General features: G+C 65.5%; 59 protein-coding genes (2 of these 59 running past the window's edge). 22 read left to right on the top strand and 37 right to left on the bottom strand.

The genetic code is table 11. The features are described 5' to 3' along the window. Positions 1–187, top strand: the 3' portion of a protein-coding gene (locus tag ACQ4WR_RS10555) for a DUF6616 family protein (RefSeq protein ID WP_436487119.1). 149 nt of this gene lie to the left of the window's left edge; 187 of the gene's 336 nt are visible here — the last part of the coding sequence; its start codon lies beyond the left edge, outside the window; it ends in the stop codon at positions 185–187. A 64-nt stretch (positions 188–251) separates the two neighbouring features. After that, a complete protein-coding gene (locus tag ACQ4WR_RS10550) occupies positions 252–845 on the top strand; it encodes a DUF1287 domain-containing protein (protein ID WP_102293202.1) in 594 nt (197 codons plus the stop codon). On the opposite strand, the gene pdxR (ACQ4WR_RS10545) is transcribed toward ACQ4WR_RS10550, so the two are convergent. After that, positions 814–2,301 carry a MocR-like pyridoxine biosynthesis transcription factor PdxR gene (gene pdxR, locus ACQ4WR_RS10545; protein ID WP_436487117.1) on the bottom strand — a complete coding sequence of 496 codons (1,488 nt, stop codon included), beginning with the start codon at positions 2,299–2,301 and terminating at the stop codon, positions 814–816. The two genes, ACQ4WR_RS10550 and pdxR (ACQ4WR_RS10545), sit on opposite strands and share 32 nt — an antisense overlap. Before the next feature lie 104 nt (positions 2,302–2,405). On the opposite strand from pdxR (ACQ4WR_RS10545), the gene ACQ4WR_RS10540 reads away from it, so the two are divergent. Further along, complete coding sequence (locus ACQ4WR_RS10540; protein WP_436487115.1) at positions 2,406–2,846, top strand: carboxymuconolactone decarboxylase family protein; 441 nt, start codon at positions 2,406–2,408, stop codon at positions 2,844–2,846. Between the two features lie 79 nt (positions 2,847–2,925). Then, on the top strand, positions 2,926–3,234 hold the full coding sequence (locus ACQ4WR_RS10535) for a hypothetical protein (protein ID WP_436487113.1): 309 nt from the start codon (positions 2,926–2,928) through the stop codon (positions 3,232–3,234). A gap of 57 nt (positions 3,235–3,291) precedes the next feature. Here ACQ4WR_RS10535 and ACQ4WR_RS10530 read toward each other — a convergent pair whose 3' ends face one another. Then, positions 3,292–4,467, bottom strand: coding sequence for a multidrug effflux MFS transporter (locus ACQ4WR_RS10530; protein WP_436487111.1), 1,176 nt, complete (start codon positions 4,465–4,467; stop codon positions 3,292–3,294). A gap of 189 nt (positions 4,468–4,656) precedes the next feature. Between ACQ4WR_RS10530 and epsC the strand changes: the two genes are divergently transcribed. Continuing rightward, positions 4,657–5,595 carry a serine O-acetyltransferase EpsC gene (gene epsC, locus ACQ4WR_RS10525; RefSeq protein ID WP_436487109.1) on the top strand — a complete coding sequence of 313 codons (939 nt, stop codon included), beginning with the start codon at positions 4,657–4,659 and terminating at the stop codon, positions 5,593–5,595. Between the two features lie 107 nt (positions 5,596–5,702). Here epsC and ACQ4WR_RS10520 read toward each other — a convergent pair whose 3' ends face one another. The 9 genes from ACQ4WR_RS10520 to ACQ4WR_RS10480 form a co-directional block, all read right to left on the bottom strand. Further along, positions 5,703–6,182, bottom strand: coding sequence for an META domain-containing protein (locus ACQ4WR_RS10520; protein ID WP_102298874.1), 480 nt, complete (start codon positions 6,180–6,182; stop codon positions 5,703–5,705). Positions 6,183–6,266: 84 nt separating this feature from the next. After that, the gene (gene bla, locus ACQ4WR_RS10515) at positions 6,267–7,181 is read right to left on the bottom strand and encodes a subclass B3 metallo-beta-lactamase (RefSeq protein WP_436487107.1); all 915 of its coding nucleotides are present in this window, start codon (positions 7,179–7,181) and stop codon (positions 6,267–6,269) included. 64 nt (positions 7,182–7,245) lie between these two features. Further along, entirely contained in the window at positions 7,246–8,088 is an 843-nt protein-coding gene (locus ACQ4WR_RS10510) for a hypothetical protein (RefSeq protein ID WP_436487106.1), read from the bottom strand. A gap of 84 nt (positions 8,089–8,172) precedes the next feature. Next, positions 8,173–8,919, bottom strand: a complete 747-nt coding sequence (locus ACQ4WR_RS10505) for an ABC transporter ATP-binding protein (protein ID WP_436487104.1) — start codon at positions 8,917–8,919, stop codon at positions 8,173–8,175. 10 nt (positions 8,920–8,929) lie between these two features. Further along, positions 8,930–9,760: an ABC transporter permease gene (locus ACQ4WR_RS10500; RefSeq protein WP_436487102.1), complete on the bottom strand. Its 831-nt coding sequence runs from the start codon at positions 9,758–9,760 to the stop codon at positions 8,930–8,932. Positions 9,761–9,766: 6 nt separating this feature from the next. Continuing rightward, the gene (locus ACQ4WR_RS10495) at positions 9,767–10,756 is read right to left on the bottom strand and encodes an aliphatic sulfonate ABC transporter substrate-binding protein (RefSeq protein WP_436487100.1); all 990 of its coding nucleotides are present in this window, start codon (positions 10,754–10,756) and stop codon (positions 9,767–9,769) included. A gap of 28 nt (positions 10,757–10,784) precedes the next feature. Beyond that, positions 10,785–12,176: an LLM class flavin-dependent oxidoreductase gene (locus ACQ4WR_RS10490; protein ID WP_436487098.1), complete on the bottom strand. Its 1,392-nt coding sequence runs from the start codon at positions 12,174–12,176 to the stop codon at positions 10,785–10,787. 3 nt (positions 12,177–12,179) lie between these two features. Further along, positions 12,180–13,019, bottom strand: a complete 840-nt coding sequence (locus ACQ4WR_RS10485) for a MetQ/NlpA family ABC transporter substrate-binding protein (protein WP_102298888.1) — start codon at positions 13,017–13,019, stop codon at positions 12,180–12,182. 21 nt (positions 13,020–13,040) lie between these two features. Then, entirely contained in the window at positions 13,041–14,255 is a 1,215-nt protein-coding gene (locus ACQ4WR_RS10480; RefSeq protein WP_436487096.1) for an acyl-CoA dehydrogenase family protein, read from the bottom strand. 264 nt (positions 14,256–14,519) lie between these two features. Here ACQ4WR_RS10480 and ssuE point away from each other — a divergent pair, with 264 nt between their 5' ends. The 5 genes from ssuE to ACQ4WR_RS10455 are packed head-to-tail and all read left to right on the top strand — an operon-like array spanning position 14,520 to position 19,025. Next, entirely contained in the window at positions 14,520–15,140 is a 621-nt protein-coding gene (gene ssuE, locus ACQ4WR_RS10475; RefSeq protein ID WP_436487094.1) for an NADPH-dependent FMN reductase, read from the top strand. Between the two features lie 25 nt (positions 15,141–15,165). Next, the gene (locus ACQ4WR_RS10470; protein ID WP_436487092.1) at positions 15,166–16,188 is read left to right on the top strand and encodes a sulfonate ABC transporter substrate-binding protein; all 1,023 of its coding nucleotides are present in this window, start codon (positions 15,166–15,168) and stop codon (positions 16,186–16,188) included. 12 nt (positions 16,189–16,200) lie between these two features. Beyond that, entirely contained in the window at positions 16,201–17,361 is a 1,161-nt protein-coding gene (gene ssuD, locus ACQ4WR_RS10465; protein ID WP_436487090.1) for an FMNH2-dependent alkanesulfonate monooxygenase, read from the top strand. Between the two features lies 1 nt (position 17,362). Further along, positions 17,363–18,163 carry an aliphatic sulfonate ABC transporter permease SsuC gene (gene ssuC, locus ACQ4WR_RS10460; RefSeq protein WP_436487088.1) on the top strand — a complete coding sequence of 267 codons (801 nt, stop codon included), beginning with the start codon at positions 17,363–17,365 and terminating at the stop codon, positions 18,161–18,163. Positions 18,164–18,188: 25 nt separating this feature from the next. After that, positions 18,189–19,025: an ATP-binding cassette domain-containing protein gene (locus ACQ4WR_RS10455; protein ID WP_436487087.1), complete on the top strand. Its 837-nt coding sequence runs from the start codon at positions 18,189–18,191 to the stop codon at positions 19,023–19,025. Here the strand turns inward: ACQ4WR_RS10455 and ACQ4WR_RS10450 are convergent. Then, positions 18,985–19,695, bottom strand: coding sequence for an HAD-IA family hydrolase (locus tag ACQ4WR_RS10450; protein WP_436487085.1), 711 nt, complete (start codon positions 19,693–19,695; stop codon positions 18,985–18,987). The two genes, ACQ4WR_RS10455 and ACQ4WR_RS10450, sit on opposite strands and share 41 nt — an antisense overlap. Before the next feature lie 55 nt (positions 19,696–19,750). Next, positions 19,751–20,206, bottom strand: coding sequence for an META domain-containing protein (locus ACQ4WR_RS10445; RefSeq protein ID WP_436487083.1), 456 nt, complete (start codon positions 20,204–20,206; stop codon positions 19,751–19,753). Positions 20,207–20,352: 146 nt separating this feature from the next. On the opposite strand from ACQ4WR_RS10445, the gene ACQ4WR_RS10440 reads away from it, so the two are divergent. The 5 genes from ACQ4WR_RS10440 to ACQ4WR_RS10420 all read left to right on the top strand — a co-directional run bounded on the left by ACQ4WR_RS10440 (position 20,353) and on the right by ACQ4WR_RS10420 (position 25,478). After that, positions 20,353–21,288 carry a hypothetical protein gene (locus ACQ4WR_RS10440; RefSeq protein WP_436487081.1) on the top strand — a complete coding sequence of 312 codons (936 nt, stop codon included), beginning with the start codon at positions 20,353–20,355 and terminating at the stop codon, positions 21,286–21,288. Then, a complete protein-coding gene (gene pdxR, locus ACQ4WR_RS10435) occupies positions 21,285–22,763 on the top strand; it encodes a MocR-like pyridoxine biosynthesis transcription factor PdxR (protein WP_436487079.1) in 1,479 nt (492 codons plus the stop codon). The genes ACQ4WR_RS10440 and pdxR (ACQ4WR_RS10435) overlap by 4 nt, the downstream gene beginning before the upstream one ends. A 95-nt stretch (positions 22,764–22,858) precedes the next feature. Continuing rightward, positions 22,859–24,082 carry a benzoate/H(+) symporter BenE family transporter gene (locus tag ACQ4WR_RS10430; protein WP_436487077.1) on the top strand — a complete coding sequence of 408 codons (1,224 nt, stop codon included), beginning with the start codon at positions 22,859–22,861 and terminating at the stop codon, positions 24,080–24,082. Between the two features lie 84 nt (positions 24,083–24,166). Next, positions 24,167–24,898 (top strand): CPBP family intramembrane glutamic endopeptidase, encoded by a 732-nt coding sequence (locus ACQ4WR_RS10425; RefSeq protein ID WP_436487075.1) that lies wholly within the window; start codon positions 24,167–24,169, stop codon positions 24,896–24,898. Between the two features lie 40 nt (positions 24,899–24,938). Further along, positions 24,939–25,478, top strand: a complete 540-nt coding sequence (locus tag ACQ4WR_RS10420) for a gamma carbonic anhydrase family protein (protein ID WP_102298904.1) — start codon at positions 24,939–24,941, stop codon at positions 25,476–25,478. Positions 25,479–25,482: 4 nt separating this feature from the next. On the opposite strand, the gene ACQ4WR_RS10415 is transcribed toward ACQ4WR_RS10420, so the two are convergent. From ACQ4WR_RS10415 to ACQ4WR_RS10375, 9 genes are all read right to left on the bottom strand, one after another. Next, on the bottom strand, positions 25,483–25,842 hold the full coding sequence (locus ACQ4WR_RS10415; protein WP_436487073.1) for a PH domain-containing protein: 360 nt from the start codon (positions 25,840–25,842) through the stop codon (positions 25,483–25,485). After that, on the bottom strand, positions 25,824–26,222 hold the full coding sequence (locus ACQ4WR_RS10410; RefSeq protein ID WP_102298908.1) for a helix-turn-helix domain-containing protein: 399 nt from the start codon (positions 26,220–26,222) through the stop codon (positions 25,824–25,826). The genes ACQ4WR_RS10415 and ACQ4WR_RS10410 overlap by 19 nt, the downstream gene beginning before the upstream one ends. A gap of 75 nt (positions 26,223–26,297) precedes the next feature. Further along, positions 26,298–27,200 carry an acyl-CoA desaturase gene (locus ACQ4WR_RS10405; protein WP_436487071.1) on the bottom strand — a complete coding sequence of 301 codons (903 nt, stop codon included), beginning with the start codon at positions 27,198–27,200 and terminating at the stop codon, positions 26,298–26,300. Then, on the bottom strand, positions 27,200–27,517 hold the full coding sequence (locus ACQ4WR_RS10400) for a DUF3144 domain-containing protein (RefSeq protein ID WP_102298911.1): 318 nt from the start codon (positions 27,515–27,517) through the stop codon (positions 27,200–27,202). Before ACQ4WR_RS10400 ends, ACQ4WR_RS10405 begins: the two co-directional genes overlap by 1 nt. A gap of 75 nt (positions 27,518–27,592) precedes the next feature. After that, positions 27,593–28,099, bottom strand: coding sequence for a gluconokinase (locus tag ACQ4WR_RS10395; RefSeq protein ID WP_436487069.1), 507 nt, complete (start codon positions 28,097–28,099; stop codon positions 27,593–27,595). After that, on the bottom strand, positions 28,096–28,599 hold the full coding sequence (gene yfiB / locus ACQ4WR_RS10390; protein WP_102298912.1) for an outer membrane lipoprotein YfiB: 504 nt from the start codon (positions 28,597–28,599) through the stop codon (positions 28,096–28,098). Before yfiB ends, ACQ4WR_RS10395 begins: the two co-directional genes overlap by 4 nt. A 17-nt stretch (positions 28,600–28,616) precedes the next feature. Further along, positions 28,617–29,888 carry a diguanylate cyclase DgcN/YfiN gene (gene dgcN, locus ACQ4WR_RS10385; protein ID WP_102298913.1) on the bottom strand — a complete coding sequence of 424 codons (1,272 nt, stop codon included), beginning with the start codon at positions 29,886–29,888 and terminating at the stop codon, positions 28,617–28,619. Then, entirely contained in the window at positions 29,885–30,418 is a 534-nt protein-coding gene (gene yfiR, locus ACQ4WR_RS10380) for a regulatory sequestration protein YfiR (RefSeq protein ID WP_102298915.1), read from the bottom strand. Before yfiR ends, dgcN begins: the two co-directional genes overlap by 4 nt. A 237-nt stretch (positions 30,419–30,655) precedes the next feature. Then, complete coding sequence (locus ACQ4WR_RS10375; RefSeq protein WP_436487066.1) at positions 30,656–32,308, bottom strand: Na+/H+ antiporter; 1,653 nt, start codon at positions 32,306–32,308, stop codon at positions 30,656–30,658. Positions 32,309–32,524: 216 nt separating this feature from the next. Here ACQ4WR_RS10375 and ACQ4WR_RS10370 point away from each other — a divergent pair, with 216 nt between their 5' ends. The 4 genes from ACQ4WR_RS10370 (at position 32,525) to ACQ4WR_RS10355 (ending at position 37,514) form a co-directional block, all read left to right on the top strand. Next, positions 32,525–33,847 carry a c-type cytochrome gene (locus ACQ4WR_RS10370; protein WP_436487064.1) on the top strand — a complete coding sequence of 441 codons (1,323 nt, stop codon included), beginning with the start codon at positions 32,525–32,527 and terminating at the stop codon, positions 33,845–33,847. 18 nt (positions 33,848–33,865) lie between these two features. After that, on the top strand, positions 33,866–34,333 hold the full coding sequence (locus ACQ4WR_RS10365; protein WP_436487062.1) for a (2Fe-2S)-binding protein: 468 nt from the start codon (positions 33,866–33,868) through the stop codon (positions 34,331–34,333). Then, complete coding sequence (locus ACQ4WR_RS10360) at positions 34,326–36,659, top strand: xanthine dehydrogenase family protein molybdopterin-binding subunit (protein ID WP_436487060.1); 2,334 nt, start codon at positions 34,326–34,328, stop codon at positions 36,657–36,659. Before ACQ4WR_RS10365 ends, ACQ4WR_RS10360 begins: the two co-directional genes overlap by 8 nt. A gap of 189 nt (positions 36,660–36,848) precedes the next feature. Then, positions 36,849–37,514, top strand: a complete 666-nt coding sequence (locus ACQ4WR_RS10355; RefSeq protein WP_436487058.1) for a dienelactone hydrolase family protein — start codon at positions 36,849–36,851, stop codon at positions 37,512–37,514. 59 nt (positions 37,515–37,573) lie between these two features. Here ACQ4WR_RS10355 and fghA read toward each other — a convergent pair whose 3' ends face one another. The 6 genes from fghA to ACQ4WR_RS10325 all read right to left on the bottom strand — a co-directional run bounded on the left by fghA (position 37,574) and on the right by ACQ4WR_RS10325 (position 41,390). Further along, the gene (gene fghA, locus ACQ4WR_RS10350; RefSeq protein WP_436487056.1) at positions 37,574–38,431 is read right to left on the bottom strand and encodes an S-formylglutathione hydrolase; all 858 of its coding nucleotides are present in this window, start codon (positions 38,429–38,431) and stop codon (positions 37,574–37,576) included. A gap of 56 nt (positions 38,432–38,487) precedes the next feature. Then, the gene (locus ACQ4WR_RS10345; RefSeq protein WP_436487054.1) at positions 38,488–39,351 is read right to left on the bottom strand and encodes an NAD-dependent protein deacetylase; all 864 of its coding nucleotides are present in this window, start codon (positions 39,349–39,351) and stop codon (positions 38,488–38,490) included. A gap of 47 nt (positions 39,352–39,398) precedes the next feature. Next, positions 39,399–40,070, bottom strand: coding sequence for a signal peptidase I (lepB, locus tag ACQ4WR_RS10340; RefSeq protein WP_436487052.1), 672 nt, complete (start codon positions 40,068–40,070; stop codon positions 39,399–39,401). Positions 40,071–40,226: 156 nt separating this feature from the next. After that, the gene (locus ACQ4WR_RS10335; RefSeq protein ID WP_102298578.1) at positions 40,227–40,472 is read right to left on the bottom strand and encodes a hypothetical protein; all 246 of its coding nucleotides are present in this window, start codon (positions 40,470–40,472) and stop codon (positions 40,227–40,229) included. Next, positions 40,469–40,720, bottom strand: a complete 252-nt coding sequence (locus ACQ4WR_RS10330) for a hypothetical protein (RefSeq protein WP_102298576.1) — start codon at positions 40,718–40,720, stop codon at positions 40,469–40,471. The genes ACQ4WR_RS10335 and ACQ4WR_RS10330 overlap by 4 nt, the downstream gene beginning before the upstream one ends. Positions 40,721–40,850: 130 nt before the next feature. After that, positions 40,851–41,390 carry a GNAT family N-acetyltransferase gene (locus ACQ4WR_RS10325; protein ID WP_102298574.1) on the bottom strand — a complete coding sequence of 180 codons (540 nt, stop codon included), beginning with the start codon at positions 41,388–41,390 and terminating at the stop codon, positions 40,851–40,853. 83 nt (positions 41,391–41,473) lie between these two features. On the opposite strand from ACQ4WR_RS10325, the gene ACQ4WR_RS10320 reads away from it, so the two are divergent. Continuing rightward, positions 41,474–41,866, top strand: a complete 393-nt coding sequence (locus tag ACQ4WR_RS10320) for a VOC family protein (protein WP_436487049.1) — start codon at positions 41,474–41,476, stop codon at positions 41,864–41,866. A 1-nt stretch (position 41,867) separates the two neighbouring features. Here ACQ4WR_RS10320 and ACQ4WR_RS10315 read toward each other — a convergent pair whose 3' ends face one another. Then, positions 41,868–42,452 (bottom strand): DinB family protein, encoded by a 585-nt coding sequence (locus tag ACQ4WR_RS10315; protein WP_436487047.1) that lies wholly within the window; start codon positions 42,450–42,452, stop codon positions 41,868–41,870. A gap of 159 nt (positions 42,453–42,611) precedes the next feature. Here ACQ4WR_RS10315 and ACQ4WR_RS10310 point away from each other — a divergent pair, with 159 nt between their 5' ends. Continuing rightward, positions 42,612–43,604 carry an HDOD domain-containing protein gene (locus ACQ4WR_RS10310; protein ID WP_102298568.1) on the top strand — a complete coding sequence of 331 codons (993 nt, stop codon included), beginning with the start codon at positions 42,612–42,614 and terminating at the stop codon, positions 43,602–43,604. A gap of 40 nt (positions 43,605–43,644) precedes the next feature. On the opposite strand, the gene ACQ4WR_RS10305 is transcribed toward ACQ4WR_RS10310, so the two are convergent. The 8 genes from ACQ4WR_RS10305 to ACQ4WR_RS10270 form a co-directional block, all read right to left on the bottom strand. Next, positions 43,645–44,346 (bottom strand): ABC transporter ATP-binding protein, encoded by a 702-nt coding sequence (locus ACQ4WR_RS10305; protein ID WP_436487045.1) that lies wholly within the window; start codon positions 44,344–44,346, stop codon positions 43,645–43,647. Beyond that, on the bottom strand, positions 44,339–45,052 hold the full coding sequence (locus ACQ4WR_RS10300) for an ABC transporter ATP-binding protein (protein ID WP_102298564.1): 714 nt from the start codon (positions 45,050–45,052) through the stop codon (positions 44,339–44,341). Before ACQ4WR_RS10300 ends, ACQ4WR_RS10305 begins: the two co-directional genes overlap by 8 nt. Beyond that, entirely contained in the window at positions 45,045–46,019 is a 975-nt protein-coding gene (locus ACQ4WR_RS10295; protein ID WP_102298563.1) for a branched-chain amino acid ABC transporter permease, read from the bottom strand. The genes ACQ4WR_RS10300 and ACQ4WR_RS10295 overlap by 8 nt, the downstream gene beginning before the upstream one ends. After that, complete coding sequence (locus tag ACQ4WR_RS10290; protein WP_102298562.1) at positions 46,016–46,888, bottom strand: branched-chain amino acid ABC transporter permease; 873 nt, start codon at positions 46,886–46,888, stop codon at positions 46,016–46,018. Before ACQ4WR_RS10290 ends, ACQ4WR_RS10295 begins: the two co-directional genes overlap by 4 nt. 105 nt (positions 46,889–46,993) lie before the next feature. Beyond that, positions 46,994–48,160: an ABC transporter substrate-binding protein gene (locus ACQ4WR_RS10285; protein ID WP_436487042.1), complete on the bottom strand. Its 1,167-nt coding sequence runs from the start codon at positions 48,158–48,160 to the stop codon at positions 46,994–46,996. Between the two features lie 105 nt (positions 48,161–48,265). Further along, entirely contained in the window at positions 48,266–49,804 is a 1,539-nt protein-coding gene (locus tag ACQ4WR_RS10280) for a class I adenylate-forming enzyme family protein (RefSeq protein WP_436487040.1), read from the bottom strand. Between the two features lie 11 nt (positions 49,805–49,815). Continuing rightward, entirely contained in the window at positions 49,816–50,970 is a 1,155-nt protein-coding gene (locus ACQ4WR_RS10275; protein WP_436487039.1) for an acyl-CoA dehydrogenase family protein, read from the bottom strand. Between the two features lie 51 nt (positions 50,971–51,021). Next, positions 51,022–51,846 carry an IclR family transcriptional regulator gene (locus ACQ4WR_RS10270; protein ID WP_102298589.1) on the bottom strand — a complete coding sequence of 275 codons (825 nt, stop codon included), beginning with the start codon at positions 51,844–51,846 and terminating at the stop codon, positions 51,022–51,024. A 298-nt stretch (positions 51,847–52,144) separates the two neighbouring features. Between ACQ4WR_RS10270 and ACQ4WR_RS10265 the strand changes: the two genes are divergently transcribed. Further along, positions 52,145–53,003, top strand: partial view of a TonB-dependent receptor plug domain-containing protein gene (locus ACQ4WR_RS10265; protein ID WP_436487036.1) — the beginning only. It continues 1,112 nt past the right edge of the window; the window shows 859 of its 1,971 coding nt (coding positions 1–859); the start codon lies at positions 52,145–52,147; its stop codon lies off the right edge, out of view.

Below are 53,003 nucleotides of genomic sequence, written 5' to 3'. Positions count from 1 at the left end.
CGGCGGCAAGCAGCATGCAGCGCCGCAGCAATTGTATGCCGTGTGGCGCTTCCCTGACGACGCGGCGCTCGATGCCTTGCTGGCCGGTATTGCCGCCACGGGCTGGCATGATTACTTCGAAACCATCAACGCGGCCGGCCCGTCCGTGGATTTTCCCGCCCACCTGGCGCAACTGGCCGCGCTGTGAGGAAACGGCGTTTTTCGCCCGCATCAGGTAAAGTCTGGCGTATTGCCACCATTGCCTGACTGTCATGCCGTTCAAACAGCTTCCCATCCTGCTTTTTTCCCTGTTGCCGCTGGCGCTGCACGCCGCTGCGGCGGCCACGCCGCAAGCCCTGGTTGCCGCCGCCCGCAGCCAGGTCGGCGTGACGCTGCAGTACGATCCGCGCTACGAACGCCTCGCGTATCCGGGTGGCGACGTGCCGCTGGAACGGGGCGTGTGCACGGACGTGGTGGTGCGCGCCTACCGCAAGCTGGGCCAGGATTTGCAGGTGCTGGTGCACGAGGACATGCGCAAGGCGTGGGCCGTGTACCAGCAGCAAGGGCGCTGGCAGATGAAGGGGCCGGACCGCAATATCGACCACCGCCGCGTGCCCAACCTGGGCACTTATTTTGCACGCCACGGCACCAGTTTGCCGCTGAGCAAGGAAGCGGGCGCTTACCGCGGGGGCGACATCGTCACCTGGCGCTTGCCGGGCAACCTCACGCATATCGGCATCGTCAGCGACAGGCAAGCGTGGAATGGCGTGCCGTTGATCATCCATAACATCGGCGCGGGCGCGCGCGAGGAAAACATCCTGTTCAGCTATCCGATCACGGGACACTACCGCTGGCAGCCGCGCTGATCTGCGCAGGCGCCGTCCTGATGGGCGCCATGTCCTGCAGGATCGCCAGCACCTTGGTCAGCGCCGTGTCGATATCGACCTTGTCGATGGCGCCATAGCCGAGAAACAAGCCTTCGTGGCGCGCCTCGCCGTGATAGAAGCTGGCCAGCGCATACAGGCTGATGTCGGCAAGCCGTGCCCGGCGCAGCAGTTCGGCGATATCCAGCGGCGCTTGCGCCAGGGCTGCCACGTGGAAGCCGGCGCTGGCCGGCACCAGGCGGAACCATGGCGCCAGCGGACCATTGAACCAGTGCTGCAGGCGCTCGCGCCGTCCCGCATAGATATCGTGGCAGCGGCGTATGTGGCGCAGCAAGTGGCCATCGCCGATAAACTTGGCCAGCGCATGCTGGCCCAGGCTGGCCGTATGGCAATCGCTCAGGTACTTTACCGTTTCCACGGCGGCCACGATGGCTTGCGGCAGGACGACGTAGCCCAGGCGCAATTCCGGCAGCATGATCTTGGAAAAGCTGCCCACGTGGGCCACGATGCCGTAGCGGTCCATGCTTTGCAGGGAATCCTCGGGCCGGCCTTCGTAGCGGAAGGCGCTGTCGTAATCGTCTTCGATGATGATGGCGCCCAGCTGGTGCGCCCGCTCCAGCAAGGCGTGGCGGCGCGCCATGCTCATGGGCATGCCGAGCGGGAACTGGTGTGCGGGCGTGACATAGATCAGCCGCGTGCCGTCGGGAATCTGTTCGGCCACCAGGCCATCCTCGTCCACGGCGACACCCGCCACGCGCGCGCCCATGCTGGCGAACACGGCGCGTGCAACGGGATAGCCGGGTTCCTCGACAGCAACCGTGTCGCCAGGTTCCAGCAAGGTGTGCGCCAGCAAGTACAGCGCTTGTTGCGCGCCGCTGGTGACGACGACCTGTTCTGGCGTGCAATGGATGCCGCGGCTGAAGGCCGCATGGCCGGCGATGGCCGTGCGCAAGGCTGGCAAGCCGGCCACCGGCGCATAGCGGCCGCGCGCCTGGCCATCCTGGCGCAACGCGTGCAGCACGCAGGCGCGCCATTCGTCCTGCGGGAAGTGCGACGGCGTGGCGCGCCCGCCGATAAACGCATAGCGCGCCGGCATTTCCTGGCTGGCCCGGCGCAAGGGCGTGGGCGTGGTTTCCCAGCGGGCAATGCGCGGGGCGCTGGCCAGCGGCGTGCTGGCATGGCGGCGCTGCGGCGATGCGTGCGGCGTCTGCACGAAACTGCCCACGCCGACCTTACCTGCCAGCAGCTTTTCATAACCGAGCTTGTCATAGACGTCGGATACCGTCTTGCGCGACAGCCCCAGCTGGCTGGCCAGCAGGCGCGAGGGCGGCAATTGCTGGCCATCGGCCAGCCGGCCCGAGCGGATGGCCTCGCTGAGCTGGCGGTACAGCTGTCCGCCCAGGTCGCGCGTGCCGTCGATCAGGATATGTAATTCCATGTTGTGCCTGCTGGTGGTCTGCCGGTTTTCGGCGGGATTGGTCTGCGTGGCATGATGCTTGCGCTTCTACAATCATGCATCTCTACTTTATCAAGGAATGCATCATGACACAGCAACGACTCGATTTCGCACAAGCCTCGCCCGACGTGGTCAAGGCCATGTACGCGCTGGAAGCGGCCATCGCCAAGCTGGGCCTGGAACACTCGCTGCTCGAACTGGTCCGTCTGCGCGCTTCGCAAATCAATGGCTGCGCGTTCTGCGTGGACATGCACACGGCCGATGCGCGCAAGGCGGGCGAAACGGAGCGCCGCCTGTACGCCGTGTCCGTCTGGCGCGAAACGCCATTCTTCACGGCGCGCGAGCGTGCCGTGCTGGCCTGGACGGAAGCGCTGACCCTGTTGCCGCAAAGCCAGGCGCCGGATGACGTGTACGCGGCGCTGGCGGCCGAACTGACGCCGGCTGAAATGGTCAACGTGAGCCTGGCCATCGGCAGCATCAATACCTGGAACCGCCTGGCCGTGGGTTTCCGCAAGATGCCGGAATAAACTCTGTGTTCGTTCGCGAACAGACAGCGTGATGGCCCCTGGGTAGTGTGACAAGACGATTGATCAGCCAGGAGCAGCCATGCAAGTAGATATCGGGGAAGGCGCGGAAAAGACGCCGGGTCAGCAGGAAGAAGCGCAGGAAGAAGCGCGCCGCGAATTCATCGCCGAACTGTGGCGGCGCTTTGAAGCGCTGCAGGAATGGGCCGTCAGCCACTGGCCCGACCAGGAACACCCGCTCAGTTCCGCCGACTTCGTCGAAGCGCGCAAGGAGATTCTGAGTTTGCGTTCGCCGGCCGGTTCCCTGAACCAGCCTGCGCAAAACAATGAAGCCGAGCCGGAGCAGGGCGGAGCGCAGTATGTGGACGTGACGCCAGCGCCTTGGCCGTAGGTCGGATTAGGCCCGAAGGGCCGTAATCCGACAACATGGTTGGCAGATGCCGTCGGATTACGCTTCAGCCTTGCCTTGCGCAAACACCCAGCAAATCAAGCTCACCAGCAGTCCCGCCATCACGCCATAAGCCAGGTTCAGGGCGCTGTCGAACAGCAGTGGCGCCAGCAGGCCCGAGACGAGGGCGAACAGCAGCATCTGGATGAACGATTGCATCGACGAGGCCAGGCCGCTGTTGTTGGGGAAGTGGTTCAGCGCCATCAAGGTCATCGGCGGCATGGCGATCGACAGGGCGAACGAGTAGAAGAACAGGGGCAGCACGGCCCATGGCACTTCGGCCGCAAAGAAGTAGTTGTAGCCGATATTGGCGGCGGCGGCCACCAGCATCAGGATAAAACCGACCCAGATCATCTGGCGCTGGCTGTAGCGGTGCGCGACTTTCGCCGACAGCGCCGAGCCGATCACCATGCCGCTGATCAGCGGAATGAACAGCCAGGCGAACGCCGTTTCCGGCAAGTGCAGGATGTTGATGATGAAGTAGGCGGCCGAACCGATGTACAGGGCGAAGCCGCCAAAGGCGGCGCCGATGGCCGTCGACAGCAGCAGGAACTGCCGGTGGCACAGCACTTTCCAGTAGTTGACGGCGATATCGCCCAGGTGGAAGGCGTGGCGCTGTTCCTTCGGCAGGCTTTCCGGCAAGGCGCGCCAGACGACGACGAACATCAGCACCCCGAACGCCGTCAGGAACCAGAAGATCCAGCGCCAGCCCAGGCCCACTTGCAGCCAGCCGCCCAGCACTGGCGCGATGGCCGGCGCCAGGGCGAAGACCATCATGATATGCGAGAGGATTTTCTGCGCGGCGGCGCCCGAATAGCGGTCCTGCACGATGGCACGGCCGATCACGGAGCCGGCGCCCGCCGACAATCCCTGCAGCACGCGCCAGGCCAGCAGCCAGCCCAGCGACGGCGCCAGCGCGGCGCCCACGGAGGCGATCACGTACAGCACCAGCGAGACGAGAATCACGGGACGGCGGCCGAACGAGTCGGACAGGGTGCCGTAAAACAGCATCATGAAGGCGAAGGTGAACAGGAAAAAGCTCAGGGTCTGCTGCACCAGCAGGGGGCTGGCATTGAAGTCGTGCACGATGGCGGGGAAAGACGGCAGATACGTGTCAATTGCAAGCGGTCCGACCATCGCCAGGCCCGCCAAAATCCATGTTAATAATTTAGTCATGTTGAAGAGTGTTTTTGTTAGTCCGTCATTTTACGCTAGTGGCTGGAATCGGGTCTGGCGCCGGCGCTGTCCGCACTGCATATGCGTTTTTCGCATATGCAATCTTGAAATCCTTCGTTTGAATCGCCGCGCGTGCCCGCTAAGCTGGGGCGACCCGGCCTGTTCGCCGTTTTTTGGAAGTGACATACCATGCACAGCATTTATCCCGCGGCGCCCGCCGAGGAGTCGGTCCAGTGGAACCTGGGACCCGTGATCCAGGCGCTGCGCAGCTCGCGCGAAGACAAGCACAAGATCCGCCATAACGGCAGGGTACGCGAACTGCCGTCGCGCGAGGCCTTGACCACCATCGTCAACGGCCTGTCGGCGGCGCTGTTCCCCACGCATTACGGTCGGCCCAACCTGACCGATGAAAGCATCGATTATTTTGTTGGCGATACCCTCAATACCACCCTGAACCGCCTCAGCGAACAGGTGCGGCGCGGTTTGCTGTTCTCGGTACCGGCCGGCGATGAGGAGGCGGGCGCCAGCGACGACGCGGCCCTGGCGCAGCAGGCGCGCGATATCACGCGCGCGTTCGCCGCCAGCCTGCCCGCTATCCGCGCGCTGCTGGTGTCGGACGTGCAGGCCGCCTACGCGGGCGATCCGGCCGCCACCTCGGTGGCCGAGATCATGCTGTGCTACCCGGGCACCATCGCCATCCTGTACCACCGGCTGGCGCACCAGTTGCATGCGCTGGGCGCGCCGTTCCTGGCGCGCCTGATCGCCGACATCGCGCACACCCTGACGGGCATCGACATCCATCCGGGCGCGCGCATCGGCGCCTCGTTCTTCATCGATCATGGCACCGGCGTGGTGATTGGCGAGACGGCCATCATCGGCCAGCGGGTGCGCCTGTACCAGGCCGTGACCCTGGGCGCCAAGCGCTTCCCGGCCGATGCAAGCGGGGCGCTGATCAAGGGCACGCCACGCCACCCCATCGTCGAAGACGACGTGGTGATCTACGCGGGCGCGACCGTGCTGGGGCGCATCACCATCGGCGCGGGTTCGACCATCGGGGGGAATGTGTGGCTGACGCAGAGCGTGCCGCCTGAGAGTAATGTATCGCAGGCGCAGATGCGCAACGATTAGCTGCGGCGGAAGGGGCTTGACCCCCTAGGTAGTGCTGGGGTCAGACCCGGCGGGGGAATGCGCCCCAAAGGGCGGATTCCGATCGCGAAGCGACTGACCCCACGGTTTTATTTCACCGTCAGCGCTTCATAGCGCGCCACGGGCACGCCATCTTTCAATAGCAGCAGTTCCTGGTCGGCGTAGCGGTAGCCATTGACTTCGCCCAGGGTGGTCAGCAGTTCGCGCTCGAGGTCCATGTCCTGCGGCTGGCACATCATCATGGTGCCGGCCAGCTGCGAGAAACCCAGGGTGCTGACGCCATCGCTGGTGTAGCCGCCCATCATCTGGTTGCAGCCGCTATGGCCACTGGCGCGGCCTTCGGCCAGCAGCAGCGTCACTTCGCGCTGCTCCGGCGCCTTGCGCACGACTTTCTTGCCCTTCAATTCCTTCAGCTTCCACTGCGTGTCCGTCAGCTTCGGTGCCGGCTTGGCGGGCGAGGTGGCGCCTGGCGCGGCGGCGGCCGCATCGGAACGCACGGGTGTTTGCGCGCAGCCGGCCGTGATGGCGACGATGGCCGCAAGGGGAATCAGTTTGGCAATATTGAACATGGCATTTCCTTGTTGAAGTGATAGCCCCCAGAGTAGCAGATACGGCGCGCGGCAGCGTGCACGCTTGGCGTGGTCGGTTTGCCGCTACTCCTGCCTTTCCTGCTCCAGGCGCGCGTCGAGCAGCGTGCGCGCCGCTGCCACGTAGGCGCGGCAGGCTTGCGGGTCGATAAACGCCTCGCTGCCTGCCGTGGCGCTGGCTTCCAGCCGCTCCCACAGTTGCGACGCTTCCGGGTGGGCCGAGATCAATACGTCGCAGGGCAGCTTTTCCAGCGTCTCGAAGCTGTGGCGCAAGTCCGCCAGCGCGTTCGGATATTCGCTGCTGGCGCTGAACTTGAAGCCGGGCCGCGAGACGGCATTGAGGCTGTCCGCATACACCATGTTCAGGCAGCGGGGACCGTCGCACGATTGCCAGGTCCAGCTCAGGCCCCCGGGCGTATGGCCCGGCGTGGCGTGCGCCGTCAGCGCTATTGGGCCGACATTGAACTGGCTGCCGTCGCGCGCCAGACGCATGTCTTTCACGGGCGGGTACTTGGGCAGCGCGTGGTATTGCGGATCGTCCGGTCCCACTTCGCCCGACGCCAGGTCCAGCGCGGCCGACGGGCTGGCGGCCACCAGCGCATTGCTGCGCCGCTGCAGCTCGGCCAGGCCGCCCGCATGGTCGATATGGCCATGCGAATTGAGTATCAGCTTGACGTCCTCGATGCGAAAACCCAGCGCGCCGATATTGGCGATGATCTTTTGCGCCGATTCCGGCAAGCCGCCATCGATCAGCACATGGCCTTGCGGCGACGTGACGAGCACCGAACTGAGACCCTTTACGCCCACATAATAGGTGTTGCCGAAGATGCGGAACGGCGTCTGGTCGGCGTTCCAGGCGGCGCAGACTTCGCAGTCGGGCGTGGGCGGCGTGGCAGGTGCTTGCGCCAGCGCCAGGGAGGCATGGCCTGCCAGCAGCAGTGACAGGGCGGGGGCCAGCGCGCGGGGGGGCATGAGGGGCATTGCAGTCCTTATCCGTGTTGCCAAGGTGGCGTATGCTGACACGGAATGTGGCGCGACGCAAACGTCACAAGGATGCGGGCGGCGCGCCGGCAGGGTCCCTGTAGACCATTTCGATCAGGGTATCGTCCGCATAGCGGGTGTCGCCCATCGGTGCCTGGAAGGACGTGCCGCCATTTTTTACCTGCAGCGCGACGCGACGCTCGCCATCGAGCAGGGTGGCGCTGGCGATGGCCGGGTCGCTGTACGTGCCCATCTTGAGCGCGTCGGCCGAGCACCAGTCGGTAGTGCGCAGCATGGTGGCGACCATCGTGCGTATCCAGAACGGCATCTCTTTCTTGGCGATCGCGATGCTGACCTGGCATTGCAGGCGCAGGTCGCCCAGGCGGCGCATGCCGGGCGGCACATCGTCGCTGTGGACGCTGGCCTGCCAGCGGAACTGGTCCTTTTTCTTGTTGGTGAGCAGGTCCGCATTGTCGCTGTCGGCTTGCGCGCTGCGGGGCAGCACGAAGCTGCCATTGGCCGACAGGGGCACGCTGATCGCGGTGGCGTTGCCGGCGATGCGCAAGGCCAGGTCCTGCATGGCGTCCGCCGGGGCGTCGGGGCCGGGAATCAGCTGGAAGCGCACTTCGCGCGCCTTGGGCGCCAGTGCATGGTGGTCGTCAAAGGCGTCGAGGCCAGCCGCCATCACGCGGTAGGATTTGAGTTCCGTGTTGCGGACGCTGTTGACGTGGCCGGACTGGCTGGCGTTGGCAGGCGCGTCGGCCGGTGCGTCAACCTGCACGCTGGCCGGCATGCCGGTTTGTGTTCCGGCTTGCGCCGTGGCGTCATTGGCCTGCAGCAGGCCCGCCACCAGGACGGCGAGGAACAGCGGAGCAGGAAACTTGAGTGTCGAACTAGGGTGATGCACGTGGCCGCCTGTGTATTTTTAACACGGCAAGCTAACATGAATGACAAGGCTTGTCACTGACGCCAGCGCGCCAGCGCGCAAGCGTCAGATTGCGTGCGCCGCGTGCAGTTCGGCGAGGATGGCAGCCTTCAAGTCCGCTTGCGCGGCCGGTGTGCGCGAGCGGGGACGCGGCGACGTCACGTCGTAGTGGGCGCGCGGCGGCCCGGCGCGCGTGTCGAGCATAACGATGCGGTCGCTCAGGTACAGCGCTTCGTCGATATCGTGCGTGACCAGCAGCACGCTCAAGCCGTGGCGCGCGGCGACGCTCGCCAGCAAGTCCTGCAGCTTCATGCGCGTAAAAGCGTCGACGGCGGAAAACGGTTCATCGAGCAGCAGGATGCGCGGCTGGCCAAACAGGCCGCGGGCAATCGCCGCGCGCTGCGCCTGGCCGCCCGACAGCTGCTTGGGCAGGCTGTGCGCAAGGCCGTGCAGACCCACTTCCTGCAGCAGCTGCGCGACCCGGGGATCATGTTCGCCCCTGGCACCGAGGCCAAAGGCGATGTTCTGCGCCACCGTCAGCCAGGGAAGCAGACGCGGCTCCTGGAAGATCAGGCCGATGTCCGCCTGCACTCCGGCGTGCGCGCCGGCCAGCGGCGTGCCGCCCAGGCGCAGGGTGCCGCGAAAGTCCGTATCCAGACCGGCCACGATGGACAGCAGGCTGCTCTTGCCGCAGCCGCTGGCGCCGATCAGGCTGACGATCTCGCCCTGGCGCAGCTGCAACGTCAGATTGTGCAGCACGCGCCGGGCGCCATAGGATTTTTCGTGGATGGCAATGTCGAGCAGGGCAGTCATGCGGCGCCTTTCAGGAATGGGTGTAGTTGTCGCGCCAGGCGAGCAATCGGGTTTCCAGGTGCAGCATCAGGCTGTCGCTGGCCTTGCCCAGCACGGCCAGCAGCACGATGGCGGCCAGCACGATGTCGGCGCGGCTGGTTTCGCGTCCGTCACTGAGCAGATAACCGAGACCCTGGCTGGCGGCGATCAGCTCGGCCGCCACCATGAACATCCAGGCCAGGCTCAAGCCATTGCGCAGCCCCGTGAAGATGGCCGGCAGCGCGGCCGGCAACAGCACGCGCCGGGCCAGTGCGGCACGGCTCAGGCGGTACATGCGCGCCGCGTCGATCAGCTTGCGGTCGACATCGCGGATGCCGGACGCCACGCCCATGTAGACGGGGAAGAAGGCGCCAATGCCGATCAAGACCAGCTTGGGCGCTTCGTCGATACCTAGCCATAACAGCAGCAGGGGCACCCAGGCCAGCGAGGGAATCGCGCGCAGGGCCTGGAACGTGGGGTCGAGCAGCGCCTCGGCCTTGCTGTTCAAGCCCACGGCCGCCCCCAGCACGATGGCCAGCAGGGCGCCGCCCGTAAAGCCGATGGCCACGCGCACCGTACTGGCCAGCACATGGCCGGCCAGGCCCTGGTGCGCCAGCGCGGCGATGGTGGCGGCGATGTCGCTGGGCGCGGGCAGCAGGTTGGCGGGAATGGCGCCCGTGCGCACGCCAAGTTCCGCCGCGATCAACGCCAGCGCGGGCAGCAGCAGCCCCCATGCCGCGCGTGGCAGGCGGGGAAAATGCGGCTTGCGCTGCCCGCCGGCGTGGCTCGATTGCGTCGGTGCGGTGAGCGTGTCTCTGGCCATGGTCGCTTATGCCTTGGCGATGTAGGGCTGGGCGAAGCGTGTGTCGACCAGATCCGCGATGGCGCGATGCAGGTCGGCGCCCGGCTTGACCAGCGCTTCATCGACGAGGATGGGCGCGGCCACCAGCAAGGCTTTCACATGTTCGGTCGACGGCTGCGGATTGCTGAAGTCGCTACGCAGTTTTACCTGCAGCAGCGCCACCGGCAGGCTGACCTTGGCTTCTTCCGAGAGGATTTTCGCCGCCTCGGCCGGATGGGCGCGTATCCAGGTCCTTGCCCGTTCATAGGCCTGTATTACCTTGCCCACTTCGGCCGGACGGCTGGCCAGGAAGTCCTCGCGCACGTTCAGGAAGCCATAGGTGTTGAAGGCCACGTTGCGGTAGATCAGGCGCGAACCGGCCTCCAGTTCGCTGGCGGCCATGTGCGGATCGAGGCCGGCCCAGGCATCGACCTTGCCTTGCTCCAGCGCCGCGCGGCCATCGGCGTGCTGCAGGCTGACGTGCTCGATGTCGCCGCGTTTCAGGCCTGCCGTCTTGAGTGCGCGCAGCAGGAACAGATACGGGTCGGTGCCCTTGGTGGCGGCCACCTTCTTGCCTTTCAAATCGGCGAGGCTGCGGATGGGGCTATCCTTGCGCACCACCAGCGCCGTCCACTCGGGACGCGAAAAAATATACGGCGCGCGGACAGGGTTGCCGTTGGCGCGCGCCAGCAGGGCGGCCAGGCCGGCGCTCGAACCGATGTCGATGCTGTTGGCGTTCAGGTATTCAAGCGCGCGGTTGCTGCCAGCGCTGAATACCCACTTGATGCTGGTGCCGTCAGGCTTGAAGGCTTCTTCCAGCCAGCCGAAACGGCGCAGCACCAGGCTGGCCGGTGAATAATAGGCGTAGTCGAGGCGCAGCTCCTTCAGCGGCGCCGGTGTGGCCGCGCGGGTGATGCCGGGCAAGGCGCTGATGGCGGTGCCGCTGGCGGCCAGTTGCAAGATGGTTCTGCGTTTCATGGTGTCCTTGAATGGGGAATTGGATATGTCAGGCCGCTGCCAGGGCGTCGGCGGCGGGCGCGATGCTGACCAGGCGTCCCGCGTGATCGGCAGGCAGGCGCGGTCCGTGGCCAAAGACCTTGTGGCGCAGGCTGCCTTCCACATAGTGCGTGCGGTAGCGGCCGCGTCGCTGCAGTTCCGGCACGATGTGGGCGACCACGTCGGCCATGCTGTCGTGGGCCACGGCAAAGGCCAGGTTGAAACCGTCGATGCCTGTTTCATCGAGCCAGCTTTCCAGCTGGTCGGCCACCTGGCGCGCATCACCGACGATGACGGGACCGCGCCCGCCCAGGCCGATGTATTCGGCTGCTTCGCGCACCGTCCATTTCCGCTCAGGGTCGGCCTGGCTGAACGAGGCCAGCGCCGAACGGCCGGCCGGGGAATCGATGTAATCGATGGTGGCGTCGAGCGGGTAGCGGCTGAAATCGACGCCCGTCCACCCCGACAGCAGCACCAGCGCCGCCTCGATGTTCACATGGCGCAGGTAGTCGGCGTGTTTGGCGCGCGCTTCTTCTGCCGTGGCGCCCGTGATGACCAGCGCCTGCGCGTAGATCAGCAGCGTGTCGCCATCGCGCCCGCCTTGCCGCACGGCGGCGCGCAGGTCGTCCGCATAGCGTTTCACCACCGTCTTGCTGGGGCCGCTGACAAAGGTGGCTTCCGCGTGGCGCGCCGCGAAGCGCGTGCCGCGCGGCGAGGTGCCCGCCTGGTACAGCAGCGGCGTGCGCTGCGGCGACGGCTCGCACAAATGGATGCCGGGCACCTGGTAGTGGCGCCCGGCATGGTTGATCGGATGTACCTTGGCCGGATCGGCATAGATGCCGCGAGCCTTGTCGTTGACGACGGCGTCGTCGTCCCAGCTTTTTTCCCACAGCTTGTAGACGACATCAAGGTATTCGTCGGCCAGGTCGTAGCGTTCGTCGTGGCCCAGCTGCTGGCGCAAGCCCAGGTTGCGCGCCGCGCTGTCTAAATAGCCGGTGACGATATTCCAGCCGATGCGCCCGCCTGTCAGGTGATCGAGCGTGGAGATGCGCCGCGCGAACGTGTACGGGTGTTCGTAGGTGAGGGCGCAGGTGACGCCGAAACCCAGGTGCGTGGTCGCCTGCGCCATGATGGGCACGAGGGCCAGCGGATCGTTCAGCGGCACCTGCACGCCGTGTTCCAGCGCCGCATCCAGGCTGCCGCGGTAGACGTCATACACGCCCAGCACGTCGGCCAGGAACACCGCGTCGAACAGGCCCGCTTCCAGCAGCCGCGCCAGTTCCGTCCAGTGTCCGGGATCGGTATAGCGGTGGCTGCGGTCGCGCGCATGCGTCCACAGCCCCGGCGACTGGTGGCCCACCGTGTTCATCTGGAAGGCATTGAAGCGTATCGTCTTTGCCATGGCTTATTTGGTCACCGAGTTGGCCGCCGTCTGCAACGCTTGCTGGTAGTCGGGTTTCGAATAGCCGGCAAAGTGTTTATTCGTGATGTCGAGGAATTCGCGCGAGCGGTAGGCGGCCGCCAGGTCCTTGGCGAACTGCTTGTCCTTGTCGGCCGCGCGGATGGCCACCAGATTGATGTAGTTGGGCGAGATTTTCTCGGCCACCAGCGCGTCCGTCAGTTTCAATCCCGACGCCAGCGCGTAATTGCCGTTGATGAAGGAGTAGTCGGTGTCGCCCAGGGAGCGTGGCAGCTGCGCCGCCTCCAGCGGCAGCAGCCTGATTTTTTTCGTGTTGACGGCGATATCCTTTTCCGACGCGCGCACGGGATCAAAACTGGCGCGCAGCTTGATCCAGCCCAGCTGGTCGAGCAGCACCAGCGCGCGCGCCTGGTTGGTCGGGTCGTTCGGCAAGCCCACCGTCGTGCCTTCCTTCACAGCGTCCAGGGTCTTGTGCTTCTTGCTGTAGATGGCGATCGGCGCCGTGGGGATCGTGATCAGGTCCGTCAGCGCCAGCTTGTGCTCTTGCGCGAATTTTTTCAAATAGACGATGTGCTGGAAGACGTTGGCATCGAGCGACCCTTCGGCCAGCGCGAAGTTCGGCTGGATGTAGTCATTGAATTCCACCAGCTTGACCTTGTAGCCCTGCTTTTCCAGGATGGGCTTGATGCCCAGCTTGATCTGGTCCGCATACGGCCCGGCGCTGGTGCCGATGGTGATGTCTTTCGGGTCCTTGGCGTGGACGAAGCCGCTGGCCAGGGCGAGTGACAGGACGGTGAGGAGGATGCTGCGGCGGGCGATGGTCATGGTGGCTCCTTGGTGGGTGAATCAGGAATACGCCGTCGGCTCGGGCACCGTGCCATTCAAGGCAAAGCGTCCCAGGTCGCGCAGTTTGTAGTCGATGGGGTCGTGCAGGGTATGCACGCGCACGTTGCGCCAAAAGCGGTCGTAGCCATACTGGGCCGAGGTGGAACGGGCGCCCGTCAGTTCGAACATCTGGCTGCTGATCTCCAGTCCCGCCTTGTGCGCCAGGCACTTGGCTTCGGCCACGGAGACGGCCAGCAAGCCACGTTCATGGGCTGTCACCAGCGGCCCCTTGCGGAACACGCTTTCCAGTTCCTGCGCCGCCGCGTCGGCCAGCACCTGCGCGGGGCGCAGCAAGAGCCACAGCTGGCCATAGCGGTGCTGTACCAGCGGGTCGTCCGTGGCCTGCGCCACGCCCGAGGCGAACCAGGCTTTCGCATGCTCGGCCGTATAAGTGCGTGCCGCCTCGAACGCGCCTTCGGCGATACCCAGATACAGGTTGCTCATGATCAGCTGGGCGATCTGCGAGCGCACGGTGGCTTGCGGCGTGGCCGCTTGCGCGGGCGCCTGCAGTACCAGTTCGCGCGGCAGGACGACGCCATGGAAATGCACGTTGCCGCTGTCCGTCTGGCGCTGGCCGAAGGCATCCCAGTCCGCCTGCACGCGCACGCCATCCTGGCGCGTGGGCAGGGCGGCAATCAGCGCCGTCTGCGTGGGCGCGTGCCAGGCGGAGACGGTCAGCCAGTCGGAACCGATCGAGCCTGAGGAAAAACTCTTGATGCCATCGAGGATATAGCCTTCTTCGCTATCGGTGGCCGTGACTCTCTTGTCGAGCGGGTTCAGGGCATTGCCCCAGAACAGGCGCTCGTCGACGGTGAGGGAAAGCAGGCGGCGCTGCTGCTGCGCGCTGCCATACAGCTGCAGGCCTGCCAGCTGCAAATGGTGGAAACCGAAGACATGTGCCAGCGCACTGTCGGCGCGCGCCAGGATGCGGATCACCTGGTAGACGAGGGGCCAGGAAGCGCCCTGGCCGCCGAATTCCACGGGAATCGACAGGGTCAGCAGGCCCGATTCGCGCAGCCATTCGCGCTCCTGCGCCGCGTGGCCGCCGGCCCGGTCGCGGGCATTGGCCGTTTCGGCCAGGCGCGCGGCCAGCCTGGTGGCGACGCGGATGGCGTCCTGCAGTGGCTCAGGTGGCGGAGCCTGGAGGCGGGCGGTGTGCAAAAAAGCGCTAGACATGGGTGACATTCCGTTAAGGCGATGCAGCCGATAGTGCACCGCCAGCTGCGCGCCGTACACGAAGAAAACCGCACATGGATATGCGAAAAAAGCCGCGCGGCTGAAGGTGCGATGGCCTACGGGGCGTCAGGCCTGGATAGTCAAAAAACGCATATCGAAGCGCGAAAGCATTCGTTTTACACGCCCGCTGATGGCGATAGGCTGCAAGCATCCGAGTCGCCAATTCACACCAATTTCAACCATCACGCACAGGACGGGCATCACATGAGCATCTTGTTATTGGGCGGTAGCCCGCAACTCCCATCGAGTTCCAGCCGCTTGCTGCTGCATATCGGCGAACAGCTGGCGCTGCAGGGCCACAGCTGTGCCAAGCTGCATGTGCGCGACCTGCCGGCGCGTGCCTTGCTGCAGGCCGACCATGACGACGTGGCGATTGCCCACGCCGTGCGCGCCGTGGCCGAGGCGGATGCCATCGTGATCGCCACGCCCATCTACAAGGCCTCGTATACGGGTTTACTGAAAGCCTTCCTCGACCTGCTGCCGCAAGACGGCCTGGCCGGCAAGCTGGTGCTGCCGCTGGCCACGGGCGGCGGCCACGCGCATACCCTGGCGCTCGACTATGCGCTGCGTCCCGTGCTGCATGCGCTGGGCGCCAAGCAGGTATTTACCAGCATCTACGCCAATGCGCAGCAGCTGGCCTGGCACGAAGAGCGGGGCCTGAGCCTGGATGCGACTATCGCCGCGCGCGTGCAGGCCGGCATCGACGACGTGTCGTCCGGCCTGTTCCTGCTGCAGGGACGGCCTCCGTCCGCGCCAGCCGATATCGCCGTGCCCCTGCGTTCGCTGCAAGAGCAGCCTTACGCTCCCCAGTTTCAAGCCGCCTGATTACTCACTGACCAAAGGAAGCACCATGACACACCGCCACGCACAACGCCTCTCGCGCCGTACCACCCTGGGATTGCTGTTTGCCGCCGCTGCCGGCGTGATGGCGGCCGGCATGCCGGTGGCGGCGCAGGCGCAAGCCAAGGGTGAGGTCCAGGTGCAGGTGCAGGTGCAGGTGCGTATCGGCTACCAGAAATACGGCACCCTGACCTTGTTGAAGGGACGCGGCACCCTGGAAAAACGCCTGGCCGAGCAGGGCGTGGGCGTGAAATGGACGGAGTTCCCGGCCGGTCCCGTGCTGCTGGAAGGCCTGAACGTGGGCAGCATCGATTTCGGCACCGTGGGCGAGGCGCCGCCGATCTTCGCCCAGGCGGCCGGCGCCAATCTGGTGTATGTCGGCAATGAACCGGCCTCGCCGGCCAGCGAAGCCATCGTCGTGCCCAAGGGCTCCGGCCTGCGCACCCTGGCCGACTTGAAGGGCAAGAAGATTGCCCTGAACAAGGGTTCGAACGTGCACTACCTGTTGTTGAAGGCGCTGGAAAAGGCCGGTGTCGCGTATGCCGACATCCAGCCCGTATTCCTGCCGCCTGCCGATGCGCGCGCCGCTTTCGAGCGGGGCAGCGTGGACGCCTGGGCCATCTGGGACCCATTCCTGGCGGCCGCCGAAAAGCAGCTGGGCGCGCGCGTGCTGGCCGATGGCAAGGGCCTGGTGGCGAACTACCAGTTTTATCTGGCGTCGCGCACCTACGCGGAAAAAAATCCCGAGATCCTGCGCATCGTGCTCGATGAAGTGGCCAAGGTCGATGACTGGGGCCGCAACAACCCGGAAGAGGTGGCGACGATCTTGTCGGCGCAGACGGGGCTGGGCAAGGATGTCGTGGCGCTGGCCGCTTCGCGCTATGCGTATGGCGTGAAGCCCGTGTCGGTTGACGTCATCGCCTCGCAGCAAAAGGTGGCGGATGCATTTTCCAGCCTGAAGCTGATCCCGAAACCCATCGTTGTCAAGGACGCGCTGCTGCCGGCGCGCCAGCTGGCCACCAGCGCAAAATAAGGAAAACACACCATGTCATTGAATGTCTTCTGGTTCATCCCCACCCACGGCGACAGCCGCTACCTGGGCACCTCGCAGGGCGCGCGTCCCGTCGATGCCGATTACCTGCGCCAGGTGGCCGTGGCCGCCGACACGCTGGGCTACGACGGCGTGCTGCTGCCCACGGGCCGCTCCTGCGAAGACGCCTGGGTGGTGGCCTCGTCCCTCATCAGCGTGACGCAGAAACTCAAATTCCTCGTCGCCATCCGTCCAGGCCTGTCCACGCCCGGCCTGGCCGTGCGCATGGCCTCCACCTTCGACCGCCTGTCGAACGGGCGCCTGTTGATCAATGTCGTCACGGGCGGCGACCAGGGCGAGCTGGAAGCGGACGGCCTGTTTGCCGACCACGCCAAGCGCTATGAAATTTCCGATGAATTCATCAAGGTGTGGCGCGCCACCCTGGCGGGCGAGGGCGGCGCGGCCGGCTACGATTTCGAGGGCAAGCATATCCAGGTCAAGGGCGCGAAAACCCTGTATCCACCCGTGCAGAAACCGTATCCGCCGCTGTATTTCGGCGGCTCGTCCGAGCCGGCGCATGCACTGGCGGCCGAGCAGATGGACGTGTATCTGACCTGGGGCGAGCCGCCCGCCGCAGTCGCCGAGAAAATCGCCGACATCCGCGCGCGCGCCGCGAAAAGAGGCCGTACCGTGCGCTTCGGCATCCGGTTGCACGTGATCGTGCGCGAGACCAACGAGGCGGCCTGGCGCGCGGCCGATGAACTGATCAGCCACCTGGACGATGAAGTCATCGCCAAGGCGCAGGCGGCGTTCGGCAAGATGGATTCCGTCGGCCAGCAGCGCATGGCGGCCCTGCATGGCGGGCGGCGCGACAAGCTCGAAGTGTCGCCGAACCTGTGGGCCGGCGTGGGCCTGGTGCGCGGCGGGGCGGGCACGGCCCTGGTGGGCGATGGCCCGACAGTGGTGGCACGCATGCGGGAATACGCGGACCTGGGCATCGACACCTTCATTTTCTCCGGCTACCCGCACCTGGAAGAGTCGTACCGCTTCGCCGAACTGGTGTTCCCGCTGCTGGGCAAGGGCAAGGCTGTGGGTGAGCAGTCCTTGAGCGGGCCTTTTGGCGAAATCATGGCCAGCAATATCGTGCCGGTGGCGCCGCAGAAAAAGGCGGCCTGAGATGGCGGCCGGCATCGTCAAGCGCGCGCCCGGCACGCCATGGCCTGCGCTACGTCACGCTCTGGCGCCGTGGGCCCTGCCGGTGGCGCTGCTGCTGGCCTGGCAGCTGGCGTCGCAGTGGGGCTGGCTGTCGAGCCGCATCCTGCCCGAGCCGTGGGCCGTGGCAAAAGCCTTCTGGCAGCTGGCCGCGTCGGGCGAATTGTGGCTGCACCTGAAAACGAGCTTGTGGCGCGCCACGGTGGGTTTCGCCATCGGCGCGGGACTGGGCTTGCTGCTGGGGCTATTGACGGGCAGCTTCCGGCATGCGGAAACCCTGCTCGACACCACCTTGCAGATGGTGCGCAACATCCCGGCCCTGGCGCTGATTCCGCTGGTGATCCTGTGGTTCGGCATCGACGAGACGGCCAAGCTGTTTCTGCTGGCCGTCGGCGTGTTCTTTCCCGTCTACCTGAATACCTTCCACGGCATCCGCTCGGCCGACCAGGGCTTGATCGAAATGGCGAAAAGCTATGGCCTGTCCGGCTGGCCTTTGTACCGCGACGTGATCCTGCCCGCCGCCATGCCCTCGATTCTGGTGGGCGTGCGCTTTTCGCTGGGCCTCGTGTGGGTGTTGCTGATCGTCGCCGAAACCATCTCGGCGCAGGCCGGCATCGGCTACATGACCATGAATGCGCGCGAATTTTTGCAAACGGACGTGGTACTGGTGGGGATACTGCTGTACGCCTTGCTGGGCAAGCTGGCGGATCTGTTTTCGCGCCGGCTGGAACGCCACTGCCTGCGCTGGAATCCCGCCTACCGATAGTGACGAAATGACGAAAGAGGACACCATGCTGCTCGCCCCCATCCAGATCGAATCGGATTTCCTGTCGCACTTCGTGCGGTATGACCCGGCCGGCGCGCCGCCGCAGGCCAGGACGCCGACGTCCGCTCCACCGGCGCCCCTGGCGCGGCGCGGCGTGCCCCTGGAACTGACGAAGCTGAGTAAATCCTACACCAGCCGTCCCGTGTTGAAAAACGTCGACCTGCAGCTGGAAGCGGGCGAGTTTGTCGCCATCGTGGGGCGCAGCGGCTGCGGCAAGAGCACCTTGCTGCGTTCGATCGCGGGACTGGAAAGTATCGATGACGGCAAGCTGACGATCGGCACGGGCATAGGCGCACCCGATATCCGCATCATGTTCCAGGAATCGCGCTTGCTGCCGTGGAAGACGGTGCTCGACAATGTGGCCCTGGGCTTGCCCCGCTCCATCGGTGCGGCGGCCGCTTCGCTATGGACGGTGGGCCTGGCCGAGCGTGCGGACGACTGGCCTGCGGCCCTGTCGGGCGGCCAGAAGCAGCGCGTGGCGCTGGCGCGCGCGCTCGTGCACGAACCGCAATTGCTGCTGCTCGATGAGCCGCTTGGCGCGCTCGACGCCCTGACGCGCATCGAGATGCAGCAGCTGATCGAGTCGCTATGGCTGGCGCGCGGCTTTACGGCCGTGCTGGTGACGCACGACGTGGCCGAGGCGGTGGCACTGGCCGACCGGGTGCTGCTGATCGAAGATGGGCGGATCACGCTGGATGTGCGGGTGGACTTGCCGCGCCCCCGCCAGCGCGGCCATGCGGCCTTCGCCGCGCTGGAACAGTCTATCTTGTCGCGGGTGCTGCAGCCGTCTCGGCCAGAATGATGAAACCGTCCGCATCGACCGTCGCCACGAGGCCCTCGTAACTGGCGATGGCCGGATGGCGCGTGGCCAGCGGATGCGCGTGCGTGGCCGTGACCACCATGACTTTCGCACCGGCCGCCTCACCGGCCTCGATGCCGACCGAGGCGTCTTCAAACACCAGGCAGTCGCCGGGTGCGACGCCCAGTTTTTCAGCCGCCAGCAAGTAGCAATCGGGTTTCGGCTTGCCGGCCTTGACGTCTTCGGCCGTCACCATGATGGCCGGTATCGGCATGCCGGCCGCCTGCAGGCGTGCTGTCGCCAGCGCGCGCGGCGCCGAGGTGACAATGGCCCATTGCGCCGGCGGCAGCGACGTCAAAAAACGCAGTGCGCCCGCGATTTCAATGATTCCCGCCACATCGATGATTTCCGCATCCGTGATGCCCTGCGACTCGCGCTGCGCGTCGACGCCGGGCAAGCGCAGTTTGGCGATGGTGTCGACCGAGCGCGCGCCGTGGATGGTGGGCAGGAATGCCGCCACGTCGAGGCCCTGGCGCTGCGCCCACGTACCCCAGATGCGTTCGGCGGCGGCGATGGAGTTGATGACGGTACCGTCCATGTCGAACAGAAAAGCGCGGTAGCGGCCGGCGGCCGATGGCAGGGGGGGAGACGATGGCGAGGGCAGTGCGGACATGGCTTCCTTCCAATTGATGGGCTGGAAGCCATTGTAACGGTAGTGGATTTTTATTTCACAGATACACCGATTCAAACCTGGCCACGGGCGCGCCATCCTTGAGCAGGATCAGCTTCTCGCCTTCAAGCTGGTAGCCCGTCACGCTGTTCAAATTGGCCAAAACCGCGCTTTCCAGCTGCATCAATGGCGGCGGGCAGGCCATGCGCGTGCCGGCCAGCTGGGTGAAGCGCAAGGTCTTGCCGGCCAGCGTGTAGCCGCCCATGACGCGGTTGCAGCCAGTGAAACCGGTGACCTTGCCGTCGCTGGTGAGGGTAATGCGCACTTCGCGCTCCTGCTGCGGCGCCATCGCCACCTCGGCGCCATCGAGCTGCGTGAGCTTCCAGTAGGTATTCGTCAGGCTGGCCTGCGGCGCCAGGCTGGCGTTCGGCTTGGCGCTGTCGCTGGTAGCGGCGCAGCCGGCGGCCAGGGCGATGGCGGCGGCGAGGGGAAGGTATGTCAGGCGATGCGGCATGCGATGCTCCTGTGAGGGGGATGCGTGCAGACTAGCAGTTTTTCGCGCCGGCCCGCGTACGGCAGCGGCAATTGTTTCCATTTTGCCAGTGCTGGCATTAAACTCATGCTTTCTGCTGTTTTCACCTTTACCTGGGAGCCGGGCCGATGCTGCAAGCGCAAGCGCTGGATAACCGACTGGTCGCCACCAGTGGCGACGACGTGCTGGTGGACCGCATCGTGCCCGGCGCGCCGCTGGTGATCGCCTTTGGCTTCGTTTCCTGGACCACGCGTCCCGCCTTCGATTTTTACGGACGCCTGCGCAAGCTGGAGCAGGCCAGCGGCCAGCACCTGAACAAGATCCTCGTGCGCGATTCCGGCAATGCCTGGTACCACCGCGGCATCGCTGGACTGGGCAGCCATGTGGACGCATCGGCGCCAGCGCTGCGCGAACTGGTGCGCCGCATCGCGCCCAGCCAGACCACCACCATCGGCCAGTCCATGGGCGCGTATGCGGCCGTCATGTTTGGCTTGCTGCTGGAAGTGGAGCAGATCATCGCCTTTGGCCCGCTGTCCTTCCTTGACGTGGAGCAGGCGCGCCTGTACCACGAACTGCGCTGGCTGTCCGTGATGGAGTCGCTGGCGCAGGATCCGCCGGCCTCCGGCTACCCGGACCTGGCGGCCCTGTGCCGTGCCAGGGCGACCGACAAGACGCAGATCCACCTGGCCTTCGGCACGCGGCCGGATGCAGCCAACGCGGGCGCCAGTGCCAGCGAATCGGTCAATCTCGACGCCATGCACGCGCAGCGTCTGGCCGCCTTTGGCCGCTGCACCCTGCACCCGTTTCCCCATTCGGGCCACGCGGTGGTGCAGCACCTGATCGACACGAAGCGCATCAACGGCTTGCTGGCCGAATGGATACTCGGCCTCACCCTGGAAGAGGAAGCCATGCCGGACATCAGCCGCGAGTGGCAGGACTGGGTGGCGGAAAACCTGCGCCTGGGCTGTCCCGGCGCACAGCTGGTGGCGGTGCTGCAGCAGCATGGGTTTTCGCAGGCCAGCAGCGTCGCTGCCGTGGATGCTGCCCGCGCCAGGGCCCCATGACGCCGCAGTTCGAACTCGAGACCCTGAAAATCCGCCTGGCCGACGCGCGATGGGCGGCGCTCGACTTGCGCGTGCGCGTGCAGCGTGCATTGCGCCAGCTGATACTCGATGGCGTGCTGGCGCCCGGCCTGCGCCTGCCGGCCACGCGCGCGCTGGCGCAATCGCTGGGCGTGTCGCGCGACACGGTGGAGCAGGCCTACGCGCAGCTGCGCCTGGACGGCTATCTGCGGCGGAAAACGGGATCGGGCAGTTTCGTCTCGCCGACGATAGGCGCGAGCCTGCTGGGCAAGCATTCGCATGGGCTGGCGCCCGTATCGGCGCAGCCGGTGGCGCTCAGCGTGCGCGGCGCGCAGATCCTCGCCAGCGGCGGCGTGCTTGACCAGCAAAGCGTCAAGGCCTTCGCCACGGGCCTGCCTGAAACGCGGGCTTTTCCCCACGATGTGTGGGAGCGGCTGCGGCGCCAGGCCGCCAGCGGGCACGCAGCCGGCGTGCTGCTGCACGGCGACCCGCAAGGGGCCGAGCCTTTGCGCCAGGCGATTGCCGATTATGTGAACCTGGAGCGCGGCGCGCGGGCCACGGCCGGGCAGGTACTGGTCCTGAGCAGCACGCGCCAGGCTTTATATCTGTGCGCGCAGGTGCTGGCCGACGCGCATGGCCCCATCCTGATGGAAGACCCCGGGTATTTCGGCGCGCGCAAGGCGTTCGAGATGGCGCAGTTGCGCGTGGTGCCTGTGCCCGTCGATGCGCAGGGACTGTGCACAGCCAGCCTGCGCGCCGACACAAGCGGGGCGAATACGGTATACGTCACGCCGTCGCATCAGTATCCGACGGGCGCCACCCTGGCGCTCGAGCGCCGCCTGGACCTGGTCGCCTGGGCCGCCGAGCGCCAGGGCTGGATCATCGAGGATGATTACGACAGCCAGTTTCACTACGCAGGCTTGCCGACGGCCTGCGTGCAGGGGCTCGATGCGCGCCAGCGCACGATCTACCTGGGCACGTTCGCCAAGTCGCTGTATCCGGGCTTGCGCATAGGCTACATGGTGCTGCCGCCCGCGCTGGTGCAAGCGATGACGCATGCGCGCAGCATCCTCGATGGCCACACGCCGCAGCTGGATCAATTGACACTGGCCCGTTTCATCGCCGACGGCCATTTCGCCGCCCATGTGCGCGCCATGCGCAATATCTACGCCGTGCGCCGCGATGCGATGGCGCAGGCCGTGCAGCGGCACCTGCCCCACATCGTGACGGCGCACCTGCCGCCGGGCGGCTTGCAGATGCCATGCCTGCTGCACCAGGGCAGGGACGAGCTGGAGACGATCCGCCTGGCGGCGCAGGCGGGCATCGTGCTGCCCGGCCTGAGCCGGCTGTATGCGGCGGCGCCGGCCCGGGGCGGCTGGCTGCTGGGTTTTGCGGCCTTGACGCCGCACGAAATCGGCAGCGGCATTGCCCGGCTGGCCCGCGCGCTCGGCTTATAGCACTGAAGTGGTCTGCTGTACTTGTTGAAATTGGCCTGCTACGGCAGTCCATCGCGGCGCTACCATGCTCCTTTTTCAAGGCAGGGAGCATGCGCATGACGATCAAGGTAACTGGCAATACAAGCACTACAGACGCCGCCACGGCGAACCGGCCGCGCTGGCGCGATCTGCTCTCGCCGTCCATCGCCGCCTGCATCTCCGTGCTCGTCAACTATGGCGGCACCTTCGTGCTGGTGTTCCAGGCGGCGCAGCTGGCCCAGCTGAGCGCGGCGCAGACGGCGTCCTGGGTCTGGTCGCTGAGCATCGGCGTGGGCGTGACGGGGATCTGGCTCAGCTACCGCTACCGCGCGCCCGTCATCACGGCCTGGTCCACGCCCGGCGTGGCCTTCCTGGCCACCGTCATGCCGCACACGCCGTACGCCGAGGTGATCGGCGCCTATGTCATGTCGGCCATCGCCTTCATTGTGCTGGGCATGTCCGGCGCCTTCGAGCGCCTTGTGCGGCTGATCCCCGGTGGCATCGCGGCCGGCCTGCTGGCCGGCATCCTGCTGCAGTTCGGCGTGAACGCGTTCGGCGGCGCCAGCGCCGATCCGCTGCTGGTGGTGGTCTTGCTGCTGTCGTATGCCGTGCTGCGCCGCTTTACGGCGCGCTATGCCGTGGTGGGCATCATGCTGATCGGCCTGGCCCTGCTGCTCTCGCAGGGGCGCATCGATACGCAAGGCATCGAACTGGCCCTGGCCGCGCCCGTGTTCGAGATGCCGCGCTTTTCCGTGGCGGCCCTGCTGGGCGTGGCGCTGCCCCTGTTCCTGATCACCCTGACGGGGCAATACATGCCCGGCATGCTGGTGTTGCGCAACGACGGCTACAACGTCAGCGCCAATCCCATTGTGACGGTGACGGGGCTCGGTTCGCTGCTCATGGCGCCGTTCGGCGCGCACGCTTTCAACGTGGCCGCCATCACGGCCGCCATCTGCACGGGCAAGGATGCGCATGCGGACCCGTCGAAGCGCTATGTCGCCGGCCTGGCGTGCGGCGTGCTGTACATCCTCGTGGGCGTCTTCGGCGTGACCCTGGCCAGCCTGTTCATGGTCTTGCCGCGCACCTTCATCACGACCCTGGCCGGCCTGGCCTTGCTGGGCGCCATCGGCAACAGCCTGGCGCAGGCGATGGCGGACGTGCGCACCCGCGAAACGGCCTTGATTACTTTCCTGGCGACGGCCGCGAACGTGACCCTGCTGGGCGTGGGCGGTGCCCTGTGGGGACTGGCGGCAGGCTTGGCGGCACATGGGCTGATGCATGGCTGGCGCAAGGCGGCATAGCAGGACAGGTTGCCCATGTCGCCCGCCGCCGCATACAATTAACCCGCCCGTGCCCGTTGGCACCGTCTTTTCCCGATGTGAGCGATGGCCGACTTCACTTCCCTGGCGCAGTACCTGCTGGCCATCACGCCCGCCTTCCTGGTTTGCGCCGCCTTGCTGCTGGCCGTTCCCCGTACGGTGCCGTTGCTGCGCGTGCTCGTGCATATTTTGTTTTTCGTGCTGGCGCGCGACGCCATGACGGCGCATGGCTACTGGCAGGTGGCGGCGGGCGGCTTGCGCTTCACGGCGCCGCCGCTGGTCTTGCTGGCGCTGGGGATCATGTCGCTGGGACTGCTTGTCGGCACCTGCTGGCTGGAAAGCGAGGCGCGCCGCCAGATCCGCTGGCTGGGCTTGCGGCCGGCATTGTCCGTGCTGCTGGGCGTGGCGGGCGCTTGCGTGATCATCGCGCTGGCTAGCGGCTTGAAGGCGCTGGCCGGCTTGCCCTCCCTGGCGCCTGTCGCGCCACCCTTGCTGCCGATGCTGCTGGGCTTTGCGCTGGCGGCCAACTGTTATGAGGAGTTGCTGTTTCGCGGCTTGCTGCAGCAGCAATTGCGCGCCTGGCTGCCGGCCTGGCGCGCGGCGCTGGTGTCGGGCCTGGTGTTTGGCCTGTGCCACGCCTTCCTTGCCACCACTGTCACGCAGGTGGGCGCGCCCATCCTCGTATTTACTGTGATCGAAGGCGTGGTGGCGGGGCTGGTATATTGCCGTGCCGGCTTGCTGGGCGCGTCCCTGGCGCATGGACTGGCGATTTTTGCGCTGGCCGCCGGCTGGGTATGATGCCCGTGGATTAATTTAATGAAGTGAAAGTGAAAATACGATGCCTGTCAGTTCCTACCTGAATACCCGTCCCGTCTTGGGCGATAGAGTCTATCTGCATGACACGGCGCAAGTGATTGGCGATGTGCAGATCGGCGACGACTGTTCCATCTGGTGCAACAGCGTGCTGCGCGGCGACGTCAACCGCATCGTCATTGGCGAGGGCAGCAATATCCAGGACTTTTCCATGGGCCACGTGTCGCACAAAAATGCCGCCAAGCCCGACGGTTCGCCCCTGACCATCGGCAAATACGTGACCATCGGCCACTCCGTGATATTGCACGGCTGCACCATCGGCGACGAGTGCCTGATCGGCATGGGTAGCATCGTCATGGATGACGTGGTGGTGGAAAAGCACGTGATGCTGGGCGCGGGCAGCCTGGTGTCGCCGGGCAAGGTGCTGGAAAGCGGCCACCTGTACGTGGGCCGCCCAGCCGCCAAGGTACGCGCGCTAACGGAGGCCGAGATTGCCTACCTGCGCTATTCGGCCGAACACTACGTGCGCGTGAAAAACAATTACCTGGCGGGCGAGCCGGGCTGATAGCTCAGGCTGGAGCCTTGGCCAGCGCGTTGATGCGCGTGGCCATGGCACGCGCGTCCGGCACGCCGAGTATCAGGCGCGCCCACTTTTCGTCCTGCAATTCGATCACCAGCGGCTGCGTGCCGCGCGTCATGAAGACGAACTGCCGGTCGCCGCCCTTGTGGTAGGTGCCGGCCGAAATGACCCCAGGCACGCCGGTGCCCGGCGCGCGCAAGCCCAGGGCCGTGCCGCGAAAACCGTCATCGTCGGTAGTGCCGCGCACGTGCCGCAGCGGAATGCGCACATTGCCCTGGAAGGACGCCAGCTTTTCCCACAGGGTCAGGCGGATGGTCAGTGCTTCGTCAGTCAATTCGAGGACAGGCATGGTGGCGTCTCCTTCGGTGGTGGATCCAGAGGGTGCAGCAGGCGTTCGCCCAGCAGTCGGGCCGTGGCGGCGCCCGTTTCCAGCACGGCCGCACGGCACAGGGCCGTGATGGCGGCGTCGGCGGGCGCCAGTTCCTTCAATGCAATGATCAGCAAATCGACGGCTTCTTGCCGCGCCGGCCAGCCCGGCTGCAGCGCTTGCGCCAGCACGCGCTCGAACAGGTGCTGCTTGGAGCCGAAAGCCTTGTACAGGCTGCCGCGCAGCAAACCGGTGGCCTTGACCAGGTCATCGATCGACGCGGCGTTGTAGCCCAGGCGGCCAAAGACGGCGGCGGCCTGGCTGGTCACGGTGGCTTCGTCAAAGTTGCGGGGTCTGGCCATGGTGGCGATGCAAGGTGTGCGGCGGGGCGGAATGTCCCGTCTCTGCCACCACTATAGGCATTGGTGAACGATTGGTCAATAACTATCTGCAGGCAGGCGTGCGCGCAGTTCAGGGCGCGGCGCCAGGTCCACCGGCAGGCGCAGCCTGGACACCAGGCCCAGGCGCCGCAACAGCAGCAGTGCCCACCAGCCCGGGTCCCATTCGCCGGGGCGCAAGCCCAGCCTGGCCGAGCCCGGATAGGCATGGTGGTTGTTGTGCCAGCATTCGCCCATGGTCAGCAGCGAAGTCAGGCGGATGTTGTGGCCCTGCACGGCGGCGCCGTCGACGTGATAGTGCCGCTGGCCATGGTTGTGGGCAAAGTAGCCGATCAGCCAGTGCCCAAGCACGCCGGCGGTGACCCGCGCGCAGACACCCCAGCAAACCAGGCCCCAGCCGCCCCAGGCGTAGAACAGCAGCGCCCACGGCAGTTGCTGCAGCATCCAGGTGGCTTCCAGAAAGCGGTAAAAGCGGTCGTGCGCGATGCGCGGCTCGATGGCGATATGCGGCGGCTGGTTCAGATCGAGACGGCAGTGTAGTTGCCACCATGCATCGCGCCAGAAGCCGCCGCCGTGGCGCAGGAAACGGTGGCAATCGGGCTGGCGCTGGGCGTAGTCGCGCAGCTCGTGCTGGCGCAGCAGGCCCAGCGGGCCGCTGAGTCCCACCAGCACGCCCAGGTAGACGAGCACATATTCAAGCCAGCGGGGGCAGTGGAAGCTATCGTGGATCAGCTTGCGGTGGCTGCCCAGCGAATGGCCGAACAGCAAGACGATGGCGGTGCTGATGATGAAGAGTGCCAGCCCGCCCCAGCTGAAAGCGAGGGTGGCGCCAAGCACGGTGCCGGCCAGCATGGCTGCCAGCCACAGCGATGGCAGCGGCGCGTAGCGCACCGTGCCTGCCAGCACGCTGGCGGCATGCGGCGCGCTGACGCGGGCGGACATCAGGCCTGCGGGGCCGACGATGGTTGCGTGTATTTGTCGAAATTGGCGATGTAGTCGTTGAAGTTATCCGTCAGCATGCGCTTGTACTGTTCCGTGAAGAAGGCCACGGCGTCCTCTTTTTCCTGCTGCATCTTGGCCACATCGTTGGTTTTGCTGGCGACGAGGAAGGCGTTGAAGCGCGCCGCCGCGTACAGCAGCGAGGTGGCCACTTCGTTGCCGCGGCTTTGCTCGCACTGCTCGTTGGCCAGGGCGATGATTTGGTCGGCACGTTCCCAGAACTCCGGACCCGGCGCGGGTTTTGTTGTTGGTGTGTTCATGTGATCCCTCATAAAAGTGCGTGCCAGTCTACACAGCGGGCCGCTGGCTGTCCAGCGCGCGGCCCGTGCGGCGAGTCAGCGCGCTTGCAGGATCTGTTCCAGCAGGGCGGGCAGCGGCTGGCGGATGTCCAGCACGATGCCGGCTTCGTCTGCTTGCAATGGCTGCAGGGTGCGCAGCTGGCTGTCGAGCAGGCTGGGCGGCATGAAATGGCCGGGGCGCTGCATGCGCTGCTCGAGCACGGCACGGGGGCCGTCCAGGTGGGCGAAGCGCAGGGCGGGGTCGCCCTCGCGCAGCAAGTCGCGGTAGGTGCGCTTCAGGGCCGAGCAGGACACCACCAGGCCGCTGCCCTGCGCGCGGGCCGTGGCGATGCGTTCGCGCAAGGCCGCCAGCCAGCTGGCCCGGTCCGCATCCTCAAGCGGGATGCCGGCCGCCATCTTGGCCACGTTTTCCGGCGGATGCACGTCGTCGCCTTCCACGTAGGGCACGCCCAGCGCGCCGGCCAGCAGGCCGCCGACGGCGCTCTTGCCGCAGCCGGACACGCCCATCACGACCCAGCGCACGGCGGGCGCGTCTGCGCTCATGGCGCCGAAACGATGATGGTGACGCGGCGGTTCTCCGCCTTGCCCGCCTTGGTGGCATTCGAGGCCACGGGCTTGCTCATGCCCAGGCCTTTGATGACGATGTTGTTACGTGGAATGCCCGTCGCGCTCATGGCATCGGCCACCACGTTGGCGCGCGCCAGCGACAGGTTATTGTTGTACGCTTCCGTACCCTCGTTATCCGTATGGCCTTCCACGCGCATGTGGGTGATGCCCACTTTCAGCAGGGCGGCGCTGATCTTCTGGATGGCGCTGCGGCTGGGCGGCGTCAGCTTGGCGGCGTCGAACTCAAACAGCAGCTTGTCCGTGAAGCTCAGCTCCCAGCCTTCGTCGGTCTGCTTGAAGCCTTGTTCCTGCAAGGTGGCGACCTGATCGGCGTTGAACAGCGGTTTCTTTTCAGGGGCGCTCTGGCAGGCGGCCAGCAGGCCGACGAGGAACAGGCCGAGGAGGCCGAGGCGTAACTGCTTGTAAATGCATTGCATGGTGATGCTCCTTGCTGTCATGGGTGAATGTGTGTCTGCGGCTGGTGCGCCACCTGGCGCGTGCCGCGCTGCGCCTGCTTGGCGCGGTACATGGCTTCGTCCGCCGCGCCCACGAGCGAGACGGCGTCGATGGCGTGGTCGGGGAAGACGGCCACGCCGATGGTCAGCGAGGTGACGATGCTGTTGCCAGTTGGCAGCTCAATGGCTTGCGACATGGCGCTGATGATGTTGTCGGCGATATGCATGGCGTCGGCGCTGCTGCGCAGCGGCCGCAGCAAAATGGCGAACTCGTCGCCGCCCAGGCGCGCCACCAGGTCGCCTTCGCGCAATTGCTGCTTGATGCGCGCGGCGATCGTCACCAGCACGCGGTCGCCCGAGGCATGGCCAAAGGTATCGTTGATATATTTAAAACGGTCGCTGTCGAGGAAGAGCACGGCCACCTTGCCGTTGCCGATGCGCGCTTCCGTGATGGCGCGCTCCAGTTCCGCTTCCATGAAGGCGCGGTTGGACAGGCCCGTCAGGCTGTCGTGGTTGGCGCGGTGCGACAGCGAAGCGTTTTCCTTCTGCAGATGGCTTTGCCATGCTTCCAGTTCGTCGAGCAGGGCGTTGAAGTCGTCATTGATCTGATTCAATTCAGCAATATTGGCTGGCGGCACACGCAACTCGAACGAGCGGTCGCGCCGCACGCGGTGCGCCGTTTCGGCCAGGTGGCGCAGCGGCGCCGTGATTTCCGTTTCCATGCGGCGCGACAGGCGCACGGCGACGATCAGGCTCAGCGCCAAACAGGCCAGCAGGCAGGACAGGCCGCTGAGCAGGAAGGGCAGCAGGCTGCGGCTGTGCGGGATCAGCTTGATGCTGCCGATCACCTGTTCATCGTGGGTGATGGGGAAAGTCAGCGAGTCGGGCAGCATCCAGCCCGTCAAGGTACGCTCGATGTAGTAGCGCGTGCCGTGTTCGCCCCGCTCCCAGCGCGCCAGCATATTGCCGTTTTTATCGCTCACTTGCGCCTGGTCGATGTCTTCGTTGACGCCGATCAGGGCCAGCGCTTCCTTGGCGGCCATCGGGTCGCCGAAGACGACAGCCGCTTCCACCGTGTAGCTCATCGAGCGGGCCACCAGGCGCAGGTTCTGGTCCGAATACACGCGCAAGGCCAGCAGGGCCACGGCCGTCAGGGTCAGGCCGGCGGCCAGCACGGCGATCAGCGACACGCTCAGGTGGGCGCGCCGCAGCACGCTGTCGAGCGTGGGACGGGGCTTGCGGGCCAGTTTGGCACTGATCCGGGCATTCATGGCTGAGGTCCCTTGCGACGTGCAATTTGCAAGGCGTTCGGATGCACGCGCAGGCCGCTGCGGGCGATGGCGTCGAGGTTGACGTCAAAGCCGATCTGCGCGTCGAGCAGGCGCAGGCAGAACATGATGCCGACGGAACAACTGGTGCCCGGTTCGCTGACCGACAGGATGGGTTTGCCGATGATTTGCGTCAGCAGCACCTCGCGTTCGCTCTCGGGCAGCGTGCCCATGTAGACGACGTCGCATTCCCCGGCGGCGCCGGCCGCCGGCTGGACTTTCACGCGGATGCGCTGTCCCGCGTTCGAGGCGGGCGTGTCGACGATGGCCGCGCCATGGCGCGTGGCGCCGACCATGCAGACGCGCACTTCCGGACGCGCCACGGGCCAGCGTACATAGCTGATGATGCCGAACAAGACTTGCGCCACTTCGGCCGGCCGCCTGGTGTCAGGCGCCGCGCCGCCTTGCGCCCACGCCGCCGGCGCCAGCAGGCCACAGGCGAGCAGCGAGGCCAGCAGTACGGCCGAAAGCAAGGCTGGCGGCGCGGTGCGCTGCCAGTGGCAAGGGAAGGAAAGCACGGTTTTGAGCGTCTTTATGCGGGTCAGAAATTGCTACTCGTCAACACAGACTGTACGGAACTGCGTGCTGAAAGTAAATCATATTGCGATATAAACTTGCATTATAAACAGCAATGTTAAAACTTGCATTCTTTACCATGAGAATTGCTGGTCAACATTGCTCAAAACCGCTTTGGATTGTTTCTATTGTCTCTATTCTTCCAACGTCGCTTCCAGCAAGTCGATTTCACGCAACAGGCGCAAGTGAATTGTGTCATCGAGCTCGCCCGAGATGCGCCGGCGGAACAGTTCATCGCGCTCCGCGTTCAGTGCTTCCAGGCGCAGTGCCCGTTCGGCCTTGGCCAGCTCCTGCATGCGCGTGGCCTCGTCATTGCTGCTTTCGCCATACGCGAGGCGGCGCCGGTAGGCTTCGATCAGGCGGTTGGCGGCCTCGGTAATGACTTGCTGTTTGCTATCCTTGTCGATGCCGGCGCAGACTTTTTCCAGCCGCACGATGGCTGCCTCGGCCGCTGCCGCCCGCGCGTTGCGCTCTTCCGTCGAGCGGCGCGCGGGCGGCGCAAACACCAGGCCCTTGGTCAGCAGGGGCAGGGTGACGCTGGCCAGCAGCAGCGATAGCAAAATCACGCCCATGGCCAGGAAGATGACCAGGTCGCGCGCGGGGAAGCGCGTACCGTCAGGCAAGAACAAGGGCAGGGTCAGGATGCCGGCCAGGGTCAGCGCGCCGCGCACGCCCGCAAACGAGGCCACCATCAGCAGGCGCAGGCTGGGACGCGCCAGCATGGCCGCTTCCTTCGATTCGCCCGCCACCTTCTTGTGGTGCTTGAACAAGGTCAGCTTCATGGAAATGAAGACCCAGACAAAGCGCATGAAAGTCAGGCCCACCGTGATGGCCAGCACGAACAGGGGCAGCTTCCAGGCGCTGCCGGCGCCCACTTCGGCCGATGCGGCTGGCAAGCCGGCAACGGTGGTGGGCAGCTGCGCGCCCAGCATGACGAAGATCACGCCATTGAGCACCAGTTGCACCGTATCCCACACGGCCTTGCGCTGGGTGCGCGTGGCGGCCAGGGGGCGGCCGATCAGGTCGGCGTAATGCATGGACACGCCCGCCGTGGCGGCGGCCAGGATGCCGGAGCCGTGGATTTGCTCGGCGCCCAGGTAGGCGGCAAACGGGATCAGGATGCTGATGAGGATTTGCAGGCCCGGCTCTTCGCCGACCTTGCTCACCAGCCATTTGTTCGCCAGGCCCACGCCCCAGGAAATGGCCAGGCCGATGATGATGCCGCCGCCCGCTTCCTGCACAAAGCTCAGCGAGGCGGCGCCGATCGAGAAGCCGCCCGTCATCATGGCGCCCACGGCAAACGTAAAGCAGACGAGACCGGACGCGTCGTTCAGCAGCGATTCGCCTTCCAGGATATGCATCAGGCGTGGCGGGATGGGGTTGCCGGCGGCAATGGCCGAGACGGCCACGGGGTCCGTCGGCGACAGGATGGCGCCCAGCGCGAAGGCGACGGCCAGCGGCACGCTGGGGATCAGCCAGTCGATGAAGAAGCCCATGCCCAGCACGGTAAACAGCACCAGGCCGATGGCCAGCATCAGGATCGAACGGGCATCGGAAAAGAAGGCGCCCTTGGGGATGCGCCAGCCATCGAGAAACAGCAGCGGCGGGATGAAGAGCAGGAAAAAGATGTCGGGATCGAGCGGTACTTGCACACCGAACATGGCCAGCCCCGTGCCGCCGGCGATCTGGATCAGGGGCAAGGGCAGCTTGACCCAGCGCGAACGGGCGACAAAGCCGCACAGGACGACGGTCAGGACCAGGATGAGAATAATGGAAACGGTATGCATGGTGGGGCGGGAGGGCAGGGGCCGTGCTGAAAAGGTGATTATAAGGCGCAGCCCGCTCTCGGGCTTGCCTGCGTGTCATTGCGTACATACAACAAGTCACAATCGCGGTAAGATTGGCATTGTGGCGCTGTTGCCGCCGCTGTTCGCCGGTGGCAGGCCTGCCTCGCTCCGTATTCTTGCTTTGCCTCCCGGCTTTTACCCTGACTGGTTCCTGTTTTGCTCAAAAAGATTTTCACCGGCCTGCTGCTTTTGCTGGCACTGCTCATCGTGGCGGCGCTGGCCGCGTATCTGTATTACTGGCGTCCCGCGCTGGCGCCCATCAATCCCCCGGCCGCCACGGCGTTTTCACCGCAAGTGGTGGACAAGGGCCGCATCCTGGCCGGCATGGGCAATTGCGCCGCCTGCCACACGGCCAAGGGCGGTGCCGAGTACGCAGGCGGCCACGGCCTGGCCACGCCGTTTGGCACGATCTACGCGACGAATATCACGCCCGACCCGCAAACGGGCATCGGCCGCTGGTCGCTGGCGGCTTTCCAGCGGGCCATGCGCGAAGGCGTGGGCCGCGATGGCGCGCACCTGTATCCCGTGTTTCCGTACACCCACTTCAACATGGTGTCGGATGCCGACCTGACGGCCCTGTACGCGTATTTCATGACCCGCCCGCCCGTGTACGCGGTGGCGCCCGCCAATAGCGTGCCGTTTCCGCTGAACCTGCGGCCTTTGCAGGCGGGCTGGAAGTTGTTGTATTTCAAGCCAGCCAGTTTCCAGCTGGACGCGGCGCAAGGGCTGGACTGGAACCGGGGCCGCTACCTGGCCGAAGGCCTGGCCCATTGCGCCGCCTGCCACACGCCGCGCAATGCGCTGGGCGCCGAAGTTGCCAATTCCGCTTATCTGGGCGCCTCCATCGACCACTGGTATGCCCCGGCCCTGACCAGCGCCAACACGGCGCCCCTGCCGTGGACGCAGGCCGAGCTGTATGCCTTTTTGCGCACGGGGGCCACGGCCCTGCATGGCGTGGCGGCCGGCCCCATGTCGGCCGTCGTGCACGAAGGTATGGACGCTTCGCCCGATGCCGATATCCGCGCGCTGTCCGTGTATTTTGCCGGCGTGGCCGCGGCGGAGCAGCGCCAGGTCGATACGGATACGGTGGTGAAAGCCGGCATCCAGCGTTCACGGCGGGTCAGCCTGGTCGACAACGACCGTGGCGCCAGCCTGTATGTGGCCGCCTGCGCATCCTGCCATTCGAACAGCAATGGCCAGCCCGTGGCCCTGCGCCCGGAACTGAGCCTGAACAGCGCCGTCAGCGCGCCCGATCCCGCCAATCTGATCCAGGTGATCCTGCACGGCATCGGCAAGGACGAGGCCATGCCTGGCGTGCTGATGCCTGGCTTTGCCGCCGCGCTGACGGATAACGACGTGGCCCAGCTGGCCGCCTACCTGCGCCGCAGCCGCAGCCACCAGCCGGCCTGGACGAACCTGGAAGCGGCCGTGGCGCGCGCGCGTGCCGCCGCTCCCGCCAGCGGCAGTGCCGCCAAGTAATTATTGAAAGTCTCACGCATGTATAACATTACCGTCAATGGCCAGTCCTTCAGCGCCGAGGTCGATGCCGACACTCCCTTGCTGTGGGTGCTGCGCGATGAAGTCAATCTGAAGGGCACCAAATTTGGCTGCGGCATCGGCATGTGCGGCGCCTGCACCGTGCATGTGGATGGGCGCGCCATCCGTTCGTGCATCACGCCCATCGCCGCCGTGGCCGGTTCCGCCGTCACCACCATCGAGGGCTTGTCGCCGGACGGCACGCACCCGCTGCAGCAGGCGTGGATCGCCACGCAGGCGCCCCAGTGCGGCTATTGCCAGTCGGGCCAGATCATGCAGGCGGCGACGTTATTGAAAGATTATCCGCAGCCCACGGATGCGAATATCGATGCCGTCATGAGCGGCAACCTGTGCCGCTGCATGGCGTATGTGCGCATCCGCAAGGCCATCAAGCTGGCGGCCGGGATGCCGGAGGCGCCACATGCTTAAGCCGCCCAAAGACAACGCCGGCGCGCCTGCCCCTACGCTGGGCCGGCGCGGCTTCCTGATCGCCGCCGCCGGCACGGGATTTACCCTGGCCTTTTTGCGCGCCGACAGCTCCTATGCCAACACTGCCCCGGCCCCCGGCAAGGCGCTGCCCACGCCGGCCGCCACGCCGGCTGCGCCCGTGTTCGATCCCAGCATCTGGTTCGAGATCGGCCGCGACGGCATCGTCACCGTAAATATCGCCAAGGCGGAAATGGGCCAGCATATCGGCACGGCCCTGGCGCGCATCGTTGCCGATGAGCTGGAAGCGGACTGGAGCAAAGTACGCCTGCATTACGTGGACACGGATCCGAAATGGGGCGTGATGGTGACGGGCGGCAGCTGGTCCGTCTGGCAGAATTTCGATCCGCTCAGCCGTGCCGGCGCGGCCGGCCGCCTGGCGCTGGTCGAGGAGGGCGCCCGGCTGCTGCGCGTGCCCGCGTCCGCCTGCCATGCGAAACTGGGCGCCGTGCATGGGCGGGGGCGTTCGATTTCCTATGGCGACATCGTGCGTCGTGGCAAGCTGACGCGCCAGTACACGCCCGAACAACTCAAAGCCATCGTGCTGAAGACGCCGCAGCAGCGCACCCTGATCGGCCAGCCTGTGCAGGCGCTGGACATCCCCGCCAAGACGGATGGCACGGCCGTGTACGGCATCGATGCGCATGTCGATGGCATGCTGTATGCGCGCCCGAAGCTGCCGCCCACGCGCTACGGTTCCAAAGTCGTGTCCATCGACGACTCGGCCGCCAAGAAGGTCAACGGCTATCTGCACTCGGTAGCCTTGCAGGACCCCAGCGGCAGCGTGCCTGGCTGGGTCATGGTGTATGCGGCAAGCTACGCTGCCGCCGTGCGCGCGGCCGACCTGGTGCAGGTGAAGTGGCGCGCCGGCGCGGCGGCCCACGTGTCCGAGCAGGACATCGTCAGCTATGGCACGAAGCAGCTGGCCGACGCGACCCTGGGCGCGCGCGTGGTCGACGATGATGGCGTGGAGCAAGCCTTCAAGGATGCCAGCCTGAAGCTGGAGCGCCACTACACGACCAGCACAGTCCTGCATTTCCAGCTGGAACCGGTGAATGCCCTGGCGCAGGAAATTGACGGCGTCTGGCATATTCATGCTGGCAACCAGTGGCAATCCCTGATCCTGCCCGTGCTGGCCACCGCCCTGAAGGTGCCGGAAGACAAAATCATGCTGCACACCTATTTGCTCGGTGGCGGCTTCGGCCGGCGCCTGAATGGCGATTACTGCGTGCCGGCCGCGCTGGCGGCGCAAGCCATCGGGCGTCCCGTCAAGATGATTTGCACGCGGGCCGACGATGCGCGCTTCGATTCGCCCCGTTCGCCTTCGCTACAGCATGTGCGCATGGCGTTCGATGCCGACGGCAAGGTGTCGGCCATGGTGCACGAGGCCAGCGCGGGCTGGCCCACGCAGGCGATGATCCCCGCCTTGCTGGCCAAGGATAAGCAGGGCCATCCGTATGATCCGTTCGCCATCGCCGGCGCCGACCACTGGTACACGGTGGGCGCGCAGCGCGTGCGGGCCGTGTCGAACGACCTGGCCAACAGCAGTTTCCGTCCAGGCTGGCTGCGTTCCGTGGGGCCGGGCTGGACGAATTGGGCAGTGGAAAGTTTCATGGACGAAGCGGCGCAGGCGGCCAAGGTCGATCCGCTGGCTTTCCGCCTGTCGCTGCTGCAAGCGACGGGCCGCAATGCCGGCAGCGCGCCGAACGCCGTCGGCGGCGCCGCGCGCCTGGCCCATGTGTTGCGGCGCGCGGCGGAAAAGGCGGGCTGGGGCACGGCCATGCCGCCCGACACGGGCCTGGGCATCGCCGCCACGTTTGGCCAGGAGCGCGACATGCCGACCTGGACGGCATGCGTGGCGCGCGTGAAAGTCGACCGCAGCACGTGCATGGTCATCGTCGAAAAGCTGACCATGGTGATCGACGCGGGCGCCATCGTCGACCCGGACGGCGCGCTGGCGCAGGCGGAAGGGGGCGCCCTGTGGGGCGTGAGCATGGCCATCCACGAAGGCACGGCCTTCCTGAATGGCGAGGTCAAGGATACCAACCTGAATACCTACACGCCCCTGCGCATGGCCGACGTGCCGCAGCTGGACATCGAGTTCGTGGCCAGCACGGAAACCTCGACGGGCATGGGCGAGCCGCCCACCACGGCCGTGGCGCCCGCCATCGGCAACGCCATCTTTGCCGCCGTGGCCTCGCGCGTGCGGCATTTGCCGATCCGTCCGGAAGCCGTGCTGAAGGGACTCGACCGGCACGGCGCCGTCTAGCCTTGCCGCTGCGCCATTCCTGTGCTTGCCGTGCGCCGTTTCCACACGAACGGCCGGGCAGGAATGGCCGCAGGCTGCTACACTGATAACTGCCGCCCAGGGCATGCAGGCGTCGCCCAGCCCGGCAAAATCAGCTTAGCAGCAGCTCGATGTGCGCAGCTGGATTTCAGCTCGATAGCGGAGGCAGCCATGCAAGAACAATTTGTCAGCATCACGGCCGATGAACTTCAGATGGACGGCGTGCTTGAAATGCCCGAGCGGCCCGTGGGCATCGTCCTGTTTGCCCACGGCGCCGGCGCCGATAGCGACTATCTGGGCGCATCGAGCCACGCCACTTCCCAGGATTTTTTGCGAGCGGGTATCGCCACCCTGCGTTTCGACCAGGGCGGCGTCGCGCCTGGCGGCGGCAGCAATGGCCATGCGTATTTCGTGCGCAGCGATATCGTCCTGCTGGCGCGCCAGCTGGAAAAAGCCCTGGGCTGGCTGCAAGTGGACCCGACCACGCGGCGCCTGCCTTGCGGCCTGTACGGCTATGGCACCAGCGCGGCCGTGGTAATGCAGCTGGGCGCCTGGCGCAGTGCCGATATCGCCGCCCTGGCCGTTTGCGATGGCCAGGTGGAAATGGCCGGCAAGGCGGCACTGGAAAACGTGCGCGTGCCATCGTTGCTGATCGTGGGCGGCCGCGACCCGGACGTGGCGGGCCTGAACCGCATGGCCTTTGCGACCTTGCGCTGCGACAAGCAACTGGAACAGATCGCCGCACCGGGCGGCCCCGACACGCGCCACCAGGCGGCCGTGCTGGCCACCGACTGGTACACGCGCCATTTCAACGGGCATACCAGCACGGTGCAATAGGCACTCGGCTCAGTTCAGCTTAGCTCAGCTTAGCTCAGCTCAGCTCAGCTCAGCTCAGCTCAGCTCAGGGCGCGCAAGTTGCGCGCATGGAAGCGCACATGCTCTTCCATGAAAGTGGCGATGAAGTAATAGCCGTGGTCGTAGCCGGCCTGGCGGCGCAGCTGCAGGGGCTGGCCCGCGCTTTGGCACGCCGCTTCGAACACTTCCGGGTACAGCTGCTCGGGCAGGAACTTGTCGGCCAGGCCCTGGTCGATCAAGATGCCTGCTGGAAACAGCACGGGCTGGCCGGCCAGGCCGCGCATCAGCGCGCTGGCGTCGTACTGCTGCCAGGTGGCGGTGTCGCTGCCCAGGTAGCCCGTGAAGGCTTTTTTTCCCCATGGACACTGGCTGGGTGCGGCGATCGGCGCGAAGGCGGAGACGGAGCGGAACAGTTCCGGGTTGCGCAAGGCCAGCACCAGCGCGCCGTGGCCGCCCATCGAGTGGCCAAAGATGCCCGTGCGTTGCGCATCGATAGCCAGTTCCTGTTCCAGCAAGGCGCGCAATTCCAGGATGTAGCTGTACATGCGGTAGTGGCCGCTCCATGGCGCTTGCGTGGCATCGACATAGAAGCCGGCGCCCACGCCGAAGTCCCAGCTGTCGCTCTCGCCCGCGATGCCTGCGCCGCGGGGGCTGGTATCGGGCGTGATCAAGATCAGGCCTTCCTCGGCCGCCACGCGCTGCGCGCCGCCCTTGATCATGAAGGTTTCTTCCGTGCAGGTCAGGCCCGCCAGGTAAAACAGGGCGGGGCGCTTGGTGCCGGCTGCCGTGTCGGGAATGAAGGCCGAGAAGCGCATGGGCAAGCCGATGGCTTGCGCATCGTGGCGATAAAAACGTTGTACGCCGCCAAAACAGGCGTGTTCACTCAACAGTTCCAGCATGAATTCTCCTCGTTAATCGCATAGTATAGCCAGAGCGGCGCGCCGCTGCGCCGTGATCAGCCCAGCATGGCCGCTAATGCTGGCAAGATGTCCTGTGCCGGGGCTTCCGTCTTGAATGCCAGCAAATGGTCGGCGCGCGTCTTGCCCAGGTTGATGGCGGCCACGGGCTTGCCCGCTTCCGCCGCCATGCGGCACAGGCGAAAACTCGAATACACCATCACGGACGAGCCGACCACCAGCAGGGCGCTGGCCTCGCGCATCTTGCGTGCCGCTTCTTCGGCGCAGGCAGGCGGCACGCCATCGCCGAAAAACACCACGTCCGGCTGCAGGGTGCCGCCGCAGTGCGGGCAGCGCGGCAGGTGAAAGGTGGCCAGCTGCGACGGCTCCAGCAAGGCGTCGCCGTCGGGCGCCGGCGTGGCCTTGGCGCCCAGCAGTTGCGGATTGTCGCATTCCAGCCAGTCTTGTACCAGGCGCCGCGCAAAGCCTGCATGGCAATCGAGGCAGACCACCGCATGTATGCTGCCGTGCAATTCCGTCACGCCGCTGCTGCCCGCCTGCTGGTGCAAGCCATCCACGTTTTGCGTCACCAGGCCGCCGATCTGCTGGCGCTGGGCCAGCTGGGCGATGGCCAGGTGGCCGGGATTCGGCACGGCGCGCGCCAGCGCTGGCCAGCCCACCATGCTGCGCGCCCAGTAGCGGCGCTGCACGGCATCCTGGCGGCGAAAATCCGGTCCCTGCACGGGCGCATTGCCGCGCCGCACGCCGTCCGGGTCGCGGTAATCGGGGATGCCCGACGCCGTGCTGATGCCGGCGCCCGTCAGCAGCAGGACGTCGGGATGGCGTTGCAGGAAGTGCGCCAGCTGGTCGAGCGCGTGATGCGTGCTGGCGGCGTGCGGGCTGGCAAGAGGAAAGTTCGGCATGATGCGCCATGCTAACCGAAAAGCCTGGCGTTCTGCACGGCAAGGGTTTACTCCAGCTTCATGCCGAAGCGCTGCAGGCGCGGCTGCCAATGTTCCTGGATATTGGCCGAGACCAGGATGCGCTCGGCCTTGCCGATCAGCAAGGCGCGCGGCACGAAGCCGAAATAGCGCGAGTCGGCGCTGTTGTCGCGATTGTCGCCCAGCATCATGAAATGCTCTGGCGGCACCGTCACGGGGGCAAAATTGCGCGCCGCGCCAGCGATTTGCGGCAGGACCTGGATGTGGTGCTGCTCGGTACCGTTGCGTTCGTTGAAGCGCTGCGCCGTCAATTGTCCCATGCGGTCGATCGCCTCGGGCGCCGTGCCGAGCGCCGTGTAGCGGGCGGCGTGGCCATTGATGATCAGCTGTTCATCGCGCATTTCCACCGTGTCGCCGGGCAGGGCGATGATGCGCTTGATCAGCCGCGTGCCGTCTTTAGGTGAGGCAAAGGTGACGATGTCGCCGCGTGCTGGCTCGCCCAGGCGTTGCAGCACGACATCGGTGAGCGGCACTTTCAAGTCGAAGGCCAGGCGGTTGACGAAGACCACGTCGCCTTCGAGCAGGTTGGGACGCATGGAGGCCGACGGTATCGGATTCCAGTCGGCCACGGCCGTGCGGAACACGCCGAACAGCAGCAAAAACATCAAAAAACCCTTGTTGGCGCGCATCCATTTGCTCATGTTGGCTCTTTCGCTGGGCCCGTGCCCGTGATCGTTGGGAAAACGCCCGTTGTGGGCGTCTGTCCACGATGCATGGCCAGCCTGAAGCCAGTCTTAAAAGGCCGCTGACAGCGATGCTGGCGTGCCCTTGTGTTGCGCGCCAGCGTCACGCGGCGCTTACGGGCGCCGGCATGGCGTGTGCGCATCGCCATTGCCATCTGGCCGTTGCTTGCCGGGCATTTCGTCCCACAGTTCGCCCAGCGCCACCAGCAAGCCGCCGGCCACGAATGGTATTGCCACCAGCCAGGGCATGCTGTCGAGCCACGGATCGAGCAGGATGGCCGAGGCCACGGCGATGAGAAGGGCGCTGTACCAGAAGCGGCGCGGATGCCGGAGGGTCAGCAGGTAGTGCAGGTCGATCATAGGTCCTCCTTGGTGAGCATGCGAAACAGCCTGGCGGCCAGGATGCTGCTGACGGCAATGACGACGCAGCCGTCCAGGATAAACAGCACCTTGCCCACCAGATGCATGCCTTGCACGACGTAGGCCGGCAATTCCTGCACTTCCGCCCACTGTGTCATGCGTGCCAGCACGATGGCGGCAGCGAAGATGGCGATGGCCAATGCCAGTATCAGCAGCACATGTTCGAACAGGCGTTGATGCAGTTTCATGTTGGACTTGGCAAGATATTAAAAATTCCCGAAGTCTGACGTTATCAGTTCAATATGCTGCGGCTTTGCGCTGTCACAAAGGCGCGGCCGATAGGGGGAAAGTCGCGCTGATGCGAGGAAATGCCGTGTTTCAGCCCGGGGCCGTGCCGTTGCGCCGTTCGAAATACAGCAGGTCCGACCATGCATCCTGGAAGCGCATGGCTTGCTCCGACCTGCCATATTGATGGAAGCCGTTGCGCCGCATGACGGCGATCGAGCCCAGGTTTTGCGGCCGCGCCGTCGCTTCCAGGCGCCACAGGTCCAGCGCGCCGAAGGCCTCGTCCAGCAGCAGGGCGACGATGCGCGTGGCGTAGCCGCGCCCGCCAAACTGTTCGCCGATGCGGTAGCCCAGTGTCGCCTTGTTGAAATACGGGCGCGCGACGCCCGTCAGGTTGACTCTGCCGATGATCTGTCCGTCCAGCTTGGCCAGGTACTGGTGCGCATGGTCGTGCTCGCGCTCGTGCCGCGCCCGTTCGATGGCGGCGGCGACGGCTTCGGCAGTGTAGTAGGACGGCGCGCGGGCCGTGACCCAGGATTCAAAATAGGCGCGGTTGTCCAGTTCGAAGGCCAGCAAGGCGGGAAGGTCGGCGCTGGCCGGCGGGTGCAGCTGGATGCGGTCGAGGTCTGGCATGGGAGCGTGTCGGAAAGCGATGCGCCATTATAATCAACTGGCGCATCTCGCCGCACACGTGTCTGTATCCTTAAAGGAGCCGCATGCTGTCCCATATTTGCCTTGGCACCAACGATTTTCCTCGCGCCTACGCTTTCTACACTGTCCTGCTGGGAGAACTCGATCTGATCGAGAAATTTCATGATCCGGCCAGGCCCTGGGCGGGCTGGATGGCGGAGACGGCCCCGCGTCCGCTGTTCGTGCTGGGCGCGCCGCATGACGGCTTGCCCGCCGCGCCCGGCAACGGGCAGATGACGGCCTTGCTGGCCGCCAGCCGCGCGCAGGTGGACCGCTGCTACCAGGCCGTGCTGGCACTGGGTGCCGTGTGCGAAGGGCCGCCGGGACTGCGGCCCCATTACCACGCGCATTACTATGGCGCGTATTTCCGCGACCTCGACGGCAACAAGCTGTGCGTCTGCTGCCACGCCGGGCAGTAGGTCAGCGCTGGCCCCAGACGTCGTTTTCCGTCCAGCCCAGTTCCGCAAAATCCTGCGCCCGCTCATCGGCTTCGCCGGCGCAGAAGAATTCATCGAGCTGCGGGGGCGCGATGCGCGTGCCGGCCAGCATGGCGTGCACTTGCCCACGGTGGTGGATCTGGTGCTGGAACAGATGCGCCAGCAGGCGCAGGCGCGTGTCGGTTTGCGGCGTGTCGCGCAGGATCGTCACGGGCCGTGCCAGGTCCGCATCGCAGAGGCTGCGGCAATGCGCGATCAGGCGCGCATCGGACGCCTGCTGCTGCGCCTGCAGCGTGGCGCAATCCGTGCAGGGCTCGTCCTGTGCAAAGAAGGTGTAGCAGTCCGGGTGCGGCACGTCGCCGCGCAGCTCGCGCTCGAGCGCATCGAGATAAAACCAGTCGCACGTCAAAATATGGTTCAGGGTGGACTGGATCGTGGGGAAAAAGCTGACCCGCGTGGCCTGGAACTCGGCCTCGGTCAGTTGCGCGCACGCCTTCAGCAGGCGGTGGTTGGCCCAGGCGTTGTTATACGCCTGGCTGGTGATGTACTGGGCCAGCATGTTGTTCATGATTTACCTTGCACGGCAGGGAGGGTAGCGGGAACGCTACTGTAGCAGCTTGCGCCAGTTGGACAAGGCCAACCACGCCGGCCGCACCGGCGCTGCCGTGATCAAGTAAAATCGCGGCGCGGATGTCGCGATAGTGATGCATAGAGGGCTGGAAGAGCAATGGGTTGGATAGGAAAATTACTGAACGGCGGCGACGGCAAAAACAAGCTGGCGCCCGTCACGCCAGCGGCGGCGCCCGAGATGGCGCGGCAGCCGGCCACCATCACCGAAATCGATGCCATGTACTACCGCTGGCTGGCGGCGGCGGGGGCGACGCAGGCCACGGCGCAGGCGGAGCAGCAGATTCTGGACGAATTGACGCGCCTGGCCAGTGAACCGATCGCTGGCGCCGCGCTGATACCGCGCATTCCTGCCATCATTCCGCAGTTGATGCGGACCTTGCAAGATGAAAACATGAGCGCGGCCGAGCTGTCGCGCCAGCTGGCCCAGGACGTGCTGCTGGTCGCCGAGGTCTACCGCGAAGCGAACCGGCCCTGCTACCATTCGCGCTACAACGCCAGCCCCTCGATCAACAATATGGAAGGCGCCATCATGCTGCTCGGGCAAAACGGCATGCGCATGCTGCTGGCCCGCGTCGCCTTCCGTCCCATCGTCAGCATGCAAAGCGGCGGGCTGACCATCCGCACGGCACCGCTGATCTGGCGCCAGTCCGAGAAATGTGCGCTGGCGGCCAATCTGGTCGCGCCGGCCCTGCAGGCGGACGGTTTTGATGCCTACCTGGCGGGACTGATGGCCAATGTCGGCCTGGTGGTGGCGTTCCGGCTGATCGACCAGATGCACGCGCCCGACGCCTTCCCGCAATCGGACGCCTTCATTGCCCAGGTGTTTGCGCAGGCGCGCATCCTGTCGGTGCGGATCGCCGAATTATGGGAGTTTCCCGCGTCCGTGACGTGCGCGATCGCGCAGGCCGGCGCCGATGCCAGCGCGGATGCCGATCCGCAGGCGCAAGCGCTGGCGCAGGGCGAGCGCCTGAGCAAGCTGCGCACACTGGTCGATACAGGCCGCCTGCCTGCCGACGATCCCTTCGTGACGAGCGGACTCGGCAAGAGTGAGCTGCAGGTGTTCGACAAGTTGGCCGACGACGAGGAGTGACGGCCCGCAGGCCGCCCGCCATGCGCTTGGCGCATGCCGCTCAGCGCGCAAAGTACAGCGCGTGCAGGTGCTCGAGGTCGACCTCGTCGGCTTTTTGCGACAGCGCCACCCTGCCGCTTTGCATCAGGTAAACATGGTCGGCCACGCCCACCGCGCGCGCCGTGTTCTGCTCGACGAGGATGATGGTACGCCGGCCGTCGTTCAGGCGCGCGAGGATCTCGAACAATTCGTTGACCACCAGCGGCGCCAGGCCCAATGACGGCTCGTCGATGATCAGCAGCGACGGATCCGACATCAAGCCCCGCGCCATGGCCAGCATCTGCGCCTCGCCGCCGGAGAGCGAGCCGGCCAGCTGCCTGCGGCGTTCGTGCAGGCGCGGGAACATGGCGTAGGCTTCGGCCAGACGCGCCGGCATGTGGCTGCGATGCTCCTTTGGAAACGCCCCCATGATCAGGTTTTCTTCCACGCTCATGTCGCGGAAGGTCATGCGCCCCTCGGGTATCATCGTCACCCTCGCATCGCTCATCTTCCATGTCGGCGTGCCGTTGATGGACTGGCCATCGAGCGCGATGCTGCCCGCACCGACCGGCAGCAGACCCATGATGGCGCGCAGCAAGGTGGTCTTGCCGGCGCCGTTCGGGCCGATGATGGTGGTCAGCTTGCCCTTCTGGATAGCCAGCGATACATCCCACAGCACATTGATGGCGCCATAGCCGGCGCGCAGGTTCTCTATGTCAAGCATGGGCGGCTCCCGTATAGCTTTCGATGACGGCCGGATCGCGGAACACGGCGTCCGGCGTGCCGTCGGCGATCAGCTGGCCAAAATTGAGCACGGCGACGCGCTGGCACAGATTGCTGATGGTTTCGATATCGTGCTCGATCATGACGATGCCCACGCCGAAGGCGGCATGCAAATCCTTCAGCATGCCCATGAAGCGGCGCTTGCCGTTGGTTTCCAGGCCGGCCAGCACTTCATCGAGCAGCAGCAGCCTTGGATTGGTAGCCAGCGCCTTGGCCACTTCCAGCGCCTTCAATTCCGTCAGCGCCAGTTCGCTGGCCGCGTCGCGCCCCGCCTTGTCGGCCAGGCTCGTAAAGTCGAGGATTTCATCGATCTTGCGCTGGTCCACCTTGCCCGTGCCGAAGCGCTGCGCCACGATCAGGTTTTCGCGCACCGTCAGTTCATGCATGGGCTGCGGAATCTGGAAGGTGCGCCCCAGCCCCAGGCGCGCGCGCTGGTACATGGGCGTGGCCATGATGTCGCGTCCCTCGAAGCGGATGCTGCCGCTGGTGGGGCGCACCAGGCCGGAAATGGCATTGAACAGGGTGGTCTTGCCAGCGCCGTTCGCGCCCACCAGGCCGATCACGTCGTGGCTGCCCACGTTCAGGGTGACGGAATCGACGGCCGTCAGGCCGCCGAAGCGCACGCACACATTATCGAGTTCAAGCATGTGTTGTCTCCTTGGCGTTGAACGCGTTTTTCAGCCATTGCTGCAGCAGCGGCAGCAAGCCGTTCGGGCTGAAGACGATCATCGCCACCAGCAGCACGCCCAGCACCAGCTGGTGCCCGGTGGGGATCAGCGACTTGAAGATCAGCTGGTCGACCAGGTAGACCACCACGGCGCCCAGCACGGGGCCGAGGATGGTGCGGTAGCCGCCGAAGATGGCGGCCACGATCGGCAAGGTCACCCACAGGCTGTTGAAGGCGTAGTCCGGTTCCAGAAAGTTGATGTAGTGGGCATTGAAGGCGCCGAACAGGCCCGCCATGAATGCCGACACGAGCAGCATCGCGCCTTTCAGCAAGGTGCTGTTGACGCCGACGACGCGCGTGGCGTCTTCGCTGTCGTGCATGGCGCGCAGGGCGATGCCGTAATGGCTGGCGCGGATGCGGCTATAGGCAAAGGCGCAGCACACCACCAGGGTCAAGACCACCAGGTAGGCGCCCGTCTTGCTGGCCAGGTCGACGCCGAAAACCGTGGGCAGGGTGGGGATATTGTTGACGCCGCCGGCGCCGCCCGTCACGGAACTCCATTCCGTGGCCAGGATACGGAAGATGTGCGCGTAGGCGAGGATGGCCAGCGCAAAATACGGCCCGCGCAGGCGCAGCACGGGCAGCATGATGACGGCGGCGATGGCCGCGCCCGCGCCGCCCAGCAGCATGCCGGCAAACACGGGCAGGCCCAGTTTGACGGTGGTGAGCGCGGAGACATACGCGCCGACGCCGAAGAAGGCCGCGTGGCCGAAGCTGACCATGCCGCCCAGGTTGCCCAGCAGGGCCCAGGACATGGCCACGCCGCCGATGACCAGGGCTGCCACCACCATGCTCATCACATACTGGTTGGCGCCCAGCGCCAGCGGCACGGCGACATACGCGGCCAGCAGCAGGACCGCCGTGGAAATCAATGTAGACCGCTTCATCCGCGCCTCCGTTGTGCGCCGAACAGGCCGTTCGGCATGATGAACAGCACCAGCAGGAACAGCACCATGCCGGACAATTCCTGCAGCGCGGAGCTGGCCAGGGTGACGGTCAGCGCCTCGGCCACGCCCAGCAGCACGGCGGCGATCAGCACGCCCGGGATCGAGCCGATGCCGGCCAGTACCGTGATGATGAAGGCTTTTACCGTCAGCGCGCCGCCGTAGGCCGGCTGGATCACGCCATAGCTGAACAGCGCCACGCCCGCGAAGGCGGCCAGGATGCCGGCGACGAGGAAGGACACCAGTTCCGTGCGGCCCGGGTCGATGCCCATCAATTTGGCCGCGTCGCGGTTGCTGGAGACGGCACGCACGGCGCGGCCATACCAGCTGGTGGACAGCCAGCGCCACAGGGCCGCCATCAGCACCAGGCTGACGCCAAAGAAAATCACTTCGCTGCGCATGCTGAAGAAGGGGCCGATCTCGAAACCTTCCTGCAGCCAGCTCGACGACGTCGAGCGGATGTCCGCCTTCCAGACCAGCAAAATGAAATTGGTGAGGATGACGCCGATGCCGTAGGTGAGGATCAGCGAATTGATTTCGCGGTCCTTCTTGATGCGGCTGACGATCAGGTAGACGCCCACGGATGTGAGGCTGACGATCACCAGCGCGATGGGAATGGCGAACATGGGGCCAAGTCCCAGCCCGGACTCCACGCTGTAGGCGATGTAGGCGGCCAGCAGCACCAGTTCGCCGTGCGCCAGGTTGATCACTTTCATGGTGCCGAACACCAGCGCCAGACCCAGCGCGATCAGGGCGTAGGAGCCGCCCTGCAGCAAGCCCGAATACAGGGCTTGCAAGATTAATTCTGTCATGTCGTCATCCCGTCAGGCACCCCTGGCGCATCGCAAGGGATGCGCCAGGGATGCCGTTCATCGGTGCGTGCCGGGGCACGCGCGTGTGCAGCGGGAGGCTGCGGCTTACCAGGGCACGGCCGGATAGGCCAGCTTGCCCGTGGCCTGGTCCTTGGGCCAGACGATCACCACTTTCTTGTCCTGGTGCTGCGCCATGCGGTGCACGAAGTTCTGGTTGTCGCCGTTGGCGGCAAACTGCACCCGGCCGATCAGGGTTTCGCGGTCCGTCTTGCGCATTTCCTCGGCCACGCCGCCTTTCTTGATGGTGCCCTTGTCGGCGGCGCGCGCGATCGCCTCGAACAGCAGCATCGACTGCACGTAGCCGAACTGGCCCAGGTAGTCGGGCTCCTTCTTGTACAGTTGCTTGTAGGCGTCGCTGAAGGCCTTGCCGTCGGCCGTCTTGAATTCCGTGGGGAAGGGCAGCAGGGCCGTGCCGAACACGTTCGGCATCAGGTCGGGAAAATCGGCCGCCATCTTTGGCGTGGCCAGCGACCACACGCCCACCATGGCCTTGATTTTCGGTTTCAGCACGCGCGCGGCGCGGATGATGCCCACGTAGTCGTTTTCATAGCCGACCATGGCCACCACTTCGGATTTGTCCTGCAGCTTGATCTTGTTGATGATGGGCTTGAAGTCGGTGATGGCCGGGTCGAACGAGTGCGTCGTCACTTTCACGCCCTTGGCCGCCAGGGCTTTTTCCACGTCCTTGGCCAGGCCCGTGGTGGCGTCCTTGGTCGAGTAGATGATGGAGACGGACTTCGCGCCCACGTCGGCAAGCATGCCCAGCATGGCTTTTTCGTAGCCGGCCGTGTTATTGATGCGGAAAAAATTCTTGCGCCCGCTGGCCACCAGGCTGTCGTCCACGCCGCCCGACGTGATGTAGACGAGGCCCAGCTTGTTCGCCGTGTCCGAGGCGGGCGAGATATTGTTCGAGCCATAGCCGCCCGTGATGGCCACCACGCCCTGGCTGGCCAGTTTTTCCACGGCGGCGATGGCCTTGGCCGGCGCCGATTCGTCGTCGACGGTGACGATCTTGATCGTGTGCTTGCCGTTGGTCTTGTTGAACACTTCGGCCGCGACCATGATGCCTTCCTGCATGCCGGCGCCAACCCGCGCCAGGTTGCCCGTCAGGGGGATTTCCGCGCCGACCAGGAATTCGTCGGCGCTGGCTTGCGTCATCCAGGCGCTGGCGACCAGCGCTGCCATGGCGATGCGTGTGTATGTGCGTTTCATCGTGTCTCCTCCGGTGATGTGGCTTGGTTTGCCGGCGCCAGGATCGGTGCCGGCAAGGCGACCCGCATGGGTTTTATTGTCGGGTCTGATACAGCATGGTCCAACTTACAGTGCATTCTGCGCCATTTGCCGCAGCTGCCCCTTTAAAATCTTGCCGGTGGCCGCCGCCGGCAGGGCTTCCATGACGATGATGGCCGACGGGCATTTGTAGGGCGACAGGGTCTGCGCCAGGTATTGCTGCAAGGCCTGCACCGTCACGGGGTGCTGCGGGTCCAGCTCCACGTAGGCGATGACGTCTTCGTTGCCATCGGCCACAGTGCGGCCCACCACGGCGGACTGCACCACGGACGGATGGGCGTTCAGCGCCGTTTCCACTTCCAGCGGATACACATTGAAGCCGGAGCGGATGATCAGTTCCTTGGTGCGCCCGACGATGAACAGGGCGCCGTCGGCTTCCTGGCGCGCCATGTCGCCCGTATTGAGCCAGCCGCCATCGCGCATGGTGGCCGCCGTCATGGCCGGCTCGCGGTAATAGCCGGCCATGACGTTCGGCCCGCGTATCCACAGTTCGCCCGGCTCGCCCGGCGCCACGTCCCCGCCATCGAGGCTGACGACGCGCACGTCCACGCCGGGAATCGGCGTGCCGACGGAATCATCAACACGCGGCGCTTCCAGGCGCGTCTGGCTGATGGTGGGCGCGCTTTCCGTCATGCCATAGCCATTGTGCAGTGCGGTGCCCAGCAGCTTTTCCACGTCGTGCTTGAGCGACGGCGCCAGCGGCGAGCCGCCCGCATAGGCAAAGCGCAGCCGTGTGGGCAGGGGAGTCTCGGCGCCGCCCAGGGTCTGCAGCAGCTTGGCGTACATGGCGGGCACGCCCTGGACGATGGTCAAGCCGTCATGCTGCATGGCCGACAGCAGGCCGTCAACGGAAAAACGCGGCACCAGGTACAGCGCGGCGCCCGCATACAGGGTGCCCAGGGCCACCGAGGCCAGGCCGTACACGTGCGAAATCGGCAGCACGCCGTAGGCGCGGTCGGTGCTGCTCAAGCCGCGCAGGGTGCTGGAAACGGCGGCGATGAACAGCAGGTTGCGGTGCGTGAGCATCACGCCTTTCGACTGCCCCGTCGTGCCCGTCGTGTAGATCAGCGCGGCCACCTGCTCGTTGCCGGGAAGCGTGTCTTCCACGATGGCCGTCTCGTTCAAGGCGCCCGCCAGCAGCTGACCCATGCCATCGACGGTGGCGCTGGCCGCGCCCAGACGTGCCGCATGCGCGCCCGCTTCCGGCGAGGCGCCGGCCAGGAACAGCACGCGCCGCGCGGAGCTGTGTTCGGCGATGGTGTCGATCTCGCGTGCCGACAGCCGCGCATTGACGTTGACGATCCACGCATCGATGCTGGCGGCCGCGAAGATCAGCGCCACCTGCAGCGCGCTGTTCTCGCCTACCACCATCAGGCGGTCGCCAGCGCGCACGTCCAGCTGGCGCAGCAGCTGCGCAGCGCTTTCCACGCTGTGCCGCAGCTGCGCATACGTCCAGCTGCGGCCCCCTTCGTGCAGCGCCGGCGCGTCCGGCGTGCGCGCGGCCCAGTGGGCGGGGATGGCCGACAGGCGCGCCGGCAAGCCGGCCAGCAGGGCAGGGATGTCCATGACGGCCTCCTTCACTTTTGCGCTGCCTTGATCATGTTGCGGGCGATGACGATCTGCTGGATCTGCGTCGTGCCTTCGTAGATGCGGAACAGGCGCACGTCGCGGTAGAAGCGCTCGGCCGCGTATTCGCTGATGTAGCCGGCGCCGCCGTGGATCTGCACCGAGCGGTCAGCCACCCGGCCGCACATTTCGGAGGCGAACAGCTTGCAGCACGACGCTTCCGTCGAAATGTCTTCCTTGTTGTCGCGCCGGCGCGCCGCGTCCAGCACCATGCTGCGCGCCGCGTAAATCTCGGCCTTGCTGTCGGCCAGCATGGCCTGGATCAGCTGGAATTCGGCGATGGGCTGGCCGAACTGCTGGCGTTCCATGGCGTAGGCCAGGGCGTCGGCCAGCATGCGTTCGGCCGCGCCCACGCAGACGGCGGCGATGTGCAGGCGGCCCTTGTCGAGCACTTTCATGGCCGTTTTAAAACCCACGCCTTCATTGCCGCCTATGACGTTCGCGGCCGGGACGCGGCAGTTTTCAAAGATCACGTCGCAGGTATGCGCGCCTTGCTGGCCCATCTTCTTGTCGATTTTCCCCAGCGAGAGGCCCGGCGTATCCTTTTCCACGATGAAGGCGGAAATGGCCGAGGCGCCCCGCTTGACGGGGTCCGTGCGCGCCATGACGGTAAAAATGCTCGCTTCGGGCGCGTTGGTGATATAGCGCTTGCTGCCGTTGAGGATATAGAAGTCGCCGTCGCGCACGGCCGTGGTGCGCAGCGAGGCCGCATCCGATCCTGATCCCGCTTCCGTCAGGGCGAACGAGCCGATGATCTCGCCGGCAGCCAGCTTGGGCAGGTAATATTGTTTTTGCGCTTCCGTGCCGTCGATGACGATGCCTTGCGAGCCGATGCCGTTGTTCGTGCCGATCAGCGAACGGAAGGCGGGTGAGGTGCGGGCGATTTCAAAGGCGACGCGCACTTCCTCTTCCATGCTCAGTTCCAGGCCGCCGTAGGCTTCCGGGATGGACAGGCCGAACAGGCCCAGTTCGCGCATCTGCGCCACGATGGCGGGTGGAATCGTGTCCGTTTCGGCTACCAGCGCCTCGTTCGGCACCAGCACTTCGCGCACGAAGCGGGCAATGCTGTCGAGCAGGATGTTCAGGGTTTCTTCGTCGCGTATCATCGGTTTCCTCGGCGCTTTGATTTGAGCTATCGTTGAAAGGGGGCGCGCAGTCTAACCGCGGCCCAGGTTTTTTTCCACTGTCCTGACGAGGGCCACCAGGCGCGGTCCCAGCTCGGATTCGAGTTTTTCACGCGACAGCAAAAAGGCGGGGCCGCCGCAATTGAAGGCCATCACCTGTTCGCCGTCCGCGCCCAGCATGGGTACGCCCACGGCATGCACGTCGTTCTGCCACTCGCCGGCCGAGATGCAAAAGCCCCGGTCCTGGTAATCCTTGAAGCCTTGTTCGATGCCGGCCTTGATGCGCGGCCAGCGCTCCGTCTCGTGCACCCTGGCGTGGTCCATCAGGTAGTCGCGCTCGGCCTGCGGCAGGATGCACAGCAGGGCCTTGCCCATGGCCGTCGTCATCAGGGGGATGCGCGAGCCGACATCGAGGCGCAGGGTGACGTTGGCGCTGCTGCGGCACGTCTCCACGTAGACCATGCTGAGGCGGTCGCGCGTGCCCAGCGAGACAGAGGCTTGCGCATGTTCGGCCAGTTCTTCCATCAGCGGGCGCGCCATCTTGCGCACATCCAGGTTCGACAGCATGCGGTAGCCGAGGGCCAGCACGCCGGCGCCCAGCTGGTACTTGCCCAGGCTGTCCGAGTAGTTCAGGTAGCCGAGTTTGGTGAGGGTGTAGGTGAGGCGAGAGATGGTCGGCTTCGGGATGCCCGTGCGCTTGGCCATCTCGGCATTCGACAGGAAGACTTCGCCGGGACGGAAGCAGCGCAGCACTTCCAGTCCCCGCGCCAGCGCGTTGACGAACTGGCGGTCCTTGCCTTCCTCGTCGTCGCTGAAGACGATGAGTTCCGGATCCGTTGCGGCTTGAATATTTGTCATATTTGCATTCATTGTCACGCTCCCTGGAAACCAGTTTGCCTAGCCAAATTTCGCATGTCAATCGTTTTGTGAAACATTCGTTCGCACAGCGAAATGGTGCAGTGCATGAAATTGTGCATGAATTTTTCCCGAAAATTGACCTGCGCAGCGGTTTATGGTCTTGCTGCTTGAGCATCGTTATATACGTCTGTATATTGCGATGTTTGGTGACGGCCGCCGCATGCGCGGCTGCTTTTTTGTACTTTTTTGCATATCGCTATATAAAGCGATATATAACGAGGAAGAAAGAATAACGACGATGTTGAGACAGGTAATGGCAGGCGCCGTGGTGCTGGTGCTGGCGCAGCAGGCCGCCGGCAGGGAAGACGCGGAGGCGGCGCCATTCGTGCTGGGCACGGTCACGGTGATCGGCCAGCGCGAACAGGCAGGTCAAGCGGAACAGCAGGTGGGCTCGCAAGTGAACCGCGCCGAGATGCGCCGCTTCAACCGCGACAACGTGGGCGACGCCTTGAACTTGTTGTCCGGCGTGACGCTGTCGACCAATGCGCGCAACGAGAAAACCGTGGCCATCCGCGGCTTCGATGCGCGCCAGGTGCCGCTGTACATCGACGGCATTCCCGTCTACGTGCCGTATGACGGCTATGTCGACTTCAACCGTTTTACAACGAGCGACCTGGCGGCCATCCAGGTGGCCAAGGGCTTCAGTTCCGTGGCGTATGGCGCCAATACCCTGGGCGGCGCCATCAACCTGGTGTCGCGCAAACCCGTGGCGTTGATGGAAGGTGATGCGTCCGTCGGATTCGGCGCGGGCAGCGAGCGCCAGATGTCGGCCAACGTGGGCACCAACCAGGGCCTGTGGTATCTGCAGGCGGGCGTGTCCTGGATCGACAGCGATGGTTTCCCCCTGTCGTCCGATTTCCGCCCGACGGCCACGGAAGATGGCGGCATGCGCAACAATGCGTACCGCAAGGATCATAAGCTGTCGTTCAAGGTGGGCTACACGCCTGTGGGTGGCGATGAATACGCCCTCAGCTACTACAAGCAGCATGGCGAAAAGGGCCAGCCGCCATCGACGAATCCCGTGGGCGCGCGCTACTGGCAGTGGCCGTACTGGAACAAGGAAAGCGTGTATTTGGTGTCGCAGACGCGCCTGGGCG

The sequence above is a fragment of the Janthinobacterium amylolyticum genome (genome assembly GCF_051380655.1).
Classification (GTDB): Bacteria; Pseudomonadota; Gammaproteobacteria; order Burkholderiales; family Burkholderiaceae_D; genus Janthinobacterium.
Note: the sequence above shows the minus strand (reverse complement) of the source record. Positions and strands in the feature narration are given on the sequence as shown.

What these genes read in the sequence shown, in the direction of transcription:
- ACQ4WR_RS10550 (WP_102293202.1), top strand. Translation starts at nt 252, where the DNA reads ATGCCGTTCAAACAGCTTCCCATCCTGCTTTTTTCCCTGTTGCCGCTG.
- pdxR (WP_436487117.1), bottom strand. Translation starts at nt 2,301, where the DNA reads ATGGAATTACATATCCTGATCGACGGCACGCGCGACCTGGGCGGACAG.
- ACQ4WR_RS10540 (WP_436487115.1), top strand. Translation starts at nt 2,406, where the DNA reads ATGACACAGCAACGACTCGATTTCGCACAAGCCTCGCCCGACGTGGTC.
- ACQ4WR_RS10535 (WP_436487113.1), top strand. Translation starts at nt 2,926, where the DNA reads ATGCAAGTAGATATCGGGGAAGGCGCGGAAAAGACGCCGGGTCAGCAG.
- ACQ4WR_RS10530 (WP_436487111.1), bottom strand. Translation starts at nt 4,467, where the DNA reads ATGACTAAATTATTAACATGGATTTTGGCGGGCCTGGCGATGGTCGGA.
- epsC (WP_436487109.1), top strand. Translation starts at nt 4,657, where the DNA reads ATGCACAGCATTTATCCCGCGGCGCCCGCCGAGGAGTCGGTCCAGTGG.
- ACQ4WR_RS10520 (WP_102298874.1), bottom strand. Translation starts at nt 6,182, where the DNA reads ATGTTCAATATTGCCAAACTGATTCCCCTTGCGGCCATCGTCGCCATC.
- bla (WP_436487107.1), bottom strand. Translation starts at nt 7,181, where the DNA reads ATGCCCCTCATGCCCCCCCGCGCGCTGGCCCCCGCCCTGTCACTGCTG.
- ACQ4WR_RS10505 (WP_436487104.1), bottom strand. Translation starts at nt 8,919, where the DNA reads ATGACTGCCCTGCTCGACATTGCCATCCACGAAAAATCCTATGGCGCC.
- ACQ4WR_RS10500 (WP_436487102.1), bottom strand. Translation starts at nt 9,760, where the DNA reads ATGGCCAGAGACACGCTCACCGCACCGACGCAATCGAGCCACGCCGGC.
- ACQ4WR_RS10495 (WP_436487100.1), bottom strand. Translation starts at nt 10,756, where the DNA reads ATGAAACGCAGAACCATCTTGCAACTGGCCGCCAGCGGCACCGCCATC.
- ACQ4WR_RS10490 (WP_436487098.1), bottom strand. Translation starts at nt 12,176, where the DNA reads ATGGCAAAGACGATACGCTTCAATGCCTTCCAGATGAACACGGTGGGC.
- ACQ4WR_RS10485 (WP_102298888.1), bottom strand. Translation starts at nt 13,019, where the DNA reads ATGACCATCGCCCGCCGCAGCATCCTCCTCACCGTCCTGTCACTCGCC.
- ACQ4WR_RS10480 (WP_436487096.1), bottom strand. Translation starts at nt 14,255, where the DNA reads ATGTCTAGCGCTTTTTTGCACACCGCCCGCCTCCAGGCTCCGCCACCT.
- ssuE (WP_436487094.1), top strand. Translation starts at nt 14,520, where the DNA reads ATGAGCATCTTGTTATTGGGCGGTAGCCCGCAACTCCCATCGAGTTCC.
- ACQ4WR_RS10470 (WP_436487092.1), top strand. Translation starts at nt 15,166, where the DNA reads ATGACACACCGCCACGCACAACGCCTCTCGCGCCGTACCACCCTGGGA.
- ssuD (WP_436487090.1), top strand. Translation starts at nt 16,201, where the DNA reads ATGTCATTGAATGTCTTCTGGTTCATCCCCACCCACGGCGACAGCCGC.
- ssuC (WP_436487088.1), top strand. Translation starts at nt 17,363, where the DNA reads ATGGCGGCCGGCATCGTCAAGCGCGCGCCCGGCACGCCATGGCCTGCG.
- ACQ4WR_RS10455 (WP_436487087.1), top strand. Translation starts at nt 18,189, where the DNA reads ATGCTGCTCGCCCCCATCCAGATCGAATCGGATTTCCTGTCGCACTTC.
- ACQ4WR_RS10450 (WP_436487085.1), bottom strand. Translation starts at nt 19,695, where the DNA reads ATGTCCGCACTGCCCTCGCCATCGTCTCCCCCCCTGCCATCGGCCGCC.
- ACQ4WR_RS10445 (WP_436487083.1), bottom strand. Translation starts at nt 20,206, where the DNA reads ATGCCGCATCGCCTGACATACCTTCCCCTCGCCGCCGCCATCGCCCTG.
- ACQ4WR_RS10440 (WP_436487081.1), top strand. Translation starts at nt 20,353, where the DNA reads ATGCTGCAAGCGCAAGCGCTGGATAACCGACTGGTCGCCACCAGTGGC.
- pdxR (WP_436487079.1), top strand. Translation starts at nt 21,285, where the DNA reads ATGACGCCGCAGTTCGAACTCGAGACCCTGAAAATCCGCCTGGCCGAC.
- ACQ4WR_RS10430 (WP_436487077.1), top strand. Translation starts at nt 22,859, where the DNA reads ATGACGATCAAGGTAACTGGCAATACAAGCACTACAGACGCCGCCACG.
- ACQ4WR_RS10425 (WP_436487075.1), top strand. Translation starts at nt 24,167, where the DNA reads ATGGCCGACTTCACTTCCCTGGCGCAGTACCTGCTGGCCATCACGCCC.
- ACQ4WR_RS10420 (WP_102298904.1), top strand. Translation starts at nt 24,939, where the DNA reads ATGCCTGTCAGTTCCTACCTGAATACCCGTCCCGTCTTGGGCGATAGA.
- ACQ4WR_RS10415 (WP_436487073.1), bottom strand. Translation starts at nt 25,842, where the DNA reads ATGCCTGTCCTCGAATTGACTGACGAAGCACTGACCATCCGCCTGACC.
- ACQ4WR_RS10410 (WP_102298908.1), bottom strand. Translation starts at nt 26,222, where the DNA reads ATGGCCAGACCCCGCAACTTTGACGAAGCCACCGTGACCAGCCAGGCC.
- ACQ4WR_RS10405 (WP_436487071.1), bottom strand. Translation starts at nt 27,200, where the DNA reads ATGTCCGCCCGCGTCAGCGCGCCGCATGCCGCCAGCGTGCTGGCAGGC.
- ACQ4WR_RS10400 (WP_102298911.1), bottom strand. Translation starts at nt 27,517, where the DNA reads ATGAACACACCAACAACAAAACCCGCGCCGGGTCCGGAGTTCTGGGAA.
- ACQ4WR_RS10395 (WP_436487069.1), bottom strand. Translation starts at nt 28,099, where the DNA reads ATGAGCGCAGACGCGCCCGCCGTGCGCTGGGTCGTGATGGGCGTGTCC.
- yfiB (WP_102298912.1), bottom strand. Translation starts at nt 28,599, where the DNA reads ATGCAATGCATTTACAAGCAGTTACGCCTCGGCCTCCTCGGCCTGTTC.
- dgcN (WP_102298913.1), bottom strand. Translation starts at nt 29,888, where the DNA reads ATGAATGCCCGGATCAGTGCCAAACTGGCCCGCAAGCCCCGTCCCACG.
- ACQ4WR_RS10375 (WP_436487066.1), bottom strand. Translation starts at nt 32,308, where the DNA reads ATGCATACCGTTTCCATTATTCTCATCCTGGTCCTGACCGTCGTCCTG.
- ACQ4WR_RS10365 (WP_436487062.1), top strand. Translation starts at nt 33,866, where the DNA reads ATGTATAACATTACCGTCAATGGCCAGTCCTTCAGCGCCGAGGTCGAT.
- ACQ4WR_RS10360 (WP_436487060.1), top strand. Translation starts at nt 34,326, where the DNA reads ATGCTTAAGCCGCCCAAAGACAACGCCGGCGCGCCTGCCCCTACGCTG.
- ACQ4WR_RS10355 (WP_436487058.1), top strand. Translation starts at nt 36,849, where the DNA reads ATGCAAGAACAATTTGTCAGCATCACGGCCGATGAACTTCAGATGGAC.
- fghA (WP_436487056.1), bottom strand. Translation starts at nt 38,431, where the DNA reads ATGCTGGAACTGTTGAGTGAACACGCCTGTTTTGGCGGCGTACAACGT.
- ACQ4WR_RS10345 (WP_436487054.1), bottom strand. Translation starts at nt 39,351, where the DNA reads ATGCCGAACTTTCCTCTTGCCAGCCCGCACGCCGCCAGCACGCATCAC.
- lepB (WP_436487052.1), bottom strand. Translation starts at nt 40,070, where the DNA reads ATGAGCAAATGGATGCGCGCCAACAAGGGTTTTTTGATGTTTTTGCTG.
- ACQ4WR_RS10335 (WP_102298578.1), bottom strand. Translation starts at nt 40,472, where the DNA reads ATGATCGACCTGCACTACCTGCTGACCCTCCGGCATCCGCGCCGCTTC.
- ACQ4WR_RS10330 (WP_102298576.1), bottom strand. Translation starts at nt 40,720, where the DNA reads ATGAAACTGCATCAACGCCTGTTCGAACATGTGCTGCTGATACTGGCA.
- ACQ4WR_RS10325 (WP_102298574.1), bottom strand. Translation starts at nt 41,390, where the DNA reads ATGCCAGACCTCGACCGCATCCAGCTGCACCCGCCGGCCAGCGCCGAC.
- ACQ4WR_RS10320 (WP_436487049.1), top strand. Translation starts at nt 41,474, where the DNA reads ATGCTGTCCCATATTTGCCTTGGCACCAACGATTTTCCTCGCGCCTAC.
- ACQ4WR_RS10315 (WP_436487047.1), bottom strand. Translation starts at nt 42,452, where the DNA reads ATGAACAACATGCTGGCCCAGTACATCACCAGCCAGGCGTATAACAAC.
- ACQ4WR_RS10310 (WP_102298568.1), top strand. Translation starts at nt 42,612, where the DNA reads ATGGGTTGGATAGGAAAATTACTGAACGGCGGCGACGGCAAAAACAAG.
- ACQ4WR_RS10305 (WP_436487045.1), bottom strand. Translation starts at nt 44,346, where the DNA reads ATGCTTGACATAGAGAACCTGCGCGCCGGCTATGGCGCCATCAATGTG.
- ACQ4WR_RS10300 (WP_102298564.1), bottom strand. Translation starts at nt 45,052, where the DNA reads ATGCTTGAACTCGATAATGTGTGCGTGCGCTTCGGCGGCCTGACGGCC.
- ACQ4WR_RS10295 (WP_102298563.1), bottom strand. Translation starts at nt 46,019, where the DNA reads ATGAAGCGGTCTACATTGATTTCCACGGCGGTCCTGCTGCTGGCCGCG.
- ACQ4WR_RS10290 (WP_102298562.1), bottom strand. Translation starts at nt 46,888, where the DNA reads ATGACAGAATTAATCTTGCAAGCCCTGTATTCGGGCTTGCTGCAGGGC.
- ACQ4WR_RS10285 (WP_436487042.1), bottom strand. Translation starts at nt 48,160, where the DNA reads ATGAAACGCACATACACACGCATCGCCATGGCAGCGCTGGTCGCCAGC.
- ACQ4WR_RS10280 (WP_436487040.1), bottom strand. Translation starts at nt 49,804, where the DNA reads ATGGACATCCCTGCCCTGCTGGCCGGCTTGCCGGCGCGCCTGTCGGCC.
- ACQ4WR_RS10275 (WP_436487039.1), bottom strand. Translation starts at nt 50,970, where the DNA reads ATGATACGCGACGAAGAAACCCTGAACATCCTGCTCGACAGCATTGCC.
- ACQ4WR_RS10270 (WP_102298589.1), bottom strand. Translation starts at nt 51,846, where the DNA reads ATGACAAATATTCAAGCCGCAACGGATCCGGAACTCATCGTCTTCAGC.